Source organism: Flavobacterium sp. GW821-FHT11G01, assembly GCF_058808175.1.
The window spans coordinates 145,796-203,466 of record NZ_JBXARK010000008.1 but is presented as its reverse complement, the minus strand read 5'-3'; the positions used below and the strand labels follow the sequence as shown (position 1 = coordinate 203,466).

Genomic DNA, 57,671 nt, shown 5'->3' with positions numbered 1-57,671 from the left:
TCACTTAAACTTCAGAATGTTTTACTGCTTATATCAAGTTATTTTTTTTATGCTTGTTGGGATTGGAGGTTTTTATTTTTATTGATTTTCTCCACATTATTAGATTATTTTACAGGAATCAAAATGTCAGAATCTAAAAATAAAACTGAAAAAAAGTTTTGGTTCTGGCTGAGTATATCTGTAAATCTCGGTTTTCTGGGTGTTTTTAAATATTATAATTTTTTTGTTCATTCATTTGCAGATGCCATCTCTAATTTTGGCTTGCATATAAATCCCTGGACATTAAAAATAATCTTGCCTATTGGGATTTCATTTTACACTTTTCATGGTTTGTCGTATGTAATTGACATTTATAAAGGCAGAATTAAAGCCGAAAAGAATATTATTGATTATTCTTTATTTGTGAGTTTCTTTCCTTTACTTGTTGCCGGACCTATAGAACGAGCGACACATCTTTTACCGCAAATTCAGAAAAAAAGAACTTTTGATTATGATAAGGCGGTTGATGGATTAAGGCAGATTTTATGGGGATTATTTAAAAAAATTGTAATTGCTGATCAGTGTGCCCAATACGTTAATACAATTTTTAATAATTCAGCTGAATATTCAGGAAGTACACTTTTGTTAGGAGCAGTGTTTTTTTCATTCCAGATTTATGGAGACTTTTCGGGTTATTCAGATATTGCGATAGGAGTTGCACGCCTTTTTGGTATCGACTTACTTAAGAATTTTGCTTTCCCTTATTTTTCCAGAGATATTGCAGAGTTTTGGAGAAGATGGCATATTTCTCTTTCTACTTGGTTTAGAGATTATTTATATATTCCGTTAGGAGGAAGTAAAGGCGGGGTGTGGATGAAAGTTAGAAATACGTTTATTATTTTCTTAGTAAGCGGATTTTGGCATGGAGCCAATTGGACTTTTATTGTTTGGGGTTTTTTAAATGCTTTGTACATTATGCCGTCTATTATTTTTAATACAAATCGAAATAATTTAGATATTGTAGCTCAAGGTAAATATCTGCCAACTATTAAAGAAGCTATTCAAATGATTGTAACATTTAATTTAACCGTTTTTGCATGGATATTTTTTAGAGCAAATAATATAGAGCACGCTTTAAGTTATATTTCGGAAATATTTTCAGGTTCATTGTTTTCAAAACCAGTAATTAGACCGACAATTTTATTTGTTTTAATTTTAATATTTATTGCCATAGAATGGCTGGGTAGAGAAGAACAATTTGCCTTAGCTAAATTGGGAGTAAAATGGAAATCACCACTCAGATATGCATTGTATTATATTATTATAATCGCAATTTTTGTATTTAGTGGGGAGAAACAACAATTTATTTATTTTCAGTTTTAATCTATGAAAAAAATTATTTTTAAAACATCCTTTTTTGTATTTCCGTTCATGCTTCTGTATGTGGTTACATTGTTGTTTTATAGTAACTCTGAATCTCCAGATTTAATACGTTTGGGTTGTTTTCCAAACGTTTTTAAAGAATATAGAAATGTGTTCCAGGATGAATTTAAACGTGAAATTTACTTTAATAAAATTTCAAAAAGAAAAAGAAGAAAAGAAAAAATCCTTACTATTGGAGATTCATTTTCTGAGCAGGATAATTATGGGTATAAAAATTATCTTGCAGAAAAATTTAATGTTTTACACATTGACAGATTTATTTCCGGAAATCAGGTTCAGACATTATATGAATTGGTAAATGGAGATTTTTTTGAAAAGCAAAATATTGAATATGTAATATTGGAAAACGTAGAGAGAACTTTTATTTCTAATGCAAAAAATATAGATTCTTCAAAAATAATGATTGCATCTCAATTAGATAATCTAGGGCGTAATCATAAACTTTCTGAAAGTGACAAAGAAGATACATTTTTTTCAAAAAAAACTATTCAATTTCCTTTTTCAATGCTTCGGTATTACTTTAGTCAAAATTATCTATCCAATAGATATGTTTACAATGTGGTTCTGAACAGAAATAATTTATTTAGCATTAATGAGAGTAATTTATTGTTTTTTTATAAAGATCTGTATTGTTTGGAAGAAAATAATGATTTGGGAGAAGTTCAAAAATTAAATAATGTTTTAAATAATTTGTCGAATAAGTTGAAAGGTAAAAATGTAAAGCTTATTGTTTTGCCAGCACCCGATAAATATGATCTTTACTATGATTATATTGTTGATAAAACCAAGTTCCCGCGACCATTGTTTTTTAATCATTTAAGTGCGCTTAAAAAAGATTATATATACATAGATTCAAAGAAAATTCTATCTGCTCAATTAGAAAGTAAAAAAGATATTTATTTTTATGATGATACGCATTGGTCGCCAGTTGCTTCTAAAATTGTAACAGATGAAATAAAAAAAGCAATAAATTGAACCTGTAAAGTAATAAGTGTTTGATTTTAGTTAAATTTCAACTATTATGAAGAATTAGAATCTAAAGTGATGCAAATCAAAACCAAAGCAATAGTAATTTCATCCTTAAAATTTCAGGAAAAAAGTCTGATTGTAAAGTGTTTTACGCTTTCAAATGGCCTGAAGTCTTATTTTGTGCGTGATGCTTTTTCTAGTCGGAAAGCCAGTCAGAAAATAGCTTACTTTCAGCCTTTTTCTATTTTGGAAATTGAAGCCGTTCATAAAAATAAAGGTACTTTAGAAAATTTTAAAGAAATCAAAACGGCAGTTCCTTTTCAGACGATTCATACTGATGTAGTGAAAAGTACAATCGTAATGTTTCTTTCAGAAATGTTACATTATTCGATTCAGGAAGAAGAAAAAAACGAATCACTTTTTGTGTTTTTAGAAACAGCATTGACTTGGTTGGATCATCATGATGAAATCTCTAATTTTCATTTGATTTTACTTTTAGAAGTAACAAAATATCTTGGGTTTTATCCGGATATTTCTGAAATTGATTTGCCTTATTTTGAAATGATTGAAGGTATTTTTACCTCTTTTCATGGAATAAATGCTTTGACTGAACACGAAACAAATCTTCTAAAAAAACTGATTGATCTGAAATTTGATAACGATCAAAAAGTTTTTCATGTACTGGAAAGACAAATACTGCTAAAAATCCTGATTGACTATTATAGTTTTCATTTGGATGGATTCAAAAAACCTAAATCTTTAGAGGTTTTAAAGGAGGTTTTCTCGTAAATTTCTAAAATGAGCGATTTTTTTTGCGGAATATACCTGAAATTTCCTCACAGCGCTCTTTTTTCTGTCATCTTTTATCTATTTTCCTCAAAATTCCTTACTTTCGCACCTCGTTTAAGAAAAGGATAAAATGAGCACAAAATTTACTGAATACAAAGGACTTGACTTACCAACAGTAGCGTCAGAAGTTCTTGATTTTTGGAAGAAAGAGAATATATTTGAAAAGAGTGTAACTACTCGCGAAGGTGCAGAACCTTACGTATTTTTTGAAGGTCCGCCTTCAGCAAACGGATTACCGGGAATTCACCACGTGATGGCGCGTGCGATTAAAGATATTTTTTGCAGATATAAAACTCAAAAAGGTTTTCAGGTAAAAAGAAAAGCCGGATGGGATACTCACGGTTTGCCTGTTGAATTAGGTACTGAGAAAGAATTAGGGATTACAAAAGAAGATATTGGTAAAACAATTTCGATCGAAGAATATAACGAAGCGTGTAAAAAAACCGTAATGCGTTATACGGACGTATGGAATGATTTGACCGAAAAAATGGGTTATTGGGTTGATATGGAAGATCCATATGTAACTTATAAGCCAAAATATATGGAGTCTGTTTGGTGGCTTTTGAAACAAATCTACAATAAAGGTTTGTTGTACAAAGGATACACAATTCAGCCGTATTCTCCAAAAGCAGGAACTGGATTATCTTCTCACGAAGTAAATCAGCCTGGAGCTTACAGAGATGTTACGGATACTACAATTGTAGCGCAATTCAAAACTTTACCGGAAACACTTCCGAGCTTTTTACAAGGTTTTGGAGATATTCACATTTTGGCATGGACGACAACGCCTTGGACATTGCCTTCGAATACCGCTTTAACAGTTGGTCCAAAAATCGATTATGTTTTAGTACAAACTTTCAATCAATATACTTTTGAACCGGTAAATGTTGTTTTGGCTAAGAATTTAGTTGGAAAACAATTCGGAAAAGGATTTTTTGCAAGTGAAGAAGACGCTGATTTCGACAAAGTAAAAAATGGCGACAAACAACTTCCATACAAAATTTTAGCAGAAGCAAAAGGTGCTGATTTAGTAGAAATCCGTTACGAGCAATTATTACCGTACGTATTGCCTTATCAAAATGCAGAAAATGCATTTAGAGTAATTGCCGGAGATTTTGTTACTACAGAAGACGGAACAGGAGTTGTACACACCGCTCCAACTTTTGGTGCTGATGATGCTAAAGTAGCAAAAGAAGCAAAACCTGAAGTGCCGCCAATGTTGGTTTTAGACGAAAATGGAACTGCAGTTCCCTTAGTAGATTTACAAGGAAAATTCACTTCTCATTTAGGTGATTTGGCCGGTAAATATGTGAAAAATGAATATTATGATGCAGGTCAGGCGCCAGAGCGTTCTGTTGATGTTGAAATTGCTATTCGATTAAAAGAAGAAAATAAAGCCTTTAAGGTTGAAAAATACGTACATAGTTATCCACACAGTTGGAGAACTGATGAGCCGTTATTATATTATCCACTAGACTCCTGGTTCATTAAAGTAACCGATGTAAAAGATAGAATGTTCGACCTGAACGAAACTATCAATTGGAAGCCTAAGTCTACTGGTGAGGGACGTTTTGGAAATTGGTTGAAAAATGCCAACGACTGGAACTTATCTCGTTCTAGATATTGGGGTATTCCGTTACCAATTTGGAGAACAGAAGACAAAAAAGAAGAAGTTCTTATTGGTTCTGTTGAAGAATTGTATAATGCGATTGAAAAATCTATCGAAGCTGGTTTTCAAAAAGAAAATCCGTTCAAAGGTTTCGAAATCGGAAATATGTCTGAAATAAATTATGATTTAATCGATTTACATAAAAATGTGGTCGATCAAATTACTTTAGTTTCAGCGTCAGGCCAGCCAATGAAACGTGAGAGCGATTTAATTGATGTTTGGTTTGATTCAGGAGCAATGCCTTACGCCCAGTGGCATTATCCTTTTGAGAATAAAGATAAAATTGACGAGAATAAAGATTTTCCTGCGAATTTCATCGCTGAAGGTGTAGATCAGACTCGTGGATGGTTTTATACCTTACACGCGATCGGAACTTTGGTTTTTGATAAAGTAGCGTACAAAAATGTTGTTTCGAATGGTTTGGTTTTGGATAAAAACGGACAAAAAATGTCGAAACGTTTAGGAAACGCGACAGATCCTTTTGAAACGATTGCAGAATATGGTCCTGATGCCACACGTTGGTACATGATCTCAAACGCAAATCCGTGGGATAACTTAAAATTTGATATTGAAGGAATTGCCGAAGTTCGTCGTAAATTCTTCGGAACATTATACAACACTTATTCTTTCTTTTCGTTATATGCTAACATCGACGGATTTAAATACGCTGAAGCGGAAATTCCGTTAAACGAAAGACCTGAAATCGATCAATGGATTATTTCTGAATTGAATACTTTAATAAAGTTTGTTGACGAATGTTATGAAGATTACGAGCCAACAAAAGCGACAAGAGCTATTTCTGAATTCGTTCAGGAGAACTTGAGTAACTGGTACGTTCGTTTATGTCGTCGTCGTTTCTGGAAAGGGGAATATGCTCATGATAAAATTGCAGCTTACCAAACACTTTATACTTGTTTATTAACGATAAGCAAATTAAGCGCTCCTGTAGCTCCTTTTTTCATGGATAAATTGTACCGCGATTTGACAGCTTCTACAGGAACTGAGAATTTTGCCAGTGTTCACTTGGCTGAATTCCCAAAATTTGTCGAAAACTTTGTTAATAAAACGTTAGAGAGTAAAATGCAGAAAGCGCAAACTATCTCTTCTTTGGTTTTATCACTTAGAAAAAAGGAAATGATCAAAGTGCGTCAACCTTTGCAAAAGGTAATGATTCCGGTGCTTGACGAGAATCAGAGAGCTGAAATTGAAGCTATTTCAGAGCTTGTAAAAGCGGAAGTAAACGTTAAAGAAATCATACTTTTGGATGATGATTCCGGTATTTTGGTGAAACAAATTAAGCCTAATTTTAAAGCTTTAGGACCACGTTTCGGTAAGGATATGGGTCTGATTTCCAAAGAAATACAATCTTTTTCGGCGGATCAGATTAACCAGTTGGACAAGCAGGGAACGCTGGATATTGTTATTTCTGGAAATAATGTAACTTTATCACTAGAAGACGTCGAAATAACATCGCAGGATATTGAAGGATGGTTGGTTGCAAACTCAAACGGAATTACGGTTGCGCTTGATATTACAATCTCTGAAGAATTGAAAAACGAGGGAATCGCAAGAGAATTGGTAAACAGAATTCAAAATATCCGTAAAGATTCTGGATTTGAAGTTACCGATAAGATTAAGGTTCAAATAAAAAGAAGTGGCTTATTAGAAGAAGCTATTCTAAAAAATGAAGACTATATTAAGTCTGAGACATTAACAGAAGATTTGGTTTTTGTTGACGCTTTAGAAAACGGCACAGAAATTGAGTTTGATGATATTAAAACAATGCTATTAATTTCAAAATAATATAATACAATGATAGATGAAATTACAAGATACTCTGATGCTGATTTAGCAGAGTTCAAAGAAATAATTCAAAACAAAATACAAAAAGCACAAGCCGATCTGGATTTAATTAAAAGTGCTTACATGAATGATTTGAATAACGGAACAGATGATACTTCTCCAACTTTTAAAGCATTTGAAGAAGGAAGCGAAACAATGTCTAAAGAAGCGAACTCACAGTTGGCTATCAGACAGGAAAAGTTTATACGCGATCTAAAAAACGCATTATTCCGTGTTGAAAATAAAACATATGGTATCTGTAAAGTAACAGGTAAATTAATCAGCAAAGAAAGGCTTAAAATTGTTCCTCATGCTACAATGAGTATCGAAGCTAAAAACTTGCAACGATAATATTTGTATATTGCAAAGAATTAACGCTCCTTTAGGAGCGTTTTTTTTGATTAAATTGTTACTTTTGCGCATCAAAAATCCATAAAATGTCATTACGAAAAGCGTATCTCCTTATATTTTTAGTTTTACTTGTTGATCAGATTTCAAAAATCTATGTGAAAACCAATTTTATTTTAGGAGAAGAAGTTCATGTTTTCAATTGGTTTAAAATTCATTTTATTGAAAATGAAGGAATGGCATGGGGAACAAAAATTCCTGGTGAATATGGGAAATTGATTTTGACGGTATTCAGAATTTTTGCTGTTTTCGGAATCGGATATTGGCTAGCAGATGCAATCAAAAAGCGTCATTCAACTTATTTAATAGTTGCAATTGCACTGATTTTTGCCGGAGCGGCCGGGAATATATTAGATTCTGTTTTCTATGGAGTAATTTTTGATGACAGTACACATAATTTGGCAACACTTTTTTCACCTCAGCCATACGGAACATGGTTTCATGGTTTGGTGGTAGATATGTTTTACTTTCCAATTTGGGAAGGCAATTTACCAACGTGGATGCCGATTTTTGGAGGTAAACATTTTATGTTCTTTAATGCCATTTTTAATGTTGCCGATATGGCGATTTCTACAGGTGTTGGTATTTTGCTTGTTTTTAATAAAAGAGCATTTCCAAAACACTAAACTATCTTGGTTTAATAGAATTTTTGGTTTTTGTAAAAAATAGTGATTTAGAAGTGCTATTTTTACAAATACTAAAGCTAAACTTATGCAAAGTCCATCTTTTTCTATTTATGATGCATCTGCAGGTTCAGGAAAGACCTATACTTTAGTTAAAGAATATCTTAAAATAATTCTTTCATCGCCTAAAAATGATGCTTATCGAAATATTTTGGCTATTACTTTTACCAATAAAGCAGTTCATGAAATGAAAAGCCGTATTGTGGGAAGTTTATCTGAATTTACAAAAGACGAGCCTTCGGCGAAAGCCATAGATTTAATGGAAGATTTGTCTCGCGATACTGGACTTTCGATAATTAAAATCAAAACCAAATCTCAAAATATTATTAAGCATCTAATTTATAATTATGCTGCTTTTGATATTTCTACAATTGATAAATTCACACACAAGGTAATTCGGGCTTTTGCTCACGACTTAAATTTACCAATGACTTTTGAGGTGACTCTAGATACCGAAAATTTATTGGTGGAAGCTGTAGATGCAATTATCGCACAGGCGGGACAAGATGAAACGCTGACAAAATTGCTGGTTGATTTTACAATGGAAAAAACCGACGATGATAAAAGTTGGGATGTTTCGCGTGAAATTTTGGAAACCGGAAGGTTGGTTCTGAATGAAAATAATCGAAACGAAATTTCTCATTTTCACGATACTTCTATCGAGGAATTTGTTGCGATCAAAAAGAAAATGTCAGCTTTGTGTATTGATTTAGAAAAAGAGAATGCCGAGTCTGCAGTAGAGGCTTTATCTTTAATCGATAAAAACGGAATCGATTTAAAATCATTTTCAAGAGGAACTTTTCCTAATCATTTAGAAAGTATTCGTGACGGAAAATTTAATTCAAGAAATAAAACGTTTCATGAGTTTGATGATATAGCTATTAATAAAACGGCAAAAGATAAAGCTTTAATAGAGAACATAATTCCTGAATTGCTTCAAATTTTAGAGAAAGTTTATAAAAACTTTGAGAAAAGAGATTTTTATAAGGCATTTCTAAAAAATATAACCCCACTTTCCTTGTTGAACACAGTGAGTAATGAACTGGCTAAAATTCAATCGGAACAAAATATTTTATCGATTTCAGAATTCAATGCTATTATTCATCGTGAAATTCAAAACCAGCCTGCGCCTTTTATTTATGAGCGTATGGGCGAGCGTTATCGTCATTTTTTTATAGATGAGTTTCAGGATACTTCAGAGATGCAATGGCAAAATTTAATTCCGTTAATTGATAATTCTCTTGCAGGTCAGGATGATTTAGGAAATAAGGGAACGCTTATGATTGTAGGGGATCCAAAACAATCTATTTATCGCTGGCGCGGAGGTAAAGCGGAACAATTTATTGAATTGGGCAAAGATGTTAATCCGTTTAGTAACCCGGATAAAGTAATTAAGCACTTAGATACTAATTATAGAAGTTATAGCGAAGTAATCGATTTTAATAATGCTTTTTTTAAGTTAATTTCAACAGAATTTTCTAATGAAGATTATAAGGATTTATATGAAAATCATAGTCATCAGAACTCTAATTCGAAAAAAGGAGGATATGTCAATATTTCTTTTTTGCCAATAATCGAAAAGAATGATTTTGCTGATGAAGAAGAAGTTGTTGAAAAGTCAGATTTGTATGTTTTGGCGACTTTAAATACAATTCAAAAAGTACTTCGTGATGGTTTTGAATATCGCGATATAGTGGTTTTAACTCGAAAAAGAGATCAGGGAGTTGCTATCGCTAATTATTTAACGGAGCAAAATATACCTCTTTTGTCTTCTGAAACTCTGATGATTCAAAATGCTACAGGAGTTCGCCTGATTATTCATTTATTGAAATATCTGAATAATAGTATTGATTTGGAAGCTAAAGCTAATTTTCTTCATTTTTTGGCAAATACAAAAGAACTTGATATGCCAATTCATGATTTTATAGCCGCAGGAATGGCTAAAAAAAATGAAAATGAATTTGAAAAATGGCTCTTAACTTTTGATGTTTCACTTTCTTTTGAAGATATCCGAAAAAAATCACTTTACGAAGCTGTTGAGATCATCATTTCTAAATTTGTTCTTTCGTCAGAAGGAAATGCTTATGTGCAATATTTTCTGGATATTGTTTTAGAGCGCGATATTAGAAATCAGGCAGGGATTGCAGATTTTTTAAGTTACTGGGATAAAAACGGTCAAAAATTTAGTATTCCGTCTCCAGAAGGAAATAATGCAGTCCGAATTATGACGATTCATAAATCTAAAGGTTTGGAATTCCCGGTAGTAATTATGCCTTTTGCAGAAGAAGATTATAGCAGAAAGCCAAAAGATAAATTATGGCTTGATACAGAAGAGGCTGATTTAGGTGTCCCAAAAGCTCTAATTGATAATAGTAGTGCTGTTGAGGGTTTTGGAGAAAGTGCTTCTGCTGTTTTTAATTTGAAAAAACAAGAAGAGCTGCTAGATAACATTAATGTTTTGTATGTAGCGTTAACACGTGCCGAAGAACAATTATATGTTATTTCTCAGACTATTAAAGAGAGAAAAGATGGCGAGTTTCCTGGTAATATGGCTTCTTTTTTTATTAAATATTTAATACATAAGGGACTTTATGACGAAGGAAAATTTGAATATGAATTTGGAAATAGAATGAAACTTTCTTCTAGTGGTAAAACATTAGATATAGTAAAGACAATCCCGATTGTTTCAGAAGTTTTGAATCCAAAAAACATTAAAATTGCTCAAAAAGAATCTTTGATGTGGGGAACTCATCAGCAGGAAGCAATTTCTTACGGAAATGTTGTTCATGAAATTTTAGCATTTGTAAAAGATAAATCAGATGTTGAATTGGCAGTTACAAAAGCAATTGAGAATGGTTTGATAACATTTGATCAAACTGAAAAAGTTTTAAAAACGCTTTATGAAATTGTTTCTCATCCTGAGTTAAGTGTTTGTTTTGATGGAAAAAATAATGTTCTAACTGAGCAAACTATAGTTCAGAAAGAAGGAAGGATCTTAAAACCGGACCGAATTGTTTTAACCGAAAATAAAGAGGCGTATTTGTTAGATTATAAAACAGGTGCAATAAACTCAAAGTATACGCAGCAAATTCAGGAATATCAGGATGCGATTGAAGATTTAGGATACAAAGTGTTAAAAAGAGCATTAGTGTATATAGGAACCGAAATCGATGTAGTAAATTTGTGAAAAAATTAGTCAGTTGTTAATAGCTTATTTTATATAAGTTGTTAATTTTTAACATATTAAATATAGTAAAATGTACGGTAAAATTAAAGAGCATTTGCAAAACGAATTGCAAACAATTGAAGAAAGTGGAATTTTTAAGAAAGAACGCATCATAACTTCAGAACAAGGAGCGGAAATCACTATTTCTACCGGAGAAAAGGTTCTGAATTTTTGCGCCAATAATTATTTAGGACTTTCTTCTCATCCTGAAGTTGTTCAGGCAGCCAAAGATACTATGGACACGCATGGTTTTGGAATGTCATCTGTTCGATTTATTTGCGGAACACAGGATATTCACAAAACACTTGAAAAAAAGATTGCCGATTTTTATGGTACAGAAGACACAATATTATATGCTGCTGCTTTTGATGCTAATGGAGGTGTTTTTGAACCTTTATTAGGGGAAAATGATGCGATAATTTCAGATAGTTTAAATCATGCTTCTATTATAGATGGAGTTCGTTTGTGTAAAGCGGCTCGTTATCGCTATGAAAATAGTAATATGGAAGATTTGGAACAGCAATTAATTAAAGCTAATGAAGCCGGAGCTCGTTTTAAATTAATTGTTACTGATGGAGTTTTTTCTATGGATGGTCTTGTAGCTCCATTGGATAAAATTTGTGATTTGGCTGATAAATATGATGCAATGGTGATGGTAGATGAATGTCATGCCGCAGGATTTATCGGAGCAACTGGTAAAGGTACATTAGAGGCAAAAGGTGTTATGGGACGAGTAGATATTATAACAGGTACTCTCGGTAAAGCTTTAGGTGGTGCTATGGGTGGTTATACAACGGCTAAGAAAGAAATAATTGAATTATTACGTCAACGCTCAAGACCTTATTTGTTTTCAAATTCACTTGCGCCAGCTATTGTGGGAGCTTCAATTAAGGTTTTTGAATTGTTAGAAAAAGATACTTCGTTACGAGATAAATTAGAGTGGAATACTAATTATTTTAAAGAAGGAATGAAAAAAGCGGGATTTGATATTATTGATGGTGATTCTGCAATTGTTCCTGTAATGTTATATGATGCAAAATTGTCTCAAACAATGGCAAATGAACTTTTAAAAGAAGGTATCTACGTTATTGGGTTTTTCTTTCCTGTTGTTCCAAAAGAAAAGGCAAGAATAAGGGTTCAGTTATCTGCTGCGCATTCTAAAGAGCATCTAGACAAGGCGATAAGTGCTTTTAAAGTTGTCGGACAAAAGTTAAAAGTTATATAATTCCCATTTTAAATAATTTTTGTAGGTTTTTTTTAACATTTCATTTTGTATTTAAAAATTTTGGTGTTACTTTTGTCTGTAATTAACTAAATTGTAATTAAAAAAATTAAGTATGAAACATCTTAACAAACTTTTAGTTGCTGTGATGATGGTGATGGGTTTAAGTTCTCACGCACAAGACAGTAACAATCCATGGGCTATCTCTTTTGGAGTTAATGCCGTTGACACTAGAACCAGTTCTGGTGCTGGACATGGTTTCTTTGATCAACACTTTTCTCAGCCATTCGCTGTAGATGACAACTGGAACATCCTTCCTTCTTTATCTTACATTGGTGTAAATAGATATGTAGGTCACGGTTTCTCTGTTGGTTTACAAGGTTCTGTAAACAAAATTGATAAAGCGGTTTATTTCAGACCAACTGCTCCAGGACACGATTCTAGAGGTAATGTTGTTACTAACCCTGGTGATTTAATGTATTATGGAATTGATGCTACTATCAAATATAGCTTCCAGGAATTAATTAAATCTAAAGTAATTGATCCTTCGTTATCTATTGGTGGAGGTTATGTTTTCTTAGGAGATGATAGTTATGGTGTTGTTAATCCAGGTGCTGGAATTACTTTCTGGTTTACAGATGCTATTGGTTTAGAGCTTGCTACTAAATACAAATGGGCTGTTGCTGTTGGTGATGATGTCCCTGGAAGAAATGATTATAATGGTGAAATTGATTCTCCATCTCATTTCCAACACACTTTAGGTCTAGTTTTTAAATTTGGAGGTAAAGATACTGACGGAGACGGAATCTATGACAAAGATGATGCTTGTCCAGATGTTGCTGGTTTAAAACAATTCAATGGATGTCCTGATACTGACGGAGACGGAATCGTTGACGCTAGTGATGCTTGTCCAGATGTATTCGGTTTAGCTGCATTAAACGGATGTCCTGATACTGACGGAGACGGAATTGCTGATAAAGATGATGCTTGTCCAGATGTTGCTGGTTTAGCTGCTTTAAAAGGTTGTCCTGATACTGACGGTGACGGAATCGCTGACAAAGATGACAAATGTCCTACAGTTGCTGGTCCTAAAGAAAATGGTGGTTGTCCTTTCTTAGACGCTGACAAAGACGGTGTTGCTGATAAAGATGATGATTGTCCTACAGTTTATGGTCCTGCTTCTAACAGAGGTTGTCCAGAAGTAACTACTGAAGCTTTAGAAGATCTTAAAGTTCAAGCTAGAGCGGTTTACTTTAACTCAGGTAAAGCTACTTTCAAAACAGGAGATAAAGAAACTCCAGCTAGATTAGATGCAATCAAACAAATCCTTATCAACTATCCAAACGCGAAATTCAGCATTGAAGGTCACACAGATAGTACAGGTTCTGCTAAAATTAACCAAAAACTTTCTGAAGATAGAGCTGCTGCTGTATTAAACGCTTTAGTTGAAAGAGGTGTTAATCCAGAGAACTTAACTTCTAAAGGATTTGGATCTTCTCAACCAGTAGCAACTAACAAAACTGCTGCAGGTAAAGCACAAAACAGAAGAACTGAAATCAAACATATTGGTTCTAAATACCAAGGTAAACTATAATTTACTTTGTAAATAATATGGAAAAGCCATTCTTAATTGAATGGCTTTTTTTATTTTTATCAAATGGTAAATACTTCCTTTTTAGAAAAAATTGCAATAAGAGTAATTCAGCATTATTCTGCAAAACTTGCAGATACAACTATAATTTTACCAAATAAAAGAGCTAAAGTATTTTTGATAGAAGCTTTAAAAAAAGAAACAAACAAAACGATTCTTTCTCCTGAAATTATAAGTATTGAAGATTTTGTCCAGGATGTTGCTTCAATTCGTTCTGTAGACTCGATTGAGTTATTATTTGAATTCTATGAAGTATATCTTTCTGTTACAGAAAAACAGAATCAGCAATCATTTGAATTATTTGCAAATTGGGCAAAAACACTATTGCAGGACTTTAATGAAATAGATCGTTATCTTTTAGATCCATCGCATGTTTTATCTTATTTGAAAGATATTGAAGATATTAAGAAGTGGGGAATTGAGGTTGAAAACAAAACAAAACTTTTAGAGAATTATATTGATTTTTGGAAACTTCTTCCATTATATTATAAATCTCTATATGAACATTTACTCAATAAATCAATTGGATATCAAGGGTTGATTTATCGTGAGGCCGTTAATAATTTAAATCATTTTTCGAATACAGTTTCCAATCGTACTTTTATTTTTGCCGGATTTAATGCGTTGAATGCTGCAGAAGAAAAAATAGTGCAACATCTTCTTGCTCTCGATCAGGCTAAAATATATTGGGATGTAGATCAGACTTTTTTAAATGATCCTTATCATGATGCTGGTCTTTTTGTACGACGTTTCAAAGAAAATTGGAAACATTATAAAGCAAATCCTTTTGAATGGATTGTAGATGATTTTTCCCAATCTAAAAACATTCGGGTAATAGGGACTCCAAAAACTATTGGACAAGCCAAACTTGCTGGTAGTATTATAGAAAACATAATTACCGAAAACGAAATTTCTTCACTTGACAAAGTGGCCATTGTTCTTGGCGAAGAAAATCTTCTAATGCCAGTTTTATATGCATTGCCATCTTCTGTGGGTGCATTAAATATTACAATGGGATATTCAGGTAAGAATAACCCATCGCAAATATTAGTTGCCAAATTATTTAAAATGCATACCAATGCACTTTCAAGAAAAAGCGAGAGTTATGTGCTTTATTATAAAGACGTTCTGGATGTTTTGACTCATCCTTTAGTTGAACCTTATGCTATGGCAGGTAATTTGGTAAAGATTATTAAAGAGAATAATTATACTTTTATTACCCATAATAGATTAATTGAGCTCAATTCTAGTCCGTCTAAATTGTTCTTATTATTGTTTCAAAAATGGGAAAATGGTGCAGTGGCTGTTCTTGAAAATATTTCGGCACTTTTACTTTTAATAAAAGAAAATTTTAGCAACGATAGTGAAGATGAAAAAATAGCTAAGGCTTTTGTTTATGCTATTTTTAAAGTCATTAATAAGTTGACTAATTATTATTTAAAGCATAAACACATTGATAATATAGATACTTTATATGCTATTTATAAACAGGTTATTGATGTTGCTGAAGTGTCGTTTGAAGGAGAACCTCTTCGTGGACTACAAATTATGGGAGTTCTGGAAAGTCGTGTTCTGGATTTTGAAACTGTAATTGTGACTTCTATGAACGAAGGCAAATTTCCAGCTGGAAAATCTCAAAATTCTTTTATTCCGTATGATGTGAAAAAGGAATTAGGTCTTCCAACATTCAAAGAAAAAGATGCCATTTATACCTATCACTTTTATCATTTATTGCAAAGAGCAAAAAATATTTATTTAATATATAATACTGAAAATGATGGTTTGGATGCAGGCGAGCGAAGTCGTTTTATCACGCAACTAGAAGTTGAAAAACAATCCAATCATAATCTTACTTTTGATATTTACAATCCTGTTTTACCAACAACTGCTTATCAGCCAACGGTTGTTCCGAAATCAGAAGCAGTCATGGAGCGTTTGCGGGAAATAGCAGTAAATGGTTTTTCACCATCGGCTTTGACAAGTTATATTCGGAATCCGATTGACTTTTATTTTCAAAAAATACTTCGTATCAGAGAAGTAGAGGAAGTAGAGGAAAATATTGCTTTAAATACACTCGGAACTATTATTCACGAAACCTTAAAAGCTTTATATGAGCCATTCATCGGTAAATTTATTTCAGAAAGTGATATTTCAAATTGTTTTAAATTGTTAGAAGAGGAAGTTCTAAAACAATTTAAATTGGTTTATAAGGAAGGTGAAATAAAAAAGGGGAGAAACCTTTTGGCTTTTGAAGTTGCAAAGCGTAATGTTTCAAATTTCCTTAAAATGGAGTTAGAATCAATTGAGAATGGTGATGCAATTCAAATTATTGCTTTGGAACAAACATTCGAACGAGAACTTACCCATCCCAATTTACCATTTCCTGTTTTAATTAAAGGAAATGTCGACAGAATTGAGTTACGCAACGGGAAGATAAGAATTATTGATTATAAGACCGGAAAAGTCGAAAAGGCGAATGTGATATTGAAATCATGGAATGGATTAACCCAAGAGCTTAAAAACGACAAAATTATTCAGGTTCTGGCGTATGCCTTTATGTTTGAAAGTACCGCTAACGATTATCCAATAGAAGTTGGGATTATTTCGTTTAAAAATTTAAAATCAGGATTTTTACCTTTTGGTTTTAAGGAAGAAAAAGAATTGAATATAACGGTTACAAAAGAAATTCTAAATAGTTATTTGGAGGAAATTGTATTACTGTTAAACGAAATTTTTGATATCAATATTCCTTTTGAAGAAAAAATACTATAAAAATTAAAGCCTCTTGTCTACGTGTTTTTTTTAGTATGATATTTCTTTAAAATTGGATTCATTTTTTTGCTTTCAAAAAGCCATTCTTGGCGTTTTTTTTATGTGAAATATTTTGGTAATAAGACAAAAAACTAATTTCTGCTAAAAAAAAGGCTTAATTATCAGATTGTTAATTAAGATTTATGAATCGTAATGTTGTATTTTTAAAAGATTCTTTTCTTTTTGTTAAGATTTATTAGTTAGTCTATTTTAAAAATAACGAAAACATACAGTATAAATAAAAGTGCTTTTTGTGCTTTAAATCAGCCTTTTTTTAACAAGTGTTCATTGAACGATTACAATTATTAAAATATCTTTGTCACTTCATAAAAAGGGTTTATTCGATTTAATAAGAGCAGTCTTTTCAAATCAAAAAATATATTATTACAATAATTAAGATTTTTTGCCCCCACAAATGATAAAAAGGCTGTTTCAAAATTATTTTGAAATGGCCTTTTTTGATTTTATTTGCTAAAGAATTCCTGTAAGATAGGTTTTAATTCTTCTTTGTTTTCGATCTGACTCATATGTCCGTCTTCAAATGAAACCAATTCGACAGTCGTGTCTTCAATTTGAGAAAGACTATCATCATAATTTAAAACGGGATCTTTTTTGCCTAAAACCAATAAAACAGGAAATCTGTTTTCATGTATAAGTGCTTCACGATCTTTTCTTATTTTCATTCCTTCAAGAGAAGCTACAATTCCTTGTAAAGGTGTTTTTAGAGCTTGTTCTTTTACTTTTTCAATTTCGTTGGCTAATCTTGTTCTGTTATTCTCACTAAATAGATTCGCAATTGCTAAACTAACAAAACTAACGTAGCTTTGTTTTACGGCTTTTATGGCACGAGTTCGGTTTAGTTTTTTCTCAGCGCTGTCTTCTTTAGAAGTTGAATTCAGTAAAACTAATTTCTGAATATTTTTCGGATACAATTCAGCGAATGCCAAACCAACATAGCCGCCCATAGAATGCCCTAAAATAATGGCTTTTTCGATTTTTAAAGAAGCTAACACTTCCTGGACAGCATTTGCATTTTCTTCCATCGAATGAACATAGCCCAAACAATCTGATTCGCCGTGACCTAATAAATCAATCGTGATCACGCGATATTTTTCTGAGAAAAAATCAATGTATTCTTTCCACATTTTTTTGTTTTCCAAAAAGCCGTGAAGGAATACAATGGCAGTTCCTGCTCCCGAATCGGTATATGATATTTTGGTGTTTTTATATAAAATGTCTCTCAAAATGATAATTTAAATTTTTAAGTACAAAGATAAGAAAGCGTAAGTCGTATAAGAAATATATGTGCTTTTGAGTCAACATTTATTTGATAGTGTTATTGTTTTTCTTATGACAAAGTTTATTTGAAATAAAAAAACGGCTTTCATTTCTGAAAACCGTTCCATTTTTATTATGATTTTAAAAAGGAGTTTATTTCTCCAAAATATTTCTCTTTTGCATCCAGCCATCCGTAATGTCGGCAGTTTTCAAGCAAAATTAGTTTTGAATTGGGAAGTGTTTTTTGTGCCAATTCTCCAATTTGGTTGCTAATCACGTCTTGTTTTCCCTGAATAATCAAAACCGGATTTTTAAAAGACTTCAGTTTGGCTGCGCAGTCAAAATTAATCTTTTGCATATCGTCCCAAAGTAATCCATTTATGGTCGAATTTCCCTGAGTTAGTCTTTCAGCAATTATCGGAACATATTTTTGATCGTAAACATAGGCCGGCGCCATCGCTCTTCCTCGTCCTAAACGGGCAGCGTGCGAAGTATCGCCTTTTTCGATTTTATCATTCCAAAAATCCAATGAATCTTTTTCGACTTTACTTAAATTTCTTTCAATCAGATTTGGTGTTTTCAATAAAGTCAAATCAATTCCGCCAGACGATGATAAAACCAATTTATTAATACTGTTTGGATAAACCGTCGCGTAATAAGAAGCCAACATCCCACCAAAAGAATGTCCCAGAATATTCCATTTTTTAATTTTCAGATGTTTTCTGAGCGACTCAATATCATCAGCCATTATCTTCATAGAAATAGTCTTCGAATTCAATTCGGCTAATTTCGAATTCCCAGTTCCACGCTGATCATAAATAATGGTTTCCTGAGTTTCGGCCAAAATTTTAGCCATGCCTTCAAAACCATTGCTGTTCATTCCGGGACCGCCATTAATAATCAAAAGCGGTTCACCTTTTCCGAAAATTTTATAATAGGTTTTGCTTGAATCGTTGTTGGTTGAATAACCTTCCGTTTGCGCGAAAGTATTTCCTGCAACAATCAGGAAAGCAAATAAGAAAATCTTTTTCATCATGAAATTATTCATTCATCAAACTTTCAATTTCATCTGCTTCAACCGGAATATTACGCATTAAGTTAAAAGGCGCACCTTTTTCCTGAACCACAACATTATCTTCCAAACGAATTCCGAAACCTTCAGCCGGAATATAAATTCCTGGTTCAACGGTAAAAACCATATTGGCTTTCATTGGTTCGTGAAGCAAACCATAATCGTGCGTGTCCAATCCCATATGATGAGAAGTTCCGTGCATGAAATATTTTTTGTAAGCTGGCCATTCCGGGTTTTCGTTCTGAACATCGGCTTTGTCAAGTAAACCTAAACCAAGTAATTCAGAAGTCATGATTTTACCTACTTCAATATGATACTGTTTCCACAGTGTTCCTGGAGTCAACATGGTTGTAGCTTCATTTTTAACTTTCAAAACCGCATTATACACTGCTTTTTGTCTTTCAGAGAAACGTCCAGAAACCGGAATCGTTCTTGTCATATCACTAGAATAATTAGCATATTCAGCCGCAACGTCTAATAAAATTAAATCTCCGGCTTTACATTGCTGATTGTTTTCGATATAATGCAAAACATTCGCATTATTTCCCGAAGCAATAATTGGCGTGTAAGCAAAACCTTTAGAACGGTTACGGATAAATTCGTGAGCTAATTCAGCTTCAATTTCATATTCGGTAACATTTGGTTTCACGAATGATAACAATCTGCGGAAACCTTTCTCTGTGATATCACAAGCATGCTGAATCAAATCGATTTCTTCGCTTTCTTTTATAGAACGAATGCGTTGCAAAATTGGGTTGCTTTTCGCCACGTTGTGTGCCGGATAACGTTCTTTCCACCATTTTACAAAACGAGCTTCGCGAGTTTCAGTTTCAACTGTTGCGCGGTAATGTTCGTTGGTATTGATGTACATTGTATCAGCATACGTCATCATTTCGTTCAAAATTTTATGAAAATCCTGCAACCAATAAACCGTTCTGATTCCCGAAACCTGGTAAGCGCGTTCTTTACTTAGTTTTTCGCCTTCCCAAACTGCGATATGATCGTTAGTTTCTTTCAGGAAAAGCATTTCTTTTTGGTTCTCAAAAGGCGCATCCGGAAACAAAAGCAAAATGCTTTCTTCCTGATCTACACCGCTCAGATAAAAAATGTCACGGTGTTGTGCAAACGGTAAAGTACTATCAGCACTAATTGGGTAAATGTCATTTGAGTTGAAAACGGCAACCGAATTAGGTTTCATTTCTGCCGTGAATTTTTTGCGATTTTTTACAAAAAGAGCGCTGTTTATTTGATGATATTTCATAATAACTTAGTTTTTGAACTTCGAATTTCAAAATTAGTGATTTTTGAAGAAGTGGCGCAAGATTGAATTATTAAAGTTTTCTTATTTGTTTGCACAGCTTTTTGTCATTCTGAGGAACGAGGAATCCCCACAAGTACCTCGACCAAGAAAATCGCTAATATTTGTCATTTCGACGAAGGAGAAATCACATTCGGGGATCGACAAAGATTGGGAATTTTCGTTGAGGAGTTTCTCGGTCTCATAAGAAGATTGTTGTTTGTAGAGGAAATGAGTTTTCAATTAACAGAATTTGTATATTGGTGGTAGAAATAAATTGTCTTTTTGTTAAGTCAATTTCGTTATTTATATAATATATTTTAAATTAATAGTATCATGGAGGAAAAGATAAGTATTGAAGAATTAAAGCTAGAAATAGATAGAATTGGGACAGATCTACAGAAACATAATGGCGATCCCATCTCAGCTATAATAGAAGCGTGGTATTATAAAGTAGAAATTTTGTTAGCTCATGATTATTTTTTTGAACAGGATTTTTTGAACGAATTAACAAGTTACAAACTAAAATGTCAAGAAATTTATTCAGGCACTTCTGTACCAGACATTGGTAAACGCAAACAAATAATTCAAGAGTTAATAGAAAAAAAATTTGAAGAAAAATGTAACAAGAATTAAGTGGTTAATAAGATAATGACGGTTTAATTCGGTCAGTAAAGGATGCTATTAACTCTATCTGTTTTAGTAATTTTGAAAGAGGACAGTTAATTTTTAGGGGACAAGTAAATTCGGAATGGGATGTTTTGCCTTCATTGTTTAGAAAATATCAAAATTTTCATGACGCAAATATCTATGAAGGAGTGACTGTAGGACAAATATTCAATGGTATTAAATCTCCTTTTATGAATAATTATGACCCAATTGAGCAATTAATGATTGCTCAACATTTTGAAATGCCTACTCGTTTAGTTGATTGGACATCTGATATTTTGGTTGCACTTTTTTTTGCATGTTATGATTGTAGAAATGAAAATAATGATAAAAATGGAAGACTGATTTTGACTGAGAAATTAAGTTTTAAAATTTTTAATACTAATTCCTCCGATCTTTTAGAGTATAGAGAACCTCTTTTGGCGGAAAAAACAGCAATTTATAAAAAGAGATTTGATATTGATGATATTCATTTTTTAGAACCATTAGTTAAAAATCCAAGAATGAGATTTCAAGATGGTAGTTTTATGTTTTTTCCTTGGAAGTTTAGTGAAAATGATGGTGAATTGTTAAGTTTTAATAAATATATCAGAGAACATCGGAAAGCAATAGATCAGTTTAATTTGGGTAAAAAGGAAAAGCACCCTTATTTTTTTGTTGTTCATAAAGATATAGACAAAGACTTCAAGGGAAAAATCCTGTTAGAATTAGATGAAATCTATGGAATATCTGCACAAACTTTATTTATAGATTCAAAATATTCAAAAACTGTAGAGGATCATTTTAATATTCTAAAAAGTCACGCAGAAATAAAGACTTTGCAATTGTCTAAAAAATAAGAGTTTACGTTTGTAGATGTGTTTGCAAAAACGAAAGTTCGTAATAATGAAAAATCCATTAATAAAGAATTCAAACCTCCAAATAAGAAAAGCCCAAGCCAAAGACCTGGACTTCATCTACAAATCAATCTGCGAACTAGAAAATGAAGAATTAAACTTCGAAGTCTTCGCAGCAATCTTTAACGAAAATATTTCAAACCCAAGAAATCTTTATCTTATTGCCGAAAACGAAAATGAAGGTTTAGGATTTATTAGTTTTCATACCCAAAACCTCTTACATCATTGTGGTTTAGTTGGTGAGATTCAGGAGTTTTTTATTCATCAAAATCATCGCGGAAAAGGTGTTGGTCGACAACTTATCGAGAAAATTAAGCAATATGCAGAAGAGAATAAATTAAAAAGTATCGAAGTGACCACAAATCGCAAAAGAGTAGAAAATGTCTTGATTTACGAAAATCTTGGTTTTACCTTATCGCATAACAAGTTTACTATCTATAAATAATGAAAGAATTAAATCCATCAATAAAACATCATCTGGTAGTTGGGCTTCTTATTGCTTTATGGATTTTTGCTTTCGCTTTTATCATAAAACCTTTTGACGACGGAACTTTAAATTTTCGATCCTGGTTTTTCATCAGCTTCGGTTTCAGTGTTTTGGCTTTTTTGTGTTACAGTGTTTTGGCCGTTCTTCAAAAAAAGATTTACGAGAAAATCTCAAAGTGGAATCTCAGTTTAGAAATCAGCAGTATTGTTTTCTTTTTTTTACTTTATTTATTTGGAATTTATACGTTTTATAAAAGCCCAATCTTAAAAGGCGGATATACTTTTACGGAGTTTTTCTTTGTAATTTTCATTAAAATAGCTTTGATTTTAACTCCGGTAATTATTCTCGCAAGAAGATATTTAATCAAACTCATTCCCGTAAAAGATGATGTTCTGACATTCATAGGAGAAAATAAACTAGATATTTTAAAAATCAAAAAAGCCGATTTGGTTTGTATTTCTAATGCTCAAAATTATGTTGAGATTTTTTATATCGAAAACGAAAAATTACATTCAAAACTGATCCGATCTTCACTCAAAAAAATCCTCGAAGATTTTACTTTTTTAATTCAAATTCATCGTTCACATTTAATAAATCCCATTCATTTTAAGTCCTGGAGAAATTCAAACACTGTTATTCTAACTCAAATCGAACTTCCGGTTTCTAAGAATTATAAAGAAACTTTATTGACATTATAATTTCGTACCTAAAAGAATAGGTTTTGTACCTAAGCCAGTAAAACAAGCTTTTAGGGTGATTTTTCATTTTAGTTTTGCTTCATCAATTTTAAAAATTAATTATGAAAACAAAACATCTTTGCCTACTTGGATTATTATTTTTCCTGATCAGTTATTTATTCTTTGCTAAAGTTTTACCCAATTTTCAAAAACCAATTGATTTTGCGCATTGGTTTAATTTAATTGGAGCTTGTTTGTTATTGTCCTTTAATGATGTTTTTCCGAAATGGGAATGGAGTTTTGCTGCTTCCTTCACAACAAGTTTAGGAGTTATTGCCCACATCGGACTTTGTACTATTGACTTCGTAATGTGGAGTTATGGAAATGATGAAGTTGCAAAAGAAGCGTTAAGTATTCAGATTGAGAGTACACCTTCTCTTTTTTATCCTTTTATTGTTATTGGCCCTTCGTTGCTTTTTATTGGTTTGAGTTTGCATGCTTTACGTTTTATTAAAACGAATTTTGTAATTGTTTTAATGATCATGCTGAGTTCTGCATCAATTGGATTTTCATTTTTTGTTTTGAAAGACGGAATTTATATGCTTTTGAGCTGTGTTATTTTTGTTTTTGGATTGGGCTTTTTGCTTCATAAAAAAGGAATCAATAATTAAAAACAAGTCATTGTATAAATGAAGTTACATTGTAGCTATTGTTTTAATTTGTATTTTCGTTCTTCTGACGGACTTAAATAAAACAAATTGAATAAAAATCTAAAATACCTTCTTTCGTTCTTTCTGGTTTTCACCATGATTGCGACGGATTGTACAATAGATTCGCAATCAAAATCAGCAGAATATTATCAGGTTTCGCAAGTTGTTTTAGGAAGAGATTTAGATTTTGCAACTTCACGTTTTTATATTTTCAATCAATTAAAAACGAGTATTAAAGTTCCCTTTTTAATTCCTGTCACTTATATTCAATTAAAAGCTGTTTTTAGTTTTCAAATTCAGGTAGTATTAAAATGGCAAGCACTTCTTCATGAAAAAATAAATTCATTTATAAAGCAAGCTGTTTTTGTAAATGAAGTATTCAATTCAAACAATTTATTATAAAAGTTTATACAGTGCTTAAGAAAATTTATTTCTAAGCTTTATGTCTTCAGGCATATGATGATAAAATAATGTCTAATCATTTATCATTTTCAAAATGTATAAACACAAAAATAAAACACGCTTAGAGCAATCTAGGCAACCGCTTCATTGGATAAAAAGAAAATTAATTTTAATTATAACGGCCTTTATGCTCGGAATGTCAAACGGAATGCACGTGCATGACGAGGCACTTAAAGGAAATCAACATTATACTGAACAGCATAAAAAGGATTGATTTTTTTAATTAGATAATGTGTCAATGAGATAATTAGAAAATGTTTTATTGTGGGTCTAAAGGATTAATCGGTTTCAATTTTATGTTGCGACCTTTGTCAAAGTTTTAAACTTTGACAAAGGTTTTTAGCACCATCTTGTCATTTCGACTGAAAGGAGAAATCACACTAGTAATTCGACATGCAAAATCGCCAATCTTTGTAGAGTTTCGAGTGTGATTCCTTCGTCGAAATGATAAACTTTGTGAAATAAAAAAAAACCGAAGCATCAAGCTTCGGTTTTCTTATTGGAATTTAGATTTTTTTTTTGATTTTTTAAAAAAATTAATCAATCCATTTATAATATCTCGCCCCAATCAAATTAGGAATCTCTTTTTCAATTCGGTCTAAAATCCATTCGTTTTTAGGAGCTCGAACGCTTTGTTTTTGTTGTTTTTTGTGAAGACTTTCGTAAGTTTCAAAACCAATTTCTACACTTTCTTCCAGATTTTCAAACAGTTTAACTTGAGCTAAAGCCGATTTCCATTCTGGCTGAATCGTTCCTTCAAAAACTTTCGATTTCGATCCGCTTCCGTACGCTAAGAAACCGAATTTAGTTCCGGCAACTTCTTGCTTTGTATCGTAATAATGCGCCAAAGTCGATAATAATCCCATGAAAATTGAACCTGTATAAAGGTTTCCAATTAAAGACGAAGCTAATTCTGCAGGTTGTAATTTCTCAGTTACAAACTTTTTATAGTCGTCTGATTTTCCAACTTCTTTAATTTTATTCTGATAATCTGCAGGCTCGATATTTTCTAAAATGATTTTATCTGCACTGTCTAAAGCATAAATTTCAGACAACATTCTTCTTCCCTGAAAAGAATAGGGAAGGTGCATGATAATGCTGTTCCAGGTGTTGTATAAAGTTTCGGTTGTGTTTTTTAGTTTTTTGAAGGAGAAGTAGGCATTTCGCGTACGATCCATATAACATTGATTCGAATATTGTCCGTCAAAAACCGGTTGATCTTTGTGAATTTCGATTTCGGCTTCTAAATTGTCAAACCACGGATCGTTATTTTCGTTTTTTGTTATTTCTTCTTTAGAGATAGTTCTGTATGGTTTAAAAAAGTCGAAAACACCTTTTGTACTAGTTGCCCAATTTTCATCAAAAGCAATAATTCTTGGGTTCGAAGTGACTAACATTGCTAAGGCTCCTGCGCCTTGTGTGTATTCTCCGGTTGAATTTAAATCGTATTTAGCGAAATCAGTTGTAACCACAATTGCTTTTTTCGTCGGATTCAATTTTACAAAATCAATACAATTTTGAAGTGCATCAACACCGCCAATACAGGCAAAAGTAAAATCGACAACATCGCATTCGGCCAGAGCATCTTCGCCAAATTTCTGTTCCATTAAATTGATTAAATACGAGCTAATTGGTTTTGAACTGTCGATACCACTTTCGGTACCCACATAAATCCGGCTGATTTCGTTTGGGTTTATATTGTTCTCCAGAATAAGTTTGGTTAAAGCGTTTGCTCCAAAAACTACAGCATCCTGATGAACATCTGGTAAGGTCATTTTAATTAATCCAAGACCTTTTTCTAATTTTTCTGGTTCAATATTTCTGGCAACTGCCAAAGTTCTGATGGGTAAGTGTATGTTGGCTACATCAAAAGAGATAGCATCAATTCCTGTTTTCATTCTCATTTTTTTTGAAGCCGATAAAGGTAAAATTATGTAATGGAATGACCATTTTTTTCTGCTATAAAATTTCGAATCGCAACCACTTTTGAAGAAAATAAATTAAAAGTTTGATTAAAATAGTAATTTCATAAAGTTTTGTGACTGTCTGTAGCGTTGGTATTACTGTTAAATAATTTCTGTAAAGTGTGCGTTTTTAGTTTTTTATAATAAAATTATTTGATATTAAGTATTTTTTGTACGTAAAAATACTTAATACTTAGTCTATTTTAAAATGATTATAAATAACAACGAAATGGTTGTAGTTCTTTGTTAATTGAGTTATTTTTGTCTAATTTTTTAAAACAAACTACTTAAACACTTATGGCACAATCTGCACTATTGAATGCTTCCATCTTAAAGAAAGTGGCTATGGCTCTTTCGGGAATATTCTTAATCACGTTTTTAGCGCTGCATGTTTCCTTAAACTTCATTTCTATTATTAGTGAAGATGTTTTTAATGAAGCTTCTCACTTCATGGGATACAATCCGCTAATTCAATATGTAATGCAACCTGTCTTGGCATTCGGAGTAATTTTCCATTTCGTTATGGGATTTGTACTGACTGCTCAAAATAGCGCTGCAAGACCAATTGCGTACGCAAAATACAACGGAGCTGCAAATGCTTCATGGAGTTCTAGAAATATGATTATTTCTGGATTGGTGATCTTAGCTTTCTTAGGATTGCATTTTTACGATTTTTGGTTTCCAGAAGTTAACTACAAATATATTGTAGGGAATGCGCCAGATGCAACAAGATATTATGAAGAATTAGTGCATAAGTTTCATGATCCAATTCGCACGGGATTATATTGTGTGGCTTTTGTGTTATTAGGTCTTCACCTTTGGCATGGATTCGCATCTTCTCTTCAGTCAATGGGGATGCACAATAAATACTCTCGTTTCTTAAGTAAAGTTGGTTATGGATTTGCGGTTGTTGTACCTGCATTATTCGTTATCATCGCATTATTTCATCATTTCAATAATTAATATCAATTATAATGGCATTAGATTCAAAAATTCCAAATGGTCCAATATCGGACAAATGGACAAATTATAAAGATCATATTAATTTAGTAAACCCTGCTAACAAACGTAATTTAGATATTATTATCGTTGGTACAGGTTTAGCTGGAGGTTCTGCAGCAGCTACTTTGGCAGAATTAGGATATAACGTAAAAGCATTTTGCTTTCAGGATTCACCAAGACGTGCGCACTCTATTGCGGCACAAGGGGGAATCAATGCAGCAAAAAATTATAAAGGTGACGGTGACTCAGTTTACAGATTATTTTATGATACTGTAAAAGGAGGTGACTACCGTGCGCGTGAAGCAAACGTTCACCGTTTGGCTGAAGTTTCGGCAAATATTATTGACCAGTGTGTGGCTCAAGGGGTGCCATTGGCTCGTGAATATGGAGGACTTTTAGACAACCGTTCTTTTGGAGGAACTTTGGTTTCTCGTACATTTTATGCACAAGGACAAACCGGACAACAATTATTGTTAGGAGCTTATTCTGCAATGAACCGTCAGATTGGTCGTGGTAAAGTAAAAATGTACAACCGTCACGAGATGCTTGACATCGTAATCGTTGACGGAAAAGCGAGAGGAATTATCGCTCGTAACTTAATTACCGGAGAAATAGAAAGACATTCTGCTCACGCTGTAGTAGTTGGTTCTGGAGGATACGGAAACGTATTTTTCCTTTCAACAAATGCTATGGGAAGTAACGCAACAGCAGCTTGGAAAATTCATAAAAAAGGAGCATTTTTCGCAAATCCTTGTTACACACAAATTCACCCAACATGTATTCCGGTTTCTGGAGATCACCAGTCAAAACTGACTTTGATGTCTGAGTCGTTACGTAATGACGGTCGTATTTGGGTTCCTGCAAAATTAGAAGATGCTCAGGCAATTCGTGAAGGAAAGAAAAAAGCAACTGATTTATCTGAAGCTGAGAGAGATTATTTCTTAGAAAGAAGATATCCTGCTTTTGGTAACTTAGTGCCTCGTGACGTTGCATCTCGTGCAGCTAAAGAAAGATGTGATGCAGGTTTTGGAGTTAACAAAACCGGAGAAGCAGTTTACTTAGATTTCGCAGCAGCAATTAAACGTTACGGAACCGAAGATGCTTATGTAAAAGGTTTAGATGATAAAGATGCGGCTTTAATAACTAAATTAGGAGCTGCAATCGTGAAAAGTAAATACGGAAACTTATTCCAGATGTATTACAAAATCGTTGATGAGGATCCTTACACAACGCCAATGATGATTTACCCGGCGGTTCACTACACAATGGGTGGAACTTGGGTTGATTATAATTTGATGACTACAATTCCGGGATGTTTCTCAATTGGAGAATCTAACTTCTCTGATCACGGAGCAAACAGACTTGGAGCTTCTGCTTTGATGCAAGGTTTAGCTGATGGATATTTCGTTCTTCCTTATACTATCGGAGATTATTTGGCTCCAGATATTAAAATGGGACCAATTTCTACAGATTTACCAGAATTCGTAGCAGCAGAAAAAGAAGTAAAAGATCAAATCGACAGATTTATCAATAATAAAGGAACTCATTCTGTAGATTATTTCCATAAGAAATTAGGAAAAATCATGTGGGATAAAGTGGGTATGGCTCGTAATGCTAAAGGTTTAACTGAAGCTATCGAAGAAATTGCCGCTCTACGTGAAGAGTTTTATAAAGATGTAAAAGTTCCTGGAAGCGCTAACGAATTTAATCAGGAATTAGAGAAAGCGACACGTGTTGCCGATTTCTTAGAGTTAGGAGAATTGTTCGCAAAAGATGCATTGCACCGTAATGAATCTTGTGGAGGTCACTTCCGTGAAGAATACCAAACAGAAGAAGGAGAAGCACTTCGTGATGACGAAAACTTTGCATACGTTGCAGCTTGGGAATACAAAGGAAAACCAAGTGATGCTGTATTACACAAAGAACCTCTAGTTTACGAAAATATTAAATTAGTTCAACGAAGCTATAAATAGTATTTAAGAAAGTTAAGAAACTTGCTAAATACTTAAAACTTATACAAAATGAAACTTACATTAAAAATATGGCGTCAGAAAAACGCCCAAGATAAAGGAGGAATAGTTGACTATCCAATCGACGGAATCGAACCAGATATGTCTTTCCTTGAAATGCTTGATGTTCTTAACGAACAATTAATCAACAAAGGAGAAGAGCCTGTAGCGTTTGACCACGATTGTCGTGAAGGAATCTGCGGAATGTGTTCTTTATTCATTAACGGAGAAGCACACGGACCAGACAGAGGAGTTACAACTTGTCAGCTGCACATGCGTATGTTTAAAGATGGCGATACGATTTTTATCGAGCCATTTAGAGCAAAAGCTTTCCCGGTAATTAAAGATTTAGTTGTTGACAGAAGTTCTTTTGACAGAATTCAACACGCTGGAGGATTTATCTCGGTAAATACTTCTGGAAATACAATTGATGCGAATACAATTCCAATTAACAAAGACGATGCAGATAAATCATTTGATGCTGCTGCTTGTATTGGTTGTGGAGCTTGTGTTGCAACTTGTAAAAACTCATCAGCCATGTTGTTTGTTGGCGCAAAAGTATCTCAATATGCTTTGTTGCCACAAGGTAAAGTTGAGGCTACAGAACGTGTATTAAACATGGTTCACCAAATGGATTTAGAAGGTTTTGGTAACTGTACTAACACTGGAGCTTGTGAAGTAGAATGTCCAAAAGGAATTTCTCTTGAAAATATCGCACGTATGAACCGTGAATATTTAGCTGCAAGCTTAAAAGGGTAATCCTAATTATAGTTTTAAATAAAAAAAGCATCCGTTGTAGCGGATGCTTTTTTGTTTTCTATTCATAATACAATTGTGAAGCTTTTATTTCTTGTTTTTCTTTTCCTTCCTGCTGAATATAACAACTTAAAGAAGTTCCTCCAATCTGATCAAAATAACTGATGTTGATTTTGTGAAATCCTTTTTCGAGTTTTACAACTCCATAAGCTTCATTAAGCCAATGGATACCATCGTTATTTACAATCAATTCATTGTCTATAAAAAGCTTTGATCCGTCATCTGAAAGTGTTGAAATGGTGTAATTTGCTGTTTCAGGAACAAAGATATATCCATCGAATTTTAAGCCGATATAACGCTCTGTTTTCGTTTTCCATTTTTCACTGCTTATCGTGCCCTCAAAGATTCCTGAATTTATTGGTTTTGCTAATTCTAAATCCTGAACTTGCTGAAATAAAGTTCCTGTGTAATATTCGTATTTTAAACCTTTCTTTGTTGGATTTACAGCTAAAGCTGATTTTTGCTCCGGATTTCTAACCAGTATTTTGTTGATTGAACTTTTTCGTCCGCTGGGACTTATTTGAACGGTTTTGATAGTCCTGTATTCTCCTTTCGGAATGTTTATCGTTACTGATTTGTCGTAAAGTTCAGCAGTTTCATCTGGATTGTAGCCATCAATAGTATAGAAAATTTTTCCATTTTTGATGGTTGGTTTTAAATCCAGAACATATTTTGAAGCGATTAATGCCGTTTCGTTAGAGCCAAAAGGAACCGGAACTTTATATAATCTTTTCTGTGCTTCTAATTTTTCGATATGATGAGGCATTCGGTTTAGAACAAAATTATTATAGTCTTTGTTTTGAAGTTCTGTCCAGGCAATTTCGGCCAAAGCAAACATTCTAGGATAAAGCTGATAATTTAATTTGGCCGGACTTGTCAAATATTCTGACCAAAGATTTGATTGAACACCCCAAATATATTTTTGTTCTTCAATCGTCAGACTGTCGACAGGCGTCGGGTTGTAATTGTATATTTTCTCAACCGTAACTAGTCTTCCAACGGTTAAGGGTTCTTGTGGAGAATATCCCTGATTATAATCTAAATATAGAAATTGTTCCGGATTCATGATAACAAGGTGCTTTTGTTTGGCAGCATTAATTCCGCCAGATTCTCCACGCCATGACATTACAGCTGCGTTTGGTGCCAATCCGCCTTCAAGCATTTCATCCCAGCCTAAAATTTGTCTTCCATTTGAGTTTAAGAATTTTTCTATTCTTTTAGTTAAATAGCCTTGTAGTTCATGTTCATCTTTCAATCCTAAAGCTGCAATTCTCTTTTGGCAATTAGGACATTCTTTCCATCTTGCTTTTGGACATTCATCGCCACCAATATGAATGTATTTACTCGGAAATAAAGCCATAACTTCAGTTAGAACATCTTCTAAAAAAGTAAAAGTTTCTTCTTTTCCTGCACAAAAAATGTCTTCAAAAACGCCCCAATATTCTACCACTTTATAAGAACGATCCGGAAAACAAGATAAATTTGGATACGCAGTTACCGCTGCGGTTGCATGACCCGGCATTTCGATTTCAGGAATTATATTTACATAGTGTTCTTCTGCAAATTTTACAACTTCCTTAATTTCTTCCTGTGTATAAAAACCTCCGTATGGATTTCCATCAAAAAAATAAGGGAATCTTTCGAATTTATTTCCCACTAAAGTCTGTGCTCTTTTAGATCCGACTTCAGTTAATTTTGGATATTTTTTTATCTCAATTCTCCATCCCTGATCGTCTGTTAAATGCCAATGAAAATTATTTAATTTATAGCTGGCCATCTGTGCTATAAAATCTTTTATAACATCAATAGTGAAAAAGTGCCTGCAAACATCTAAGTGTAAACCGCGGTAAGCGAATCTTGGTGCGTCTTCGATGGATACACAAGGCAATTTTATTTCTCTTGCAGATGGTTTATTTGGCAACATTTGCAATAAACTCTGAACGGCATAAAATAATCCTTCTTCACTTCCGGTAACGGTTATTTTTTTAGTAGTAATATTTATTTTATAAGCTTCTTTTTTTAATGTAAAAGATGGGTTTTGTGTAATAAACAATACTTCAATATTGCTCTTTTTTGAAGCTACATTTTTATTGATAGCTGATTCGAAAATTTGTGCTGTTTTAAGTTCTTTTGTGCTGAATTTATTTTTCTCAAAAGAAATTTTTATTTGTCCGTTTAAACTAATACTATCTCCAGTTGCTTTATATGAATTTGGAGCTGGAATTATCGAACTGTTTTCAGAAATGGTTTGAGCATTTCCGAAGGAATAGCAAAATAACAAAAGAAGGAATATATTTTTCAGCATGATTAGTTTCTGGGTTTGTTAACAAAGTTATTGTTTGTAAATTAAACTGCATTTTTTTTGCAAATCTTATTTGAGTTTAAATGGCTTTAAAATAGGCTAATTAACTATTTTATTACATTGTGTTATAATTTGTTTCGCAATAATATTGCATTTATTGTTTACATTTGTTTTCAATAAAATTGAATTTGCATGAATAATGATAATGAAGTAATAAACTATAGCAAGGAAGAACGTAAAAATCTTATTTTAAAGGAGATTAACTTGCATACTCGTGTAAGTTTTGAAACACTTTCGGCTAAATTATTTGTTTCAGAAGATACTGTAAGACGTGATATTAATGAACTTGAATCAGAATCATTATTAATTAAGGTGAAAGGTGGTGCAATGACAAAAGCATACCATCATTCTTCTTCAAATCAAACTTATGCAGGCGAATCAAAACAAATTATTGCACAAAAAACTTTAGGTTTACTTCACGACGGAATGGTTTTATTAATTGGCGGCGGAACTACTATTAGGGAGTTCATTCGCTTAATTCCTAATGATTTAAATCTGACTATATTTACTGTTACGGTTTTATCTGCCGTTGAACTTTTAGATAAACCTAATGTGAAAATTATCATGATTGGGGGCAGTATTTCATCTTATAGTCAAATGTGCGTGAGCGGCGATGTCTATAATCAATTGGCGAATATTAAAGTTGATTTATTAATATTAGGAACTAATGCCTTAGATATCGAAGGTGGTTTCTCAGATTCTGATTGGGAAACCGTTCAGGTAAAAAAAGCAATGATTCAGGCCTCTGAAAAAACAGCGATTTTGACTATTTCTGAAAAACTCGATACGGTTTTAAAAATGAAAATTGCCAACTTATCTGAGGTTGATTACGTTGTCACGGAAGTTGATCCTAATGACAAAAAATTACAATCGTATAAGAAGGCAGTTCCAAGTTTAGTTTTTATTTAATCCCAATTTTTCATTAAAAAATTAATCCAGTTCTGGTGAAAGATTTTGTCAAGATCTTCATTAGAATATCCTTTGTCTTTAAAAATAAGAACGAGTTTTTGCAAATCAGCAATGGTATTTAAATCATACGGAGACTGTTCTGTGCCAAAAGCACCGTCGAGATCAGAACCAATTCCGATATGATCCGTATTTCCGGCCAATTGACAAATGTGATCCATGTGTTTAAAAACCGTTTCAAGATTGCAATTGGTACCTTGCGGAGTTGAAACACCTCTTTCCCAATCGGGAACCAACATCCACGCATCTAAAGCTCCTCCAATAACAGCGCCTCTCGAAATCAAAGCTTTAATCATTTCGTCGCTGTATTGACGATTATGATCTACAAGAGTTCTGCAGTTATTATGACTTGCCCAAACCGGACCATTATAATGATCTAAAGCTTGCCAAAAAGCATCGTCACATAAATGAGTGGCATCTAAAATGATATTCAAACGTTCCATTTCTTTCAATAAATCAAGGCCATTTTGATTCATTTTTCCGGTTGCATCGGTTCCGTTTACATATCGGCCAGGGCCATAATGCGCAGGACCAATTGCACGTAATCCGTAATTGTATGCCTTTTCTAAATAAGAGATATCAATAATAGAATCAGCGCCTTCTAAACTCAAAATATAGCCAATTGGTTTTTTATCATTTGGAGTTCCATCATTCCATAAATCAATTTGTTTTTGCAGCGACTTTTTATCCGTAATAGAAAACATTTCTCCCGCTTCTTCCATGGCTTTATACCACGCTAATTGTCCTTGCGTTTGCGCCCAGGCTTGTTCAGGAGAATTCCAACCGGGAATAATACTGTCAGGTTTTACAAATCGTGCAATTTGAGTGGCAACCACAATGCCGATATTGCCGCGTCGCAAATCAGGAAATGAAACTGTTGCACGTTCACGATCTGGTTTGTCGGTCATTCCTTTTTCCAATTGACGTAAAGTGGTAACGTCATTTCTTAAATCTCGGTTCCATTCCATCGCATTCATGCTCAGGTCTAAATGGGCGTCTATTATAAACATATTGTTAGACTTAAATTTTTAAATATTAATTTTTCTGCTACGGGCAGCAACCAGCCATTGATCACAAATTTGATGTTCTTTGTTGATTACCTGAACAGAATCGTAGAGGGCACAGGTTGGGCAAACGTGATAGGGTTGGGCATAAATAGTATCACCAATTTTATAATGATTTTTACCCCGATTTTCTACAATCAAATGTTCTTCTGAATGCGAAACCGGAATTAAATTTTCATCATTTAAAATCACTAATCTTTTATCGATTGGATTTTCAGAAGAAACAGCTTTGTAGCCAATATCAATACAAAGCGTTGAATTTGTTGGTTTTGAAATAATGGTTCCAACAATCACTAAAGCGGGTTTAAATTCCTGCTCCGGTAAATTAATTTGATAATTATAATCCCAAAAAACAAAAGTTCCGGGACTGCATTCTACATTTTTTTGAGTGGCATAAAACGGAAAACTATTTGATCCGCCAGCAACGATTTTTAATTTATAATTAAACTTTGATTGCAGTTTTTCAAGCTCTTTTTTAATAATCGAAAATGAATTTGAAGCATCTAATGTTCTTTCTTCGATACTTCCTTTCAAATGTCCGTCGTAAATATGAACCCCGGTAAAATGAATGTTTTTTAGTTGAAGAATTTCTTCAGTTAATTCATCCCACTTTTCAGAAATCGAAATTCCGGTTCTGTTCATTCCGGTATTCAGATCTAAATAAAGATTAAGTTTAAGGTTATTTTCTTTGGCAATTTCATTTAAGGCTTTCGCCGATTCTAAATTATCTACAATAGTCGAAAAATTTATATTTGGATATTTTTGTATTAATGAGATCCATCGCTCTTTTTTTACACCAACAGGTTGATAGGCGAGAAGCACGTCTGAAATTTCATGAAGCGCAGCAAGCTCGGCTTCGGCAATTGTAGCACATTTTACTTTTTTGATATTGTAGATTTTAAACAACTCAAGGATTTCACCAATTTTATGTGTTTTGATATGAGGTCTTAATTTTTGAGTATCACCATTTACGGCGCTAATAAGCCGTTCCAGATTAAACCGAATACGATCTTCGTAAGCGGCTAAAAATGGAGTGTCTACGTTGATTTCGGAATTAATTTTCCACCAATTGTTTTGCATAACTTTAGTTTCTTGTTTTTTCTACAACTTCAATTAAATTTTGAAAAGCTTGTAACGATTGCTCATAATTTAGGTTCAAAAGCATTTCTTTCGAAAATAAATTAGAACCAATTCCAACACAAACAACGCCAGATTTAAACCATGATTTTAGATTGCGTTCTTCTAAAGTTACGCCTCCGGTTGGCATTATTTTTAAATTTGGAAATGGCGCTCTTATTGCTTTTACATAACCTGGACCGCCAATTTTATCAGCAGGAAAAAGCTTGACGATTTCTGCTCCTAATTTATTAGCGTTTAATATTTCATTTAAAGTAGTGGCACCAGGAATCCAGTAAATACCGTTTTCAAGGCAATAGCTACCAATTTCTAAATCTGTGTGAGGGCATACAATACAGTCTGCACCTAATTGATGATAGATTTTAGCATCAATAACATTTAAAATAGAACCAACAGCTATTTTAATGTCCAAATTGTTCGTGTTTTTAAATGCAATCATTTGAGTAAATACCTCTTTTGCATCATCGGCACGAGCTGCAAACTCAATGATTTTTATGCCAGCATCAGCTGCTGATTGCAACACTATTTTGGCTGTTTCGATATTGATTTGTGTAACTAACGGAAGTACGCCTTGTGCTTTTAAAATGCTGTACATATTCTTAATTCTAATTTATCTATTGATTCTGTTACTTGCGCCATTTGCTATAAAGTGACTTATTTCTGTTGGATTGCTCATGGCAAAATCTCCGTGTATACTTTGCTTAATTACACTGCAGGCCGTTGCCCATTCGATACATTCTTGTCCTGATAATTGATTGGATAATCCGTATAATAATCCTGCGTTAAAAGCATCACCAGAACCAATTTGATCGGTTACCAAATGTATCTTGTATTCTTTTGTTTCATAAAAATGATCTTCATGAAGTAGCATACCTTTGTATAAATGTGCTAATCCGTCTGATTTTCTAAAACTCATTGCAAGCGTTTTTAGAAAAGGCATTTTTTCTTTTAATAATTGATATGTTTTTTGAAAACGATTTGCATCGGATTCTTTTTTATCGGTTTTAATTCCGAAATAAATTTCTATGGCATCTAAATCGGCAACCGTAATGGTGCTGTATTGCAATAAATCGGGCATAATTTCAGAAGGATGTTTTCCATATTGCCATAATTTCGAGCGGTAATTAAAATCGGAAGAAATTGGCAAACCTTTTTTATGTGCCGAAAGAATCGCTTTTTTGCAAACCAAACCCGCTTCATGTGAAACGCCGGGACTTATTCCTGACCAGTGAAAATGAGTTACATCGGCGAAAGCCAAATCCCAATTAATTTGATTTTCCTCAATAGTTGAAAAAGCAGAATTACTACGATCGTAAATAACCTGCGATTGCCTGATTTGGTTTCCGGCTTCGACAAAATATAATCCTAAACGTTCTCCGCCATAAACACATTTCGAGGTGTTTACTTTGTATTTCTGAAGTTCGTTTAATGCCAATTGTGCCAAATCATTTTGTGGTAATCTTGTGATATAATCGGTTTGAATACCGAGTTGAGAAAGTAAAACACAAACATTGGCTTCGGCTCCACCTACATGAATTTTTATTTCGTTAGCCTGTGTAAACCTGTTTCCATCTGCAACACTCATTCGAAGTAATAATTCTCCAAACGTTGCAATTCTTGTTTGTGGTGTATTTGTATTCATTTGTTTATTTTTTTTGCCACGGATTAAAATTATTTTACCATTAAGATATTAAGAAAATTAAGCTTGACTTCTTAATGACCTTAGTGGTCAAGAAAAATTAAGCTTTCTTTCTTAATGAAACTTAATGTCTTAATGGTTCAATTAAAAAATCATGGTCAATAATTTTAATCTGTGGCGTAACTTTTTAATATAATTCAAAAACGGCTTCAACCTCAACGGGAATATTATCTGGTAAAGATCCCATACCAACGGCACTTCTTACGCCAATTCCGTTTTCTTGTCCCCAAACTTCAGCAAATAATTCGCTGCAACCGTTTATCACATAGGGATGTCTTAGGAAATCACCATTGCAATTCACCATTCCGAGCACTTTTATGACTCTTTTTACTTTGTTTAAACTTCCAAAATTGGTTACAATAGTCGAAAGCATAGTTAAACCAACTTGTCTTGCGGCTAATTTTCCTTCTTCGATATCCATGTCGTCACCAATTCTCCCGATTACTAAAGATTTGTCATCGCGAACAGGACCATGACCGGAGAGATATAGATATTTTCCGTCGACTAAATAAGGTTTGTATATACCAAGAGGTTGAGGTGCTGGCGGTAATGATAAGCCAAGGGTTTCAAATTTTTCCTGAGGTAATAAATTCATGATATTAATGTATTATAGAGTTTAAAATAAAAACGAAAATAATTCCTAAAACAGATACTAAGGATTCCATGACAGTCCATGACTTAAAAGTATCTTTCAGGCTGATATTAAAATATTCTTTGAACATCCAAAAGCCGGGATCATTTACATGCGAGCACATCAAACTTCCGGCACCAACTGATAAAACTAATAGATTTGGGTCGAGACCATTAGCTTGTAACAAAGGTAATAAAACGCTGGCAGTCATTAATCCGGCAGCTGTTGCAGAACCTACACATACTCTGATGATTGCGGCCATAATCCAGGCCAGCAAATAAGGATGAATATTTATCTGGGTTAATGTCGTAACAATAGTTTCATTTACGCCACTTACGATCATTATTTCTTTTAAACTTCCGGCACCGCCGATAATTAAAACTATTAAAGCAATATCTTTTATGGCAACGGCGTAATCATCCATTATTGATGCAATGCTTCGGTTCATTCTTATTCCTAAAGTGTAAGTGCATATAAGCAATGAAATCAACATAATCATACTTGGTTCTCCAACTGTTTTGCAAATATTTATGACTGTTTCATTATCTGAAAGTAAAGGAAATATCGAAGTCAGTGTTAATCCGAAAACCGGAAATAATGCCGAAAATAAACTGAGTAGAAAACCAGGTTGTTTTCCTTCGTTAACAACTTCTTCGACATTCAAAATTTCATTATCTGATTCGGATTTAATGTTTTTAAGCAAATTCGAAAACAATAAGCCGGCAATGAATATTGTGGGAATGGCAATTATAATTCCGTAAACCAAAACTAGTCCAATATCAGCATTTAAGATACTGCTTAACGCCATTGGAGACGGATGTGGTGGCAAAAAACCGTGTGCTACTGAAAGCGACGCCAACATTGGAATTCCCAGATATACTTTTGAAAGCTTAAATTGATGGGCTACTGAAAAGATTAGCGGTACTAACAAAACAAATCCAACACTATAGAACAGCGGTATCCCAACAATAAATCCGGTAATCATTAATCCTAAGCGAACGTATTTTTTGCCTGTCCATCCCATAACAGTTTTGGCAATGACATTGGCAGCTCCTGATGAAACGGTAAGTTTACCAATACAGGTTCCAAAAACAATAATCAGTGTGATAGACCCTAACATTTCGCCCAAACCTTTTTGAACAGTTTGTGACAAAGTATTTATTGGCAGGCCCAAAAACAGGCCTGCTAATAAAGATGTTATGATAAAGGCAATAAACGGATTGATTTTAAGCCAAGCTATCTGAATGATTAAAAAAGCAATACATGCCGTAAGAATTAAAATGCTCATTTATTTTTTGTATTATTATTTATCCCACCAGATTTTAGTCGTAAAGGTGTCTTCTCCCTGACGCTTAACTGCTTCTGCTAAGTTAGTTGAATTCACAGAATATTCGCTCGTTGAATATTTCAATCTTCTTGGGATTGTGCCGTTTGTAACATTTCCAGGGAAGTTTACAGGAGTTAAAACAGGGTAGCCCGTTCTTCTCCAATTGGCATAAACTTCTTGTTCGTCAACAAATAATGCTACATAAATTTGAGTGTGAATCTGATTCATTTTTGCTTCAAATGATCCTGCAGCATTAAATGGATTTAAGGTTAAATAAGGTGTTGCATCAGTAATGGCATAAGTTGCACCATAAATTCCCATGTTTAAAAAAGATGCTTTTACACCCTTTTCGTATAAATCTTTATCAGTTTCTGCAGTGTACCAACCTCTTGCTGCGGCTTCTGCCAAATATAAATTGGTTTCAGCATTGCTTATCAATACTAATGGCGCATCATATTTGAAAACCGTACTTTGATTAGGTTCAGAATAAGTGGCTTGTTCAGCGGCAGGTGGTGCAATTTTGGTTCCATTTGGGAAACCTTTTTGCACGGCTAGTGTTGTGTTTTGTACTGTTCCCTGCCAAACTCCTGAATAAACACTAATTCTGGGATCTACAGTTGTTTTTAATAAATCAATGAAAGTTTTAGCCAGTTTTCCTCCTTCAACATTTTTCTGACCGTAGGATCCCGCTGTGAAATCTTGTCTTCTGGCATCGAACCCAACGGGATTTCTATTGAAATCATTTGGCCCATCTGTGTATTTCATAATGGCATTATCTGATCCGTTTAAAATTACGCCACCAGCAATAGCTTTGGTAACCCAGGTTTTGGCCAGGGCTGGATCAACTTTGGTCAATCGCAGGCCTAAACGAAGCATTAATGAATAGGAGAATTTCTTCCATTTTGTTACATCGCCATTGTAAATAAAATCGGCTCCGCCAAAACTTGGTTTAGCAGCGTCTAATGCCGTAGCAGCTTCGTCAAGTTCTTTTAGTAAATCTTTATAGATGAATTCCTGAGAATCATATTTTGGAAGAAAGATTTGTTCACTGTTTGCTTTTGCAGCTTCAGAATATGGAATATCTCCGTACAAATCTGTAATTCGGTGGTACAGATAAGCTTTCCAAATTCGGGCAATATTTAATTTATTGCTATCATTAGGATTGCTTTTTACAGTATTAATTACAATTTCTGTTTCATTTAATGCCAATGGATAAACCTGATTAAAATAAGCAGAATAATAAACTTCGTTGCTTAAATATTTATCTCCCACACCAGAGGCTTCTTTGTAAGTCGCATAATGTTGTAACATTCCGCCACATTCAAGAATGTTTGTGAAAAAATAATTATTGTTAAGGCCATCTAATTGTGCTTTGCTGAAAATATAATTTGGATTTGGTTTTTCAACTACATTCGGGTTAGTGTTGATTTCTTCAAAATCCTTGGTACAGGACGTCATACCTCCTAAAAGTAGGCCTGTAATATATAAAATGGTTATCTTTTTCATGTCTTTTAATTTTAGAATTTCACATTTAAACTTAAACCGAAACTTCTGGTTTTTGGTACTCCAAATTGTTCTACACCCTGAGCGTTTCCAGCACTAAATACAGATTCCGGATCTACGTTTGGTGTTTTCTTGTAAAGAATGAATAAATTTCTCGCAACAAATGAAACAGAAGCTCCCTGAAGTTTAGACAAGCCTTTAATTTTTTCAAGAGGCAATTGATAACCAAGAATTACTTGTCTTAGTTTTATGAAACTGGCGTCATAAATAAATGTTGAAGATATATTTCTTAAACCGTCATAGTAAGTTCTTAAGTTTTCAGGAGCAATTACCATATCAACCGGATTTCCGTTAGTATCAACACCTTTAATCGGCAATCCGTTTTCACGGCCTTCTAACGTTAATTTGGTTAATCCCATACGTGTTCCGTATAAATCTGTTCCGGAATATAAACTGCCTCCAAATTTTCCGTCAATTAAAAAGCTAAATGAAACCGATTTATATTTGAATTCATTACTAATTCCGGCTGCCCATGGATGAACGCCCTGGCCTAATTCTTCAAGCGGACCTTGTGCAATAGTTGCAGAACCACCACTCACATTATAAACGGTATTTCCATTTGCATCTTTACGCGGTTTGTAACCTTTAATGATACTGTACGGACGACCAACATCACTTGTTATGGTTACATATCCGTTTACAGAAGTTGCCATTGTAATTGAGTTTAGCTGATCAGTAAGTGCCTCAACAGTGTTTTCGTTATAAGATCCGTTGAAACTTGCATCCCATGAAAAATTCTGAGAATTGATGATTTTACCACTCAACAAAAATTCAACTCCTTTGTTTCTCATTTTTCCAAGATTTAGCAAAGCAGTGTTGGCTCCTGAAGCAGTTGAAATTGTAGTCTCAACAATATCATTTGTGGTAGCACGATTGTACCAGGCAAAATCAAGATTCAAACGATTACGGAAAAAGCCTAGATCAGCTCCAACTTCAAACGTAGTTGATGTCAATGGACTTAAAGTAGAATTTGGAACTCTTGAACTAGTTGGCCCTTGTAATTGCTGACCGTTATGTCCACCCTGAATCATAGAATAAGATTGATTCAGTGCATAAGGATCTGGTGTTGCGCCCCCAACCTGCGCCCATGAACTTCTAAGTTTTGTAAATGAAACCCAGTCTGGCATTGTTATTATATCTGAAAGAATTACACTCGTCCCAACAGAAGGATAAAATACGGTGTTATTATCTTTTGAAAGCGTTGAGAACCAATCCTGACGTCCTGTTACGTTTAGAAAAACAATATTTTTATAATCAAAATCTGCTGCGCCGTAAACCGAATTTGTTTTCGTTTTTCCGTAAGGATAGCTATAAGTTAAAGTGGATAAATTGCTCAAGGCATAAAAATCATCTAATACAAAATTAGAACCTTCAACTCTTATTTCGTCTCTTAAATTAGTACGAGAGTTAACTCCAATTAAAGCATTTAAAGAGAAATCACCGTAGATGTTTTTCTTACTATAGTTAAGAATTGCTTCAGAATTCAGGTTAGAAATTTTCATTCTTGAACCTTGTGCGTACCCAACAGGATTGTTCAAAGTTGTTTTCGGAATATATCCGAAGAATTCATAATCAGTGAAATCTTGTCCAATTCTTCCCTGAAGAAATAATTCAGGTGTAAAGTTCAATTTCACATTCAACATTCCAATAAAACGGTTTTTAGAATCGCTGTTTTTGATTTTATTGATAGTGTAATATGGATTTGTCGCAACAGCAACAGGGTTCCAGGCTTCTTCAATACCATTTTCGTCATAACCAGGAGACAAGTTTCTAATATCAACTGTGTTTGCAATCATGTAAGTTGCCCAGTTTGGATTGGCTTCGGCATCTGAAACGGTTGTTCTGTTATTTGATTTTTCAATATTATATTGTGCCACAACATCAAATTTTAACCAGTTTGTTAAGTTAACGTCACTTGCAATATTGATGCTTTTACGATTGAAATCAGAATTAGGTACAACACCCTGATTGTCCATGTTTGAAAACGAAAGACGGCCAGTAGCTTTTTCATTTCCACCTGCTAAAGCAATCGAATTTATAAAAGTTGTTCCGGTATCGTAGAAGTTTTTAATATTGTTCTTTTGTGCAACATAAGGTCTTGCAACTCCGTCAAATTGTACTACATCTGTACCATCCATTTTGGCTCCCCAGGACCAACGCCCGTCTGCTATTGCTTCTGCTTGTGTAGTTGGTTTTTTTCCTAATGCTCCTGAACCATACTCATACTGCCAATCTGGTATGATTGATGGTGTTTCAAAAGTGAATGAAGTATTATATTCTACGCCGATTCCTTTTTGGGCAGAACCTCTTTTGGTCTGAATTAAAATAACACCGTTTGCTGCACTTGAGCCATATAATGCGGCAGCAGTTCCTCCTTTTAAAACGGTAATCGTTTTTATGTCATCAGCATTTATAACAGATGTTCCATCACCTCTGTCAACGTTGATTCTTGTAGATCCGACACCATTTCCAATTCCTGGAAGATTAAGCTGGGTATTGTCGATTGGTAAATCGTTTACCACATACATAGGTTGGTTGTTTCCGTTCAAGGAACCGTTTCCACGAATAACAACTCTGCTTGATCCGTTAGGGCCAGTTGCGGTACTGCTCACGTTTACACCGGCAATTTTCCCCACCAAAGCATTCGCAATATTGGTTTCTTTTGCTTTTGTAAATTCAGTCCCTTTAAGTTCGGTAACTGCATAGGCAATAGCTTTGCTGCTTTTTTTAACTCCCAAAGCAGTTACTAAAACCTGATCCAGAACGTTTTCAGCTGGTTTTAATTTAATAACTAAATCTGAAGTATTGTCTGTTTTGTATTCTAACGTTTCGTAACCCATATAAGTAATCACAATCTGGGTTTCATTTTCAGGAACATTTAGTTTGAATTTTCCTGTCTCATCAGATATTGTTGCAATTTTATTATTCCCTTTTGCATAAATGGTTGCTCCGGCAATTGGCATTCCATCATCAAGACCTATAATTTGGCCGGTAATTTCGGTTTGATTGCTTTTTTGTTCAAAAAGGTGCTTTTTTATTGCAACCTCTTTTGCATTTGTTGAGAAGATGATTCCCCCAATAAACACTAATGAAATTAGCTTTGTTTTCATAATACTTTGGTTTTCATGTTTCTTTTTTGGTTTTTTATTGGCGATCAAATATAAATATTAATTTTTCACATTTGCATTTTTTTTGCACAAATTGCATTTTTTTTGCAATTGTTTTTCTCAAAGTGTTTTTAAATTCCAAAAGATGTGAGGTTTCTAAAGGTCTTTTGAGAAATTTTTGCAGAAATTGGTTTTTATGAAAAAAATAGTTTTTATCTTAAAATTCGTATTTTTGAAAGATGAAAATCGCACTTATTCAATCAGATCTTTATTGGGAAGACACTTTTAGAAACAGAAATAACTTTGAGTCGAAGATCAATCAAATCGATTCAGATGTTAATTTGATTGTTTTACCTGAAATGTTTTCTACCGGATTTACTATGAATGCTTTACCAATGGCAGAGGCTATGAATGGTGAAACAATTCTATGGATGAAATCTGTTGCAAAACAGAGGAATTGCGCGCTTACAGGAAGTTTGATTATCACAGAGAATAATAAGTATTATAACCGAATGTTATTTGTTTTTCCGTCAGGAGAAATAAAACATTATGATAAACGTCATTTGTTTTCGCTTGCCGGGGAAGATCAAACCTATACGAGTGGAACCGAAAAAGTAATCGTTGATTATTTAGGCTGGAAAATTTGTCTACAGGTTTGTTACGATTTAAGATTCCCGGTTTTTGCCCGTAACGTCGAGAATTACGATTTGCTTTTATACGTTGCCAATTGGCCCAAAGTGCGTACAAATGCCTGGGATATTTTATTGAAAGCACGTGCTGTTGAAAACCTAAGCTATGTTGTTGGTGTCAACAGAATTGGTTTAGATGCCCATAACTATGAACACATTGGACATTCTCAAGTCGTTGATTTTTTAGGAAATTATATCTTGGAACCACAAGAAACAGAAGATGTTTTTGTAGTTGAATTAGATAAAAACACGATGTTGGAAACCCGAAAAAAACTTGATTTTTTAAGCGATAAGGATATTTTTGAAATTAAGATCTAAAAGGCTTTACTCTTTTTTACTGCTTCTTTTTTCTTTTTAGCATCCTCCCTTTTTTCCAGTTCCGGATTGTATGGGATACTCATATCAATACTTTCATCGACATCCCAATTCGTTCGGACATCAACTTCTTTTTGATAATAAAATACTTCTTCGGCATAGGTTTTCTTTAGGAAATTCCCCGAATCATAAATTTTATTTTTATTGTCGTCGTAAGTTACTTTAACTGTAAAAGCATTCGGCTCAACTAAATCAAATGTGAGTTTGGTTTCCCCTTCAGAATATTGACTGGCAAGCACAACATCTCCTTTTTTATTGGTTATTTCAACAATAATAGGAAAGCGTTTAACATTTTTTAGATTCAAAATTAAATTGCCATAATCCGCGTATTCCCTGGTAGTTAATTTATAAGATAAAGTGTCGTTGGTTTTATCATAAAAATCGGTTAATGCGCCAGGCAGAAAGGTAAACTTATATTTTTCTAAAGGCTCTTTCTTGAAATCAACATATAATTTTTGGTCGAATTCATCATATTCAGTAGTAAAATCGACCGCAACCGAATCTTTATTTATCAAGTTTATTTTCGATTTGTCAAATTTTACCAAAGGCGTTGCTGACTCCAGTGTAAATCGGTCCCTAAAATTAAGAACACCTCCTTGAATTGCGGTGATATTTAAAGTGTCTTTTTTCTGATCCTTAATCTTAAATGTAAATCTTTTGTTGTAATTCTCATTACTAATTTCCATAGATAAAGAGTCGGTTTTTATTGGTTTGTACCAAACTTGCAAAGAGTCTTTTTTAGGAAATTTTGTTACAATAGATTCTAAAATTTCATTCTTATTTTTAAGAACTATTTTAGGTTTAGAATTGGTGAAATCCTGTTTGCTGTCATACGGAAGAAATAATCTGTTTCCCGAAGCCTGTATTGGTTTTAAGGCTTTTAAAGGTTGTGATTCCTTAAAAAGTTCTAATTCAAAAAGAGTGTCGTTTGGTATCGTAATGTAATGTTTTATGAAGCCAATTTTATCATCTTTCGGATTAAACTTATTGTTGTTTCCTTTGTCTTTCAATGCAACTAAAAGATATTTTCCGGCTTTTAAATTCTCTAATTTAAAAGTTCGTAAACTGTCCAGAGTATTGGTAATGTATCTTGGGAATTCCTTATAAACAACTGAATCTTTAAATTTGTCGTTCACTTCATAAAGCATTACCGAAACAAAATTATCTACATCTTTTTCATAGGCGTCTTTAATTCTTCCGCCAATAGAAAGCGAATCAATATAAGATCCTGTAGAGAAAACATATTTGAATTGATTGTATGCATTTCCTTCGTTATTGTCTGCAATACTTTGCCCGAAATTCATGCTATAGGTTGTATTGGGTTGCAAAGTATCCAGAATTTTTATGGTAATTTCTTTACTTGCAGTAGTAGGCAAAATGATTGGTTCGTGCTTCATAGGCGGCGAAATAATCAATTGCTTATTGGTGTTTTTAAGTTTTACATATTCATCAAATGTCAGGATAATTTCTTTTGCTTTAAAATCAGTGCTGAAATTTTTAGGAGAACTGTATTTTAAAACAGGAGCCAGAGTATCTTTTAATCCTCCGGTAATGCTTCCTCTTTTAGCACAGCTCATCATTAAAAATACCAGTAAAAATGGAATATATTTAAAGTTGTTTTTCAACATAACAGTTTTTGAATTTGATTGCACAAAATAACGATTATATTTGCTTTAAGCGAAATTTTTTATCTATTTATTAGGATTTCGGACTTTTGTGTTTTTTCGCAATTCTTAAATTCAAAACAGATAATTTGATATAATTTCTTACTTTTGAGATCAAAAATATAATTTTTCTCCATTTTGATTAAAAAGTCTTTTTTGATTTTCTTCGTTTTTTTGGTAACAGCCTGTAGCAATAATGATAAGCCAATTATTGCTTTTTACTATTGGAAAACAGTTTTCAAATTATCTCAAACAGAAAAAGAAGTTTTAAAAGATAATAATGTTAGTAAACTTTACATTAGATATTTTGATATTGGTTTACAGCCAAATACTAAAGAATCAATTCCGTTAAGTCCAATACATTTCCGGGAAAATGTTAGTGAATTTGAAATTGTTCCGGTAGTTTTTATTCAGAATAAAGTCATGCTGAAACCAAATATTGATATTGATGATCTGGCTGAGAAAACGCTTCATTTGATAGAAGAGATTAATGTCAAAAACAAAATAAAATGCAACGAAATTCAAATAGATTGCGACTGGACACTTGCAAGTAAAGAGAATTATTTGAAATTTATTGAGCGATTTAAAAAATTGTCTCATAAAAAGCTATCGGCCACGATTCGATTGCATCAGGTTAAATATTTCAGAAAAACTAAAATTCCAAATGTAGATTCAGGTATTTTAATGTACTATAATATGGGAACTATTGCTCCGGATTCTACCAATTCTGTATACAGTCATAAAATTGCAGAAAGATATCTCGAAAGTTTGAAACAATATCCTTTGCATCTTGATATTGCGTTGCCAATTTATTCCTGGGCAATACATATTCGCAATCAAAAAGTGATTGGTCTGCGTTCTAAGCTGATTGTGGCTGAATTTAAAAAGGATAAAAACTTTGAACAGCTTAATGCTATGTTTTTTAAAGTAAAAAAATCTAATTATAAAAATGGATTTTTTTATGAAGAAAATGATCTGTTGAAAATGGAAACAATTTCTGCTGAAGATTTAAAAACGATGGGAGAGGAGTTGAATGAAAATTTAGCAAAGACCCCAAAGGAAATTATATTTTACGATTTGGATGAATTCAATTTAAAAAATTATGAAAAGAATATTTTTGAACAAGTTGTTTCTTGTTTCTAGTGTTGCCTTATTTGCTGTTTACGGAATAATTTATGCTTGCGGTGGCGGAGATGATTGGGATTTTTTCGGCTATAATTCAAACTTTACTCCTGAAACTTTTACGGACAAATCGTATTCTCCGCTTTTCTTGTCAGGAGATGTTTTTTATGGGATTGGATTTGACACGCAACATAATTCAAGATTTAATGAAGATTTAAAATCGAATTGGAATACTTATTTGAAAACAAAAGTAGATACTGCAACTGTAAGTTATTTTTTAATTGGAGATCTTACACCAAGATATTCTGATGAAAATAAAGGTGGAAAAAATAAAGCTGAAATTACAGATCTTCACGTGTTTTTTAAAACTAAAAAAGCAAATGCAACTTCTCTAAAATGGGGAAAGAAGTTGAATTTAAAAGAGGATAAAATTAAAAGTTTTATTGAGTTTTTGTATTTGGCACAAAAAATTGAGACGGTTTCTATTGGAGAAGATTATTGGAGCTATGATCCTGTGGTGGCTAAGAGTTTCAATGATTTAAAAATGATTCAGTCTATTGAGAATGTGTATAACACAACATCCGATTCATTTCTGAAAAACAGATATTGGTTTCTAACTGTCAAAGCTTATTTTTATAGTAGCAATAAGCCAAAAACGATTGAATTTTTTAATAAAACAGAAAAATCAGTTCCTAAAAATATATTGTATTATCGTGCACTTTCTTATGTAGCGGGAATAAAATATCAGCAGAAAAAATATTCAGAATCCAATTATTTATATGCTCAGGTTTTTGATAAATGTCCAGAAATGAGAGTTGTAACGGCTTATAGTTTTCATCCGCAAAATGAAACAGATTGGAATAAGTCGTTAGCGATGGCAAAAGATAATAAAGAAAAAGCAGCACTTTGGGCGATTCATGGTTACTATAAAGATGAGGTACAAGCCATTGGAAAAATTTATGAATTAGATCCTAAAAGTGAACATTTAAATTATTTGCTTACGCGATTGGTAAACAAACAGGAGCAAGACATAAATAATTCATTTGAAGAAAGCGCGAAGGAAAATGTTCCGGCAAAAAAGCTTTCGGTTGCTGAAAACAAAGAATTAAACAAAAGTAAAATTGATAAAAAAGCTTTTGATTTAGTTTTGAAAATTACTGCTGCATCAAACACTGAAAAGCCATATTTGTGGAATATTGCTTTAGGATATTTGCAAACATTAAAAGCGGATTATAGTAATGCGGATAATAATTTTGATAAAGCAGAGAAAATAATGCCTAAAACAGAGTTGGCAAAATATCAGTTAAGATTGCTTCGTTTTGTAAATAATATGAGCAAGATTGATAAGTTGACAGATAAAAATGAGCAAATAATTTTAGCAGATTTAAATTGGTTGTATCAGGAGCTTCCAAAAACGTATAAGGGACAAGAATTTCGTTATCAAAATGCGGCACAATGGAGTAAAAATTATCTGGCAACACTTTATAGAGTTAAAGGTGATGCTGTAATGGCGCAGTTATTTGGAGATTCTCCGAATAATTATTGGGGAGAAGGAAATTCATTTTATGATAATGACAAAAATCTTTTAGCTATGAAAGCCTTTTTAACTAAGTCGGATAAAACTGAAATAGAAAAAATTGGTGCAGGAATTTATAGTTTAAAACTAAAAGACATCAATAATTTTCAGGCAGTTCAGGCCACTTTCAAAAATAAAATTCCAGAAGCAATTGCTTTTATTAAAGAAACAGATTCAGTTCAATATTATAATTTCTTAGGAAATCCGTTTAACGGAAATATTAAAGATTGTCATGATTGCGAGCATGCAGCCTATCAAAAGAAGAAATATTCTCAAATTGAATTTTTAAGTACAATAAAAGCCATGCAGGATAAATTGGTTCAAAAAGAAGATGTTTATACGAACAGTTTGTTGCTTGGGAATGCATTTTATAATATCACACATTTTGGAAACGGAAGAACTTTTTATGAGATTAGTATTGTAGGTTATGGTTCAAGTCCGTACTCCTTTAGAGATTCAATGAAAAAAATGATTACCAATTGTGATCTGCCTAAAATGTATTATCAAAAAGCTTTTGAAGCAGCAACTACAAAGGAACAAAAAGCAAAGTGTGTTTATTTGTTGTCTAAATGTGAACGTAACGACTATTACAATAATAAATATAATAATGTAACCAACTGGTGGAGTGTTGAGGATGATAAAATTAATTTTATCGCCTGGAACGGATTCAAAGCGTTAAAAAAGGATTACTCAGATACCAAATATTATCAGGATGTTATTGCTGAGTGTGGTTATTTTAAGACGTATATTAATCAATAAGTTCTAATTGTATCTTTGTGTTATATAATTAAAGAGATGGTAAATAAAATTGAACATATCGGAATTGCAGTTAAAAATATGAATGATGCCAATGTGTTATTCGAAAAATTACTTGGAGTTTCATCGTATAAAGAAGAAGAAGTAGAAAGTGAAGGAGTTTTGACTTCTTTCTTTCAAACCGGAACAAATAAAATTGAGCTTTTAATGGCAACCAATCCAGAAAGCCCAATTGCGAAGTTTTTAGAAAAAAAAGGAGAAGGTATTCATCACATCGCTTTTGATGTTGAAGATATTTATTCTGAAATTGAGCGTTTGAAAATGGAAGGTTTTGTATTAATAAATGAAGTTCCGAAGAAAGGAGCTGATAATAAATTGGTGGTTTTTTTACATCCAAAAAACACAAACGGAGTTTTGGTAGAGCTTTGTCAGGAAATAAAATAAAAATTATCATTTACTGATTAAGAAATAATGTATTGAAAATCAATTACGTTTAGAAAATAGGATGTTGTAATTTGAAATTAAATAGAAATCATATCTTAAAATATTTGCAGTGAATAAAAAATAGTAGTAATATTGCATCCTCAAACCGGTCCTATAGCTCAGCTGGTTAGAGCACCTGACTCATAATCAGGTGGTCCCTGGTTCGAGCCCAGGTGGGACCACGTAATAAAAAAGCTTCATAAAAATTTTTATGAAGCTTTTTTTGTGATTAAAGTTGTCATTTTGCAAAAAACTTCTACATTTGCTAATGAATTTCAATAAAAAGCTTTTTTTGTGAGAAATTTCTATAAAAGACCCCAAGTCTAATTTTTAATACTGTGCTTGTTTTTAGCATGTTAAACTTATGAAGATAATAAAGACAGTTTTTTTTACAGTTTTTTTGATGTTTATCAATGTCTGTACCGTTTTTGCAGATCCACCTGGTCCAGATGATCCTACTGATCCACCACTTGAACCACCTGGAGGGGCTATCGATAGTAATATTATGGTTTTAATAATAGCCGCCTTAGTATTAGGGATGTTTGTTATATATAAAAATAAAATAAAAAAAGCTTCCGTATAAACGGAAGCTTTTTTTTATAGAATATTTTTTTGAGTTTATTTGTTAATCGAATAAAGTCGTGAAATGTATTTCCCGACAACATCAAACTCTAAATTTATTTTGGTGCCAACTTTAAAATTTTTGAAATTAGTATTTTCAAAAGTATAAGGTATAATGGATACACTAAATTCATTTGTTTTTGAGTTTACAACGGTCAGGCTAACACCATTTACAGTTATAGAACCTTTTTCTATTGTAATGTTGTTAAGATTTTTGTCGTATTCAAAAGTGTAATTCCAACTTCCGTTTGCTTCTTCAATTTTAATACAGGTTCCGGTTTGATCTACGTGGCCTTGTACAATGTGCCCGTCAAGACGATCACCAAGTTTCATTCCTCTTTCTAGATTTACAATATCGTTTACTTGCCAGTCTCCAATGTTGGTTTTTAAAATAGTTTCATCAATCGCCGTAACAGTATAAAATGAATCTTTTATCGCGACAACGGTTAAGCAGATTCCGTTGTGCGAAACGCTTTGGTCAATTTTTAATTCATTTGTAATAGAAGAGTCGACTGTGATGTGAAGATTGTTTTGGTCTTTTTGTATTTCGTGAATCCTTCCAAGGGTTTCTATAATTCCTGTAAACATTGTTGTTTTATTTTACTAAATTTGCACATCAAAATTAGTAATAAATAATCTGAGCTCATGAATAAAAAAGCAGAAAATATAATTGTTGGAATTTCAGTTGGAGATTTAAACGGTATTGGAAGCGAAGTTATACTTAAAACATTCGAAGATTCTCGCATGTTAGAAATGTGCACACCGGTTATTTTTGCAAATGCCAAAATACTTTCTTTTGTTAAAAAAAGTATGACTTCTACAATTCAGTTTCATGGTGTTGATAAATTAGATCAGGTTTTGCCAGGAAAAGTGAATGTTCTTAATCTTTGGAAAGAAGGAGTTGATATTAATTTGGGAACAAATGACGAGAAAATAGGAGAATATGCAATAAAATCTTTTGTTGCGGCTACTAAAGCCTTGAAAGAAGGTGCTATTGATGTTTTGGTTACAGCTCCTATTAATAAATATAATATTCAGTCAGAAGAATTTAAATTTCCGGGACATACAGATTATTTAGATCAGGAGTTAGAGGGAAATGCGCTGATGATGATGGTTCAGGATAATTTGAGAGTGGGTTTATTGACGGATCATGTTCCTTTAAATGAAGTTTCGTCTCATTTGACAGAAGAGTTAATCACTAGAAAAATCGAAACAGTAAGAAAGTCTTTAATTCAGGATTTTAGTATTGTAAAGCCAAAAATTGCTGTTTTAGGATTAAATCCACATGCTGGTGATGGAGGAGTGATTGGAAAAGAAGATGATTTGGTTTTAAAACCAGCTTTAAAGAAAATTTTTGAGAGCGGAACGATGGTTTTTGGTCCTTTTCCTGCTGATGGTTTTTTTGGAAGTGGCCAATATGAAAAATATGATGCTATTGTAGCAACGTATCACGATCAGGGATTAATTCCGTTTAAGACGTTGTCTTTTGGAAAAGGAGTGAATTATACAGCAGGCTTAAATAGAGTAAGAACATCGCCAGATCATGGTACAGCGTATGATATTGCTGGAAAAGACATGGCAGATTACAATTCATTTAAAGAGGCAGTTTATCTTGCGTTAGATATTTTTCGTTCGCGTAATCAGTATGAGGAGATTAGCCAAAAACCTCTTAAAATAAAAGAAAAACAGTTATAAACAAAAAAAGGTGAATAAGATTATTAGTTTTATAATAATTTTATATCTTTGCACCCCAATTCAGGTATCTGAGTTTTAGATACGAATTGGTCAAATTGATGTTGAGATGAGCAAAACAAAAGAATTTTTAATTCCTTTCATAGGATTAAAGCTGGGAAAACACCATTTTGAGTATCAAATAAGTAACGCGTTCTTTGAGAACTTTGATTACGACGAATTTCAAAGTTCGGATATCAAAGTGAGTTTAGTTTTAGATAAGAAAAGCAACATGTTAGAGTTGGAATTCAAACACAAAGGGACTGTAAATGTGCCTTGTGATCTAACAGGCGAAGATTTTGATCTTCCTATAAAAGGGAAAATGAAATTAATCGTTCGTTTTGGAGATGAATTCAATAATGATAATGAAGAGTTGTTGATCTTGCCACACGGAGAGCATGAAATAGATGTTGCACAATACATTTATGAAATGATTGCCCTTTCGGTACCGCTAAAACGAGTTCATCCCGGAGTTAAAGACGGAAGTTTACAAACTGAAGCTTTAAAAAAACTGAATGAACTGACTGTAAAAGAAGAGAAAGAAGAGAGTAAAAAAGAAGAAGATATTGACCCGCGTTGGGACAAATTAAAGCAACTATTAACGGATAAATAATATAGTAAAATGGCACATCCTAAGAGAAAAATCTCGAAAACAAGAAGAGATAAGAGAAGAACACATTATAAAGCTACTGTAGCTCAAATCGCTACATGTCCTATTACTGGAGAAGCACATTTATACCACAGAGCTTACTGGCATGAAGGTAAAATGTATTACAGAGGGCAAGTTGTTATCGATAAATCTGTAGCGGTTGCTTAATACGTTTTTGTAAATTATACTAGAACTCTCACATAGTGAGAGTTTTTTTTGTTGGTTATAATTTTCTTTTTTTAAGAAATTATCTACAAATTAATTTCGTTTTTTTTTGTAATTTTCAAGTCTTTTAAAAATTTTTCAAATATCCTGTATTTGAAAAGAAATAATAAAATATAATGAATACAATCACAGCCGCAATTACCGCTGTTGGAGCCTACGTTCCTGACTTTGTACTTTCAAACAAAGTTTTGGAAACTATGGTCGATACTAATGACGAATGGATCACTACTCGTACCGGAATTAAAGAAAGAAGAATTCTTAAAGATGCTGATAAAGGAACATCGTTTCTTGCCATAAAAGCAGCACAAGATTTAATAGCAAAAGCTAATATCGATCCGCTAGAGATTGATATGGTTATAATGGCAACAGCTACTGCAGATATGCCGGTAGCCTCTACAGGAGTTTATGTTGCAACAGAAATTGGCGCTACTAACGCATTTGCATACGACTTGCAGGCAGCGTGTTCAAGTTTCTTATATGGAATGTCTACTGCTGCAGCTTATATACAGTCAGGACGTTACAAAAAAGTTTTATTAATTGGTGCCGATAAAATGTCATCAATTGTAGATTACACAGACAGATCTACTTGTATTATTTTTGGAGATGGAGCAGGTGCTGTTTTATTCGAACCAAATTATGAAGGCTTAGGCTTACAAGATGAGTACTTACGAAGCGATGGTGTAGGACGTGATTTTCTTAAAATTTCTGCAGGAGGTTCTCTAATCCCAACTACAGCAGAAACCGTTCAAAACAGACAACACAATATTATTCAGGACGGAAAAACCGTTTTTAAATATGCTGTAACCAACATGGCTGACGCTAGCGAATTGATCGTTAAAAGAAACAATTTGACTAATGAAGATGTTGATTGGTTGGTACCACATCAGGCAAATAAGCGTATTATTGATGCTACTGCAAGCAGAATGAACCTTGAAGATTCAAAAGTATTAATGAATATTGAAAAATATGGTAATACAACTTCAGCAACTTTGCCATTAGTATTAAGCGATTTTGAACACAAATTCAAAAAAGGAGATAATATTATTTTAGCCGCTTTTGGTGGTGGATTCACTTGGGGATCTATTTACCTGAAATGGGCTTACGATACAAAATAAATTAAAACTAAAAACGAATCATTATGGATTTAAAAGAAATTCAAAACCTAATCAAATTTGTAGCAAATTCGGGAGTTGCAGAAGTAAAGTTGGAAATGGATGATGTAAAAATCACGATCAGAACAACTTTAGAAGGAAACGTAACTGAAACTACTTATGTACAACAATTACCAACTCAGCAAGCATTGCCGCAAGCTGTTGCTCCTCAAGCTGCTCCAGCTGTTGTTAATGTAACTAGTGAAGCGTCTGTTCCGGCTGAAGATTCTAAATTCATTACTATTAAATCTCCAATTATTGGAACTTTCTACAGAAAACCGTCTCCAGACAAACCAGTTTTCACTGAAGTTGGAAGTGTTATCTCAAAAGGAGATGTTCTTTGTGTAATTGAAGCAATGAAATTATTCAACGAAATCGAATCAGAAGTTTCAGGTAAAATTGTAAAAATTCTTGTTGACGATATGTCTCCTGTAGAATTTGATCAACCTTTATTCTTAGTAGATCCATCATAAAAAATTTAGATTTTAGATTTTAGATTTTAGATCGATTTGCAATTTGTTAATCATCTAAAATTATCTAATGATCAAATTGTCTAATTATCTAATTAAAATAAGATGTTTAAAAAAATATTAATTGCGAATAGAGGAGAAATTGCACTTCGTGTAATTCGTACATGTAAGGAAATGGGAATTAAGACTGTAGCGGTTTACTCTACAGCTGATGCAGAAAGTTTACATGTGAAGTTTGCTGACGAAGCGGTTTGTATCGGACCTCCTCCGAGTAACTTATCGTATTTGAAAATGTCAAATATTATTGCTGCTGCAGAAATTACAAATGCAGACGCAATTCATCCAGGATATGGATTTCTTTCAGAGAATGCTAAATTCTCTAAAATTTGTCAGGAACACGGAATCAAATTTATTGGTGCTGCTCCTGAAATGATTGATAAAATGGGAGACAAAGCTTCTGCAAAAGCAACAATGAAAGCTGCAGGAGTTCCATGTGTACCAGGTTCTGAAGGATTATTAGAATCTTTCGAACAAACACAAAAGTTGGCTAAAGAATTTGGTTACCCAGTTATGCTTAAAGCTACTGCCGGTGGTGGTGGAAAAGGAATGCGTGCTGTATGGAAAGAAGATGAGTTATTGAAAGCATGGGAAAGTGCACGTCAGGAAGCTGCTGCTGCATTTGGAAATGACGGAATGTACATGGAGAAACTTATCGAAGAACCACGTCATATCGAAATTCAGGTTGTTGGAGATTCTTACGGAAAAGCATGTCACCTTTCTGAAAGAGATTGTTCGGTACAACGTCGTCACCAAAAACTAACTGAAGAAACTCCTTCACCTTTCATGACAGACGAATTGCGTGCTGCAATGGGAGAAGCTGCTGTAAAAGCTGCTGAATTCATTAAATACGAAGGAGCCGGAACTGTAGAATTTCTTGTGGACAAACACAGAAACTTCTATTTCATGGAAATGAATACTCGTATTCAGGTAGAGCACCCAATTACAGAACAAGTTATTGATTATGATTTGATTCGTGAGCAAATTATGGTTGCTGCAGGAATTCCAATTTCTGGAAAAAACTATTTACCACAATTACACGCTATCGAATGTCGTATTAATGCTGAAGATCCTTATAATGATTTTCGTCCTTCACCAGGAAAAATTACTACGCTTCATATGCCAGGAGGACACGGAGTTCGTTTAGATACTCACGTTTACTCAGGTTACAGTATTCCACCAAATTACGATTCAATGATTGCTAAGTTAATTACAACGGCACAATCTCGTGAAGAAGCAATCAGCAAAATGCGAAGAGCTTTAGATGAATTCGTAATCGAAGGTGTGAAAACTACAATACCTTTCCACAGACAATTAATGGATGATCCAAGATATATTGCAGGAGATTATACAACTGCATTTATGGATACTTTTAAAATGAATCCAATCGAATAATTATAAAGGCTGTCAATTTTGGCAGTCTTTTTTATTTCCATCATATTACAAACCCGACAGATTTTCAAATTTGTCGGGTTTTGTTATTTAAAATAGCGAAGTAAACACTAAAAGTGTATACTTTTTACACACTCATTTTGAAAATTACACACTTTTTTAAATTCCAATATTTTGGCACAATTTAGTTAAGGCCTTTAAAAATAAGGGTTTATGTGATTTGGCACGATAGGTTTGGCTTACGGCACAATAATTTCATTATCTAAAGCGTAGACAACTATTAAACTAAATATACATTATGAAAAATTTATTCTTATCCGCCGCTATTGTTTTGGGAAGTTTATCTTCATTCGCTTCAACTTCTCCAATAACAAATTCTATTATAAATACAATTTCAATTCAGGACGAATACACAGAAATTAAATTAGAAGAAGTACCGGCTCCAATTATTGAAGCTTTAAAAAAATCATTTCCGGATGCAGTACTTTCTAAAGCATATAAAAATGCAAAATCAGAATACAAATTAGATGTTACCGTTGGAGAAAAAGTAGGTTCTCTTTATGCAAATGCAGACGGAACATGGATTAAAAAATAATTTAATAAAAATTCCTTATGCTTATTCAAATTAGCAATATTAAAATAAAATTAAGGATACTAAAATACAACTATCATGAAAAATTTATTCTTATCAGCCGCAATCGTTTTGGGAGGTTTAACATCATTTGCTTCAACTTCTCCAATTTCAAATACAATCGTAAAAACA

At 33.2% G+C, this 57,671-nt stretch carries 48 protein-coding genes and 1 tRNA gene (1 of these 49 cut by a window edge); 34 read left to right on the top strand and 15 right to left on the bottom strand.

The features are described from left to right. From AC1RRN_RS15605 to AC1RRN_RS15560, 10 genes are all read left to right on the top strand, one after another. A protein-coding gene (locus tag AC1RRN_RS15605; protein WP_492968178.1) for an MBOAT family O-acyltransferase crosses the window boundary here: on the top strand, positions 1-1,362 show its 3' portion. It extends 75 nt beyond the left edge of the window; 1,362 of the gene's 1,437 nt are visible here — the last part of the coding sequence; the start codon falls outside the window, past its left edge; the stop codon is at positions 1,360-1,362. Between the two features lie 3 nt (positions 1,363-1,365). After that, entirely contained in the window at positions 1,366-2,397 is a 1,032-nt protein-coding gene (locus AC1RRN_RS15600) for an alginate O-acetyltransferase AlgX-related protein (RefSeq protein ID WP_492968177.1), read from the top strand. A gap of 69 nt (positions 2,398-2,466) precedes the next feature. After that, positions 2,467-3,180, top strand: coding sequence for a DNA repair protein RecO (gene recO, locus AC1RRN_RS15595; protein WP_492968176.1), 714 nt, complete (start codon positions 2,467-2,469; stop codon positions 3,178-3,180). A gap of 130 nt (positions 3,181-3,310) precedes the next feature. Next, positions 3,311-6,712: an isoleucine--tRNA ligase gene (gene ileS / locus AC1RRN_RS15590; protein WP_492968175.1), complete on the top strand. Its 3,402-nt coding sequence runs from the start codon at positions 3,311-3,313 to the stop codon at positions 6,710-6,712. Positions 6,713-6,721: 9 nt separating this feature from the next. Then, the gene (locus tag AC1RRN_RS15585; protein WP_026983623.1) at positions 6,722-7,102 is read left to right on the top strand and encodes a TraR/DksA family transcriptional regulator; all 381 of its coding nucleotides are present in this window, start codon (positions 6,722-6,724) and stop codon (positions 7,100-7,102) included. Positions 7,103-7,188: 86 nt separating this feature from the next. After that, entirely contained in the window at positions 7,189-7,785 is a 597-nt protein-coding gene (locus tag AC1RRN_RS15580; protein ID WP_492968174.1) for a lipoprotein signal peptidase, read from the top strand. An 85-nt stretch (positions 7,786-7,870) separates the two neighbouring features. Continuing rightward, positions 7,871-11,029 (top strand): UvrD-helicase domain-containing protein, encoded by a 3,159-nt coding sequence (locus AC1RRN_RS15575; protein WP_492968173.1) that lies wholly within the window; start codon positions 7,871-7,873, stop codon positions 11,027-11,029. 70 nt (positions 11,030-11,099) lie between these two features. Further along, a complete protein-coding gene (gene kbl / locus AC1RRN_RS15570; RefSeq protein WP_492968172.1) occupies positions 11,100-12,293 on the top strand; it encodes a glycine C-acetyltransferase in 1,194 nt (397 codons plus the stop codon). 112 nt (positions 12,294-12,405) lie between these two features. Beyond that, positions 12,406-13,884, top strand: a complete 1,479-nt coding sequence (locus AC1RRN_RS15565) for an OmpA family protein (RefSeq protein ID WP_492968171.1) — start codon at positions 12,406-12,408, stop codon at positions 13,882-13,884. A 63-nt stretch (positions 13,885-13,947) separates the two neighbouring features. Further along, complete coding sequence (locus tag AC1RRN_RS15560; RefSeq protein WP_492968170.1) at positions 13,948-16,713, top strand: PD-(D/E)XK nuclease family protein; 2,766 nt, start codon at positions 13,948-13,950, stop codon at positions 16,711-16,713. Positions 16,714-17,216: 503 nt separating this feature from the next. Here AC1RRN_RS15560 and AC1RRN_RS15555 read toward each other — a convergent pair. The 3 genes from AC1RRN_RS15555 to AC1RRN_RS15545 all read right to left on the bottom strand — a co-directional run bounded on the left by AC1RRN_RS15555 (position 17,217) and on the right by AC1RRN_RS15545 (position 20,363). After that, positions 17,217-17,996 (bottom strand): alpha/beta fold hydrolase, encoded by a 780-nt coding sequence (locus tag AC1RRN_RS15555; protein WP_492968169.1) that lies wholly within the window; start codon positions 17,994-17,996, stop codon positions 17,217-17,219. 167 nt (positions 17,997-18,163) lie between these two features. Beyond that, on the bottom strand, positions 18,164-19,078 hold the full coding sequence (locus AC1RRN_RS15550) for an alpha/beta fold hydrolase (RefSeq protein ID WP_492968168.1): 915 nt from the start codon (positions 19,076-19,078) through the stop codon (positions 18,164-18,166). Beyond that, complete coding sequence (locus AC1RRN_RS15545) at positions 19,071-20,363, bottom strand: aminopeptidase P family protein (RefSeq protein WP_492968167.1); 1,293 nt, start codon at positions 20,361-20,363, stop codon at positions 19,071-19,073. The genes AC1RRN_RS15550 and AC1RRN_RS15545 overlap by 8 nt, the downstream gene beginning before the upstream one ends. 372 nt (positions 20,364-20,735) lie before the next feature. Between AC1RRN_RS15545 and AC1RRN_RS15540 the strand changes: the two genes are divergently transcribed. The 7 genes from AC1RRN_RS15540 to AC1RRN_RS15510 all read left to right on the top strand — a co-directional run bounded on the left by AC1RRN_RS15540 (position 20,736) and on the right by AC1RRN_RS15510 (position 24,514). Next, positions 20,736-21,035, top strand: coding sequence for a hypothetical protein (locus AC1RRN_RS15540; RefSeq protein ID WP_492968166.1), 300 nt, complete (start codon positions 20,736-20,738; stop codon positions 21,033-21,035). A 26-nt stretch (positions 21,036-21,061) separates the two neighbouring features. Beyond that, complete coding sequence (locus AC1RRN_RS15535; protein ID WP_492968263.1) at positions 21,062-21,907, top strand: FRG domain-containing protein; 846 nt, start codon at positions 21,062-21,064, stop codon at positions 21,905-21,907. Between the two features lie 46 nt (positions 21,908-21,953). Further along, the gene (locus AC1RRN_RS15530; RefSeq protein ID WP_492968165.1) at positions 21,954-22,409 is read left to right on the top strand and encodes a GNAT family N-acetyltransferase; all 456 of its coding nucleotides are present in this window, start codon (positions 21,954-21,956) and stop codon (positions 22,407-22,409) included. Then, the gene (locus AC1RRN_RS15525) at positions 22,409-23,149 is read left to right on the top strand and encodes a LytTR family DNA-binding domain-containing protein (RefSeq protein WP_492968164.1); all 741 of its coding nucleotides are present in this window, start codon (positions 22,409-22,411) and stop codon (positions 23,147-23,149) included. The genes AC1RRN_RS15530 and AC1RRN_RS15525 overlap by 1 nt, the downstream gene beginning before the upstream one ends. Before the next feature lie 101 nt (positions 23,150-23,250). After that, complete coding sequence (locus AC1RRN_RS15520) at positions 23,251-23,799, top strand: hypothetical protein (RefSeq protein WP_492968163.1); 549 nt, start codon at positions 23,251-23,253, stop codon at positions 23,797-23,799. 87 nt (positions 23,800-23,886) lie between these two features. Next, positions 23,887-24,240, top strand: coding sequence for a hypothetical protein (locus AC1RRN_RS15515; RefSeq protein WP_492968162.1), 354 nt, complete (start codon positions 23,887-23,889; stop codon positions 24,238-24,240). 94 nt (positions 24,241-24,334) lie between these two features. Further along, complete coding sequence (locus AC1RRN_RS15510) at positions 24,335-24,514, top strand: hypothetical protein (RefSeq protein WP_492968161.1); 180 nt, start codon at positions 24,335-24,337, stop codon at positions 24,512-24,514. Between the two features lie 322 nt (positions 24,515-24,836). Here the strand turns inward: AC1RRN_RS15510 and AC1RRN_RS15505 are convergent, their stop codons facing one another. Continuing rightward, positions 24,837-26,198, bottom strand: a complete 1,362-nt coding sequence (locus AC1RRN_RS15505) for a hydroxymethylglutaryl-CoA synthase family protein (protein ID WP_492968160.1) — start codon at positions 26,196-26,198, stop codon at positions 24,837-24,839. Positions 26,199-26,561: 363 nt separating this feature from the next. On the opposite strand from AC1RRN_RS15505, the gene AC1RRN_RS15500 reads away from it, so the two are divergent. Genes AC1RRN_RS15500 through AC1RRN_RS15490 form a run of 3 tightly spaced genes read left to right on the top strand, consistent with a single transcriptional unit; the run spans position 26,562 to position 30,034 of the window. After that, positions 26,562-27,227 (top strand): succinate dehydrogenase cytochrome b subunit, encoded by a 666-nt coding sequence (locus AC1RRN_RS15500; protein ID WP_492968159.1) that lies wholly within the window; start codon positions 26,562-26,564, stop codon positions 27,225-27,227. Between the two features lie 11 nt (positions 27,228-27,238). Then, complete coding sequence (locus AC1RRN_RS15495; protein WP_492968158.1) at positions 27,239-29,239, top strand: fumarate reductase/succinate dehydrogenase flavoprotein subunit; 2,001 nt, start codon at positions 27,239-27,241, stop codon at positions 29,237-29,239. A 48-nt stretch (positions 29,240-29,287) separates the two neighbouring features. After that, positions 29,288-30,034: a succinate dehydrogenase/fumarate reductase iron-sulfur subunit gene (locus AC1RRN_RS15490; protein WP_031455145.1), complete on the top strand. Its 747-nt coding sequence runs from the start codon at positions 29,288-29,290 to the stop codon at positions 30,032-30,034. 58 nt (positions 30,035-30,092) lie between these two features. Here the strand turns inward: AC1RRN_RS15490 and AC1RRN_RS15485 are convergent, their stop codons facing one another. Then, positions 30,093-32,396 (bottom strand): family 20 glycosylhydrolase, encoded by a 2,304-nt coding sequence (locus tag AC1RRN_RS15485; protein WP_492968157.1) that lies wholly within the window; start codon positions 32,394-32,396, stop codon positions 30,093-30,095. 189 nt (positions 32,397-32,585) lie between these two features. On the opposite strand from AC1RRN_RS15485, the gene AC1RRN_RS15480 reads away from it, so the two are divergent. Then, positions 32,586-33,362: a DeoR/GlpR family DNA-binding transcription regulator gene (locus AC1RRN_RS15480; protein ID WP_492968156.1), complete on the top strand. Its 777-nt coding sequence runs from the start codon at positions 32,586-32,588 to the stop codon at positions 33,360-33,362. Here the strand turns inward: AC1RRN_RS15480 and AC1RRN_RS15475 are convergent. The 8 genes from AC1RRN_RS15475 to AC1RRN_RS15440 form a co-directional block, all read right to left on the bottom strand. Beyond that, a complete protein-coding gene (locus AC1RRN_RS15475; RefSeq protein ID WP_492968155.1) occupies positions 33,359-34,429 on the bottom strand; it encodes a dipeptidase in 1,071 nt (356 codons plus the stop codon). The two genes, AC1RRN_RS15480 and AC1RRN_RS15475, sit on opposite strands and share 4 nt — an antisense overlap. 18 nt (positions 34,430-34,447) lie before the next feature. Further along, a complete protein-coding gene (locus tag AC1RRN_RS15470) occupies positions 34,448-35,563 on the bottom strand; it encodes a D-TA family PLP-dependent enzyme (RefSeq protein WP_492968154.1) in 1,116 nt (371 codons plus the stop codon). Positions 35,564-35,567: 4 nt separating this feature from the next. Further along, complete coding sequence (locus AC1RRN_RS15465; protein WP_492968153.1) at positions 35,568-36,215, bottom strand: beta/alpha barrel domain-containing protein; 648 nt, start codon at positions 36,213-36,215, stop codon at positions 35,568-35,570. A gap of 15 nt (positions 36,216-36,230) precedes the next feature. Then, complete coding sequence (locus AC1RRN_RS15460) at positions 36,231-37,262, bottom strand: PfkB family carbohydrate kinase (protein WP_492968152.1); 1,032 nt, start codon at positions 37,260-37,262, stop codon at positions 36,231-36,233. A gap of 184 nt (positions 37,263-37,446) precedes the next feature. After that, positions 37,447-37,914: a RidA family protein gene (locus tag AC1RRN_RS15455; protein ID WP_492968151.1), complete on the bottom strand. Its 468-nt coding sequence runs from the start codon at positions 37,912-37,914 to the stop codon at positions 37,447-37,449. Between the two features lie 4 nt (positions 37,915-37,918). After that, the gene (locus AC1RRN_RS15450) at positions 37,919-39,238 is read right to left on the bottom strand and encodes a GntP family permease (RefSeq protein WP_492968150.1); all 1,320 of its coding nucleotides are present in this window, start codon (positions 39,236-39,238) and stop codon (positions 37,919-37,921) included. A 15-nt stretch (positions 39,239-39,253) separates the two neighbouring features. Next, entirely contained in the window at positions 39,254-40,783 is a 1,530-nt protein-coding gene (locus AC1RRN_RS15445) for a SusD/RagB family nutrient-binding outer membrane lipoprotein (RefSeq protein WP_492968149.1), read from the bottom strand. 11 nt (positions 40,784-40,794) lie between these two features. Next, entirely contained in the window at positions 40,795-43,950 is a 3,156-nt protein-coding gene (locus tag AC1RRN_RS15440) for a SusC/RagA family TonB-linked outer membrane protein (RefSeq protein ID WP_492968148.1), read from the bottom strand. Positions 43,951-44,186: 236 nt separating this feature from the next. Between AC1RRN_RS15440 and AC1RRN_RS15435 the strand changes: the two genes are divergently transcribed. Then, on the top strand, positions 44,187-44,954 hold the full coding sequence (locus AC1RRN_RS15435; RefSeq protein WP_492968147.1) for a nitrilase family protein: 768 nt from the start codon (positions 44,187-44,189) through the stop codon (positions 44,952-44,954). Here the strand turns inward: AC1RRN_RS15435 and AC1RRN_RS15430 are convergent. After that, complete coding sequence (locus tag AC1RRN_RS15430; RefSeq protein WP_492968146.1) at positions 44,951-46,639, bottom strand: Ig-like domain-containing domain; 1,689 nt, start codon at positions 46,637-46,639, stop codon at positions 44,951-44,953. The genes AC1RRN_RS15435 and AC1RRN_RS15430 overlap by 4 nt on opposite strands. Positions 46,640-46,831: 192 nt before the next feature. On the opposite strand from AC1RRN_RS15430, the gene AC1RRN_RS15425 reads away from it, so the two are divergent. The 5 genes from AC1RRN_RS15425 to AC1RRN_RS15405 all read left to right on the top strand — a co-directional run bounded on the left by AC1RRN_RS15425 (position 46,832) and on the right by AC1RRN_RS15405 (position 51,195). After that, on the top strand, positions 46,832-47,818 hold the full coding sequence (locus tag AC1RRN_RS15425) for a hypothetical protein (RefSeq protein ID WP_492968145.1): 987 nt from the start codon (positions 46,832-46,834) through the stop codon (positions 47,816-47,818). After that, on the top strand, positions 47,778-50,132 hold the full coding sequence (locus AC1RRN_RS15420) for a hypothetical protein (RefSeq protein WP_492968144.1): 2,355 nt from the start codon (positions 47,778-47,780) through the stop codon (positions 50,130-50,132). Before AC1RRN_RS15425 ends, AC1RRN_RS15420 begins: the two co-directional genes overlap by 41 nt. A 36-nt stretch (positions 50,133-50,168) precedes the next feature. Next, entirely contained in the window at positions 50,169-50,573 is a 405-nt protein-coding gene (mce, locus tag AC1RRN_RS15415; protein ID WP_492968143.1) for a methylmalonyl-CoA epimerase, read from the top strand. Between the two features lie 147 nt (positions 50,574-50,720). After that, positions 50,721-50,794, top strand: a tRNA-Ile gene (locus tag AC1RRN_RS15410). 182 nt (positions 50,795-50,976) lie between these two features. Continuing rightward, entirely contained in the window at positions 50,977-51,195 is a 219-nt protein-coding gene (locus tag AC1RRN_RS15405) for a hypothetical protein (protein WP_492968142.1), read from the top strand. 35 nt (positions 51,196-51,230) lie between these two features. Here AC1RRN_RS15405 and AC1RRN_RS15400 read toward each other — a convergent pair whose 3' ends face one another. Continuing rightward, positions 51,231-51,821: a riboflavin synthase gene (locus AC1RRN_RS15400; RefSeq protein WP_492968141.1), complete on the bottom strand. Its 591-nt coding sequence runs from the start codon at positions 51,819-51,821 to the stop codon at positions 51,231-51,233. Between the two features lie 57 nt (positions 51,822-51,878). Between AC1RRN_RS15400 and pdxA the strand changes: the two genes are divergently transcribed. The 7 genes from pdxA to AC1RRN_RS15365 all read left to right on the top strand — a co-directional run bounded on the left by pdxA (position 51,879) and on the right by AC1RRN_RS15365 (position 57,503). Beyond that, positions 51,879-52,928, top strand: coding sequence for a 4-hydroxythreonine-4-phosphate dehydrogenase PdxA (pdxA, locus tag AC1RRN_RS15395; RefSeq protein ID WP_492968140.1), 1,050 nt, complete (start codon positions 51,879-51,881; stop codon positions 52,926-52,928). Between the two features lie 106 nt (positions 52,929-53,034). After that, positions 53,035-53,577: a YceD family protein gene (locus AC1RRN_RS15390; protein WP_492968138.1), complete on the top strand. Its 543-nt coding sequence runs from the start codon at positions 53,035-53,037 to the stop codon at positions 53,575-53,577. Between the two features lie 9 nt (positions 53,578-53,586). Continuing rightward, on the top strand, positions 53,587-53,781 hold the full coding sequence (gene rpmF, locus AC1RRN_RS15385) for a 50S ribosomal protein L32 (protein ID WP_007137315.1): 195 nt from the start codon (positions 53,587-53,589) through the stop codon (positions 53,779-53,781). 173 nt (positions 53,782-53,954) lie between these two features. Then, positions 53,955-54,953, top strand: coding sequence for a beta-ketoacyl-ACP synthase III (locus AC1RRN_RS15380; RefSeq protein WP_194657471.1), 999 nt, complete (start codon positions 53,955-53,957; stop codon positions 54,951-54,953). 23 nt (positions 54,954-54,976) lie between these two features. Next, a complete protein-coding gene (gene accB / locus AC1RRN_RS15375; protein WP_492968137.1) occupies positions 54,977-55,462 on the top strand; it encodes an acetyl-CoA carboxylase biotin carboxyl carrier protein in 486 nt (161 codons plus the stop codon). A 102-nt stretch (positions 55,463-55,564) separates the two neighbouring features. After that, positions 55,565-56,911, top strand: coding sequence for an acetyl-CoA carboxylase biotin carboxylase subunit (accC, locus tag AC1RRN_RS15370; protein ID WP_492968136.1), 1,347 nt, complete (start codon positions 55,565-55,567; stop codon positions 56,909-56,911). 295 nt (positions 56,912-57,206) lie between these two features. Continuing rightward, on the top strand, positions 57,207-57,503 hold the full coding sequence (locus AC1RRN_RS15365; RefSeq protein WP_492968135.1) for a hypothetical protein: 297 nt from the start codon (positions 57,207-57,209) through the stop codon (positions 57,501-57,503). The last annotated feature ends 168 nt before the right edge of the window (positions 57,504-57,671 follow it).

What these genes read in the sequence shown, in the direction of transcription:
- AC1RRN_RS15600 (WP_492968177.1), top strand. Translation starts at nt 1,366, where the DNA reads ATGAAAAAAATTATTTTTAAAACATCCTTTTTTGTATTTCCGTTCATG.
- recO (WP_492968176.1), top strand. Translation starts at nt 2,467, where the DNA reads ATGCAAATCAAAACCAAAGCAATAGTAATTTCATCCTTAAAATTTCAG.
- ileS (WP_492968175.1), top strand. Translation starts at nt 3,311, where the DNA reads ATGAGCACAAAATTTACTGAATACAAAGGACTTGACTTACCAACAGTA.
- AC1RRN_RS15585 (WP_026983623.1), top strand. Translation starts at nt 6,722, where the DNA reads ATGATAGATGAAATTACAAGATACTCTGATGCTGATTTAGCAGAGTTC.
- AC1RRN_RS15580 (WP_492968174.1), top strand. Translation starts at nt 7,189, where the DNA reads ATGTCATTACGAAAAGCGTATCTCCTTATATTTTTAGTTTTACTTGTT.
- AC1RRN_RS15575 (WP_492968173.1), top strand. Translation starts at nt 7,871, where the DNA reads ATGCAAAGTCCATCTTTTTCTATTTATGATGCATCTGCAGGTTCAGGA.
- kbl (WP_492968172.1), top strand. Translation starts at nt 11,100, where the DNA reads ATGTACGGTAAAATTAAAGAGCATTTGCAAAACGAATTGCAAACAATT.
- AC1RRN_RS15565 (WP_492968171.1), top strand. Translation starts at nt 12,406, where the DNA reads ATGAAACATCTTAACAAACTTTTAGTTGCTGTGATGATGGTGATGGGT.
- AC1RRN_RS15560 (WP_492968170.1), top strand. Translation starts at nt 13,948, where the DNA reads ATGGTAAATACTTCCTTTTTAGAAAAAATTGCAATAAGAGTAATTCAG.
- AC1RRN_RS15550 (WP_492968168.1), bottom strand. Translation starts at nt 19,078, where the DNA reads ATGAATAATTTCATGATGAAAAAGATTTTCTTATTTGCTTTCCTGATT.
- AC1RRN_RS15545 (WP_492968167.1), bottom strand. Translation starts at nt 20,363, where the DNA reads ATGAAATATCATCAAATAAACAGCGCTCTTTTTGTAAAAAATCGCAAA.
- AC1RRN_RS15540 (WP_492968166.1), top strand. Translation starts at nt 20,736, where the DNA reads ATGGAGGAAAAGATAAGTATTGAAGAATTAAAGCTAGAAATAGATAGA.
- AC1RRN_RS15530 (WP_492968165.1), top strand. Translation starts at nt 21,954, where the DNA reads ATGAAAAATCCATTAATAAAGAATTCAAACCTCCAAATAAGAAAAGCC.
- AC1RRN_RS15525 (WP_492968164.1), top strand. Translation starts at nt 22,409, where the DNA reads ATGAAAGAATTAAATCCATCAATAAAACATCATCTGGTAGTTGGGCTT.
- AC1RRN_RS15520 (WP_492968163.1), top strand. Translation starts at nt 23,251, where the DNA reads ATGAAAACAAAACATCTTTGCCTACTTGGATTATTATTTTTCCTGATC.
- AC1RRN_RS15510 (WP_492968161.1), top strand. Translation starts at nt 24,335, where the DNA reads ATGTATAAACACAAAAATAAAACACGCTTAGAGCAATCTAGGCAACCG.
- AC1RRN_RS15505 (WP_492968160.1), bottom strand. Translation starts at nt 26,198, where the DNA reads ATGAAAACAGGAATTGATGCTATCTCTTTTGATGTAGCCAACATACAC.
- AC1RRN_RS15500 (WP_492968159.1), top strand. Translation starts at nt 26,562, where the DNA reads ATGGCACAATCTGCACTATTGAATGCTTCCATCTTAAAGAAAGTGGCT.
- AC1RRN_RS15495 (WP_492968158.1), top strand. Translation starts at nt 27,239, where the DNA reads ATGGCATTAGATTCAAAAATTCCAAATGGTCCAATATCGGACAAATGG.
- AC1RRN_RS15490 (WP_031455145.1), top strand. Translation starts at nt 29,288, where the DNA reads ATGAAACTTACATTAAAAATATGGCGTCAGAAAAACGCCCAAGATAAA.
- AC1RRN_RS15485 (WP_492968157.1), bottom strand. Translation starts at nt 32,396, where the DNA reads ATGCTGAAAAATATATTCCTTCTTTTGTTATTTTGCTATTCCTTCGGA.
- AC1RRN_RS15480 (WP_492968156.1), top strand. Translation starts at nt 32,586, where the DNA reads ATGAATAATGATAATGAAGTAATAAACTATAGCAAGGAAGAACGTAAA.
- AC1RRN_RS15475 (WP_492968155.1), bottom strand. Translation starts at nt 34,429, where the DNA reads ATGTTTATAATAGACGCCCATTTAGACCTGAGCATGAATGCGATGGAA.
- AC1RRN_RS15470 (WP_492968154.1), bottom strand. Translation starts at nt 35,563, where the DNA reads ATGCAAAACAATTGGTGGAAAATTAATTCCGAAATCAACGTAGACACT.
- AC1RRN_RS15465 (WP_492968153.1), bottom strand. Translation starts at nt 36,215, where the DNA reads ATGTACAGCATTTTAAAAGCACAAGGCGTACTTCCGTTAGTTACACAA.
- AC1RRN_RS15460 (WP_492968152.1), bottom strand. Translation starts at nt 37,262, where the DNA reads ATGAATACAAATACACCACAAACAAGAATTGCAACGTTTGGAGAATTA.
- AC1RRN_RS15455 (WP_492968151.1), bottom strand. Translation starts at nt 37,914, where the DNA reads ATGAATTTATTACCTCAGGAAAAATTTGAAACCCTTGGCTTATCATTA.
- AC1RRN_RS15450 (WP_492968150.1), bottom strand. Translation starts at nt 39,238, where the DNA reads ATGAGCATTTTAATTCTTACGGCATGTATTGCTTTTTTAATCATTCAG.
- AC1RRN_RS15445 (WP_492968149.1), bottom strand. Translation starts at nt 40,783, where the DNA reads ATGAAAAAGATAACCATTTTATATATTACAGGCCTACTTTTAGGAGGT.
- AC1RRN_RS15440 (WP_492968148.1), bottom strand. Translation starts at nt 43,950, where the DNA reads ATGAAAACAAAGCTAATTTCATTAGTGTTTATTGGGGGAATCATCTTC.
- AC1RRN_RS15435 (WP_492968147.1), top strand. Translation starts at nt 44,187, where the DNA reads ATGAAAATCGCACTTATTCAATCAGATCTTTATTGGGAAGACACTTTT.
- AC1RRN_RS15430 (WP_492968146.1), bottom strand. Translation starts at nt 46,639, where the DNA reads ATGTTGAAAAACAACTTTAAATATATTCCATTTTTACTGGTATTTTTA.
- AC1RRN_RS15420 (WP_492968144.1), top strand. Translation starts at nt 47,778, where the DNA reads ATGAAAAGAATATTTTTGAACAAGTTGTTTCTTGTTTCTAGTGTTGCC.
- mce (WP_492968143.1), top strand. Translation starts at nt 50,169, where the DNA reads ATGGTAAATAAAATTGAACATATCGGAATTGCAGTTAAAAATATGAAT.
- AC1RRN_RS15405 (WP_492968142.1), top strand. Translation starts at nt 50,977, where the DNA reads ATGAAGATAATAAAGACAGTTTTTTTTACAGTTTTTTTGATGTTTATC.
- AC1RRN_RS15400 (WP_492968141.1), bottom strand. Translation starts at nt 51,821, where the DNA reads ATGTTTACAGGAATTATAGAAACCCTTGGAAGGATTCACGAAATACAA.
- pdxA (WP_492968140.1), top strand. Translation starts at nt 51,879, where the DNA reads ATGAATAAAAAAGCAGAAAATATAATTGTTGGAATTTCAGTTGGAGAT.
- AC1RRN_RS15390 (WP_492968138.1), top strand. Translation starts at nt 53,035, where the DNA reads ATGAGCAAAACAAAAGAATTTTTAATTCCTTTCATAGGATTAAAGCTG.
- rpmF (WP_007137315.1), top strand. Translation starts at nt 53,587, where the DNA reads ATGGCACATCCTAAGAGAAAAATCTCGAAAACAAGAAGAGATAAGAGA.
- AC1RRN_RS15380 (WP_194657471.1), top strand. Translation starts at nt 53,955, where the DNA reads ATGAATACAATCACAGCCGCAATTACCGCTGTTGGAGCCTACGTTCCT.
- accB (WP_492968137.1), top strand. Translation starts at nt 54,977, where the DNA reads ATGGATTTAAAAGAAATTCAAAACCTAATCAAATTTGTAGCAAATTCG.
- accC (WP_492968136.1), top strand. Translation starts at nt 55,565, where the DNA reads ATGTTTAAAAAAATATTAATTGCGAATAGAGGAGAAATTGCACTTCGT.
- AC1RRN_RS15365 (WP_492968135.1), top strand. Translation starts at nt 57,207, where the DNA reads ATGAAAAATTTATTCTTATCCGCCGCTATTGTTTTGGGAAGTTTATCT.